This window comes from Paenibacillus filicis, from assembly GCF_038070315.1.
Lineage (GTDB): Bacteria > Bacillota > Bacilli > Paenibacillales > NBRC-103111 > Paenibacillus_G > Paenibacillus_G filicis.
In genome coordinates this window covers 230,686-280,518 of record NZ_JBBPCC010000008.1, presented here as the reverse complement: position 1 = coordinate 280,518, position 49,833 = coordinate 230,686, and the positions used below count along the sequence as shown (strand labels likewise).

The window sequence follows — 49,833 nt, the reverse complement described above, 5'->3', positions numbered from 1 at the left end:
GGCCTTCACCGATTCTGGATAATGCTTAAACGTTTGTCCCTTGATCGCCATAAAAAATGCACCCCCTAGAATTTCATCGGCTAAACCCAGGGGTTTTTCCAATGTCTATTCTAAGGGGTGCACATCACAATAAGCGGAACAGGGTGTTTCGATTTTTTAAACTTACGATACGCCGTTCAGTTCCAGCGAGTCTTCTTCGTCACGATTGAACGCCTCACGGTCGAACTCACCTTCGGAATTCGCAACGAGCAAGGAAGCAACCGTTGTACCTGTTGCGTTCACAGCCGTACGACCCATATCGACGACGGCATCGATCGCCAGCGTCAAGCCAATCCCTTCGAGTGGCAAGCCCAGCGCTGTCAGGACGACTGTAGTCGAGATTGCGGCCGGTCCAGGTACGCCAGCCACACCGATGGACGAAATCATGCTGACTAGAATAATCAGCACATAATCCGACAAGCCCAGCGGAACGTTATACACGCGAGCGACGAATATCGCGACCACAGCTGGCCATACGCCGCCGCAGCCGTTCATGTTGATCGTGGCGCCGAGCGGGGCAACGAAGCTTGCGATACGATCGGAAACCCGAATCCGCTTCGTAATGACTTCCATATTAACCGGCAGCGTAACATAGCTGCTTCGTGTCGTAAAGGCAACGGCGATCGTCGGATACGCCTTCTTGAAGAACTTGATCGGATTGACCTTGGCTACGAACGCCACAAGACCACCGAAGGTAAAGATGAAGTGAATCAGCAAGGCCGCATAAGTGGCCAGGATCAGCTTGATCAGCGGAGCCAGCGTCTCAACGCCATAGCGGGCGGCCATAGCTGCGATCAGCGCATATACACCGTAAGGAGTCAGCTTGATCACGTACTTGATGACCTGATGGAGAATTTGCGACAGCGATGCGATCAGCTGCTTCACAGGCTCCACCACTTCCGGCTTCTTGGAGCCGACATGCACGATAGCAACCGCAACGAAAATCGCGAAGATCAGGACAGGAACGACTTTGCCGTTGGCTGCTTCATTGAACGGATTGGACGGTACCAGATCCAGAATAACCTGCGAGAACGTAGGAATCTCACGCGGCTTGAAGTTTTTAACCGCTTCTTGGGTAATGCCTGCACCCGGATCAACCAAAATGGCTACGATCACGCCGATCAAAGCGGCGATCCCTGTCGTAATCAAGAAGATCGAGATGGTTTTGACCCCGATTTTGCGCAGATGCCCCAGATTGGTCAAGGTCGTAATACTGTTGATGACGAGCACCACAACCAGCGGAATGACAAGCATCCGGACCAAGTTGACATAAATGGTTCCTATCGTGCTGACGTTCTTGTAATCGAGCTTGTAGGAGTTAAAAATAATCCCTGCCACCAAGCCGAGCCCAAGTGCGATTAACACACGATAGCCGAAGCCCAGGCGCTTACGTCCCAGGAAGTACAAAAAGCCAATGATAACCAATGAAATCACCAATGTGATCCAGTTGGATTGAATAGCGGCTATGAGGTTGTTATTCATCTTCCAGTCATCTCCTTCGCATCCTGAAAACCAAGCCGAAAACTAGGTTTTATCGACTAAAAAGATATTACTCCCGTCTCACTTGGAATGTCAATCTTTTTTTACAAGGGTTGATTAGCAAGCATTCTTCATGCCAGGAGTCTTCTTCCTCATTCGCTCTCGGTCTACGGATTTCTCCGTTTCTCTGGAACGAGTTTTCTCCTCCCGCCTGGGTTTCCCGTCGAATGGAAAGCAAAAAGGCCAAGCCGGCATCCCTCTGCTCGTGCTTGACCTCCGCTCCCTGCGTGTTTCAGGAAAGGTATGTTCGATAAATTATAGAAAAATATGGATGTCACTCGTTCCGGATGATTGATAGGACAAGCCTTCCTGGCTTCACCCCATGCCGCCTTCCTCTCCGGCTTTCGGCAGACTCAGCATCACGACTGTTCCCTGCCCCGGCTCTGACGATACCGTGAGCATGCCGCCGGCTCCCCGGGCCCGCTCCTCCATACTGAACAGGCCGACACCCTTGGCGGCCGTGCTGCGTCTGGCGAAGCCCTGGCCGCGATCCTCTACCCTGGTCTCCACCTGGGACTCCGTCTCGCGCACCGTTACCCATACCTCCGACACATCGGCATATTTCGCCACGTTCGTAAGCGCCTCCTGGATTACGCGATACACCGTTGTCTCCTTCTGCAGGCCCAGCCGGGTCCGCAGGCTGCACTCCAGATGCACCTCGATGCCGTAATGACCCTGGTAATTCTCGACGAAGGTACGGATCGCCGGGACGACACCCAGATCGTCCAACACCGAGGGACGGATCTCCCAGGCAAGCCCCCGGACCTCCTCCATAATGCCGGACACCGAACGGCGCAGCTTCTCCAGCTCGGATGCCGTCTCACCGCCGTCCTCACTCTTCCCGATCAGCCGGTCCATCTGAATGATCAGGGAGAACAGGCTTTGCCCGATGCCGTCATGCAGCTCCCGGGAGAACCTGCGCCGCTCCTCCTCCTGAATCTGCATGACCCGGGTCATCATCACCTGCAGCTCCTCCTGGACCCGCTTCAGCTCCGTCACCTCGCTGCGGATAGCGAGATACTGATAGGGATGGCCCTCTTCATCGAGGAAAGGAACGATTGTCGTATGTACCCAGTAGAAGCTGCCGTCCTTGGCCCGGTTGCGGATTTCACCCCGCCACACCCGGCCGGAGGAGATCGTCTGCCACAGCCCCCGCATGAAGGCCGGATCATGATATCCGGAATTGATGATCCGATGATCCTGACCGATCAGCTCGTCACGAGAATATTGCGAGATTTCGCAGAACTTGTCGTTGATGTATTGAATGGTACCGCGGCGGTCCGTCAGCGCGACGATCGAGGATTCATCCAGAGCAAACTTCAGGTCAGAAAGCTGCTTCAGCGAATCCTTCAACCGTGCGCGCACCTGCTCGTCGCCGATATGCTCATCGAGCTGGGCAAGCAGCAGTGACACGTTCTGCCCGATCAATTGGGGCTGGTCCCCGCCCTGCGAAGCGTGACTCGCGCTATTCAAAATTCAACAGCCCCTTTTTCATCGCAAATTTGACGAGCTCCGGACGGGATTTCAGTCCCAGCTTCTCCATCACATTGCTTTTATGCGTCTCCACAGTCTTCACGCTGATGACCAGCAGCTCGGCGATTTCCTTATTGGCATAGCCCTTGGCTACCAGTGCCAGAACTTCCTTCTCGCGCTCGGACAGCGAATCGTAGGTCCCCTTATTCTCGGGATTTTTCAGCTTATCCAGATATTCGCTCATCAGCCGCTTGGTAGCGGTCGGGTATAGGTAGGCATCACCTGCGGCCACTGAACGGATCGCCGCCAGCAGCTCCTCATGAGGGGCGCTCTTCAGAATATAACCGGAAGCCCCGGCCTGGATGGCCCGGAACAAATACTCGTCGTCGTCATGCATCGTCAAGATCAGCACGGACGTATCCGGCAGCAGCTTCTTCAGCTCCACCGTCGCCGTCAGTCCATCCTTGCCATGCGGCATGCTGAAATCCATCAGCACCACATCCGGCTTCAGCGCTAGTGCGGCCTGGATGCCCTCATCGCCCTCCGAGGCTTCGCCGATAACCTGGAGATCGGGCTTGTCGCTCAGCAGCATCGTGAGTCCCGATCGGACAACCGCATGGTCATCGACCACGATGATCGTAATCACCTGCGGATTCAACCTCCTTCTCGGCCGGTAAGGCCTGATGTTCAGATTTATTTCTTCCATCATATAGCAAAAAATGAATCCCCTCAATCGCTTGACACGATTTTGAAGATTCATTCTAGAATATTCGCTGCGCTCCGGACTGCGCATGCCGGATTTCCTCGGGCCCGTACAGTCGTCCAGAACGGCTCCCCAGCAGCAGCACGCCTGCAGCCGTCTCCTTGCCGTTCACCGGCAGCGCCAGCGCCGTCTGCAGCTTCTCGGCCAGCATCACCGGGCATTCGCGGGCGAAGTCCCGTATCCCCTGCGGCTCTGCCGTCACATAACGGCCCAGCCGCAGCGCCGTACCGGCCAAGCCGGGGCTCCCCCGGCGGAAGCTCATGCGCTGGACGCGCTCACTCCGGCTGCCGAGCAGGCTGGCCCACACATAAGGCCCTGTGCCCTGCTCCCCGGACCCGTCCGATATCCAGGCCAGTGCCGCCATATCGCTGAAGGTCAGCTCCTGCAGCCGCTGCAGCTCCTCCTGTACGCCGGGCGGCAGCGCAATTCCCGCAGGCGGCGTCAAGAGCATCTCCTGCGGAGCGGCTATCCCGGCCTCGAGACGATACCGCTCTGCTTCTTCCGGCTCCTGTCCCGTTCTGTCCTCCCCCTTCATGACTGATCCCCCTCTTCCGTTCCCGGCTCACCCTGTTCGTTGTCTTTCTATTGTAACGCCTGCGCCTCCGATTGTAAGTCAGGGAAAACCCTGAAATCGACCTGCTAAAAACACCGACCGCCAACCCGCGTATTCCGCGGCTCACCGCCTCCTACCCTGATCGCAGGTGTGAGAATTGTCACACGAGCTTCAGGGGATTTCCCGGAAAAGATCAGGTCTTCCCCCGATAACCGGACAGCGTAGAAAAGGGTATGATGAAGACAACAAGAAAAACATGGGAGATGATCGGGATGACGACAGGAACCGGCATGGCGAACGGGACGAAATGGAAAAAGGAAGGCATTCAGGGCAGCCTGGGTCAGCAAGCCGTTCATGGACCGGACAAAAGCGGCATTCTCGGCGTCTACTCGGTATTCTCGCCGGAGAATTTTGAACGGCTGACCGGCATTATGTATAAGAAGCCTGTCGAGGCGGGCAGCATGCTGTACTGGGAAGGCGACACAGCCGACCGGCTTTACTTTCTGGCGAAAGGCCGCGTGAAGGTGACCAAGAGCTCGGATGACGGCCGGACCTTCACCCTGTCCCTGCATCAGGCCGGGGATCTGTTCGGACAGCTCGATCCCTTCCAGAACTCGGTGCATGCCTGCAGCGCAGAGATGACGGAGGATGGCGAGATCGGGATCATTCAGCGCAAGGACCTGGAGGTGCTGCTGTGGCAGCATGGCGATCTGGCGATTGAATTCATGCGCTGGATGGGCCTCGTCCACCGCATCACCCAGACCAAGATGCGGGATCTGATGATGTTCGGCAAGCCCGGAGCGCTATGCTCCCTGCTCATCCGGCTCAGCAATTCCTGCGGAGTCGACCAGAACGGGGCCATCCGGCTGGATATTCGCATGAACAACTCAGAGATGGCGGATATGATCGGGGCTACCCGGGAAAGCGTCAACCGCATGCTGAACGACATGAAGAAAGACGGCGTCATCTCCATGGACGGAGGCACCATCACGATATTGAACTTGCCTTATCTGCGGGGCGTATGCCGGTGCGAGAGCTGCCCCAAGGAAATTTGCCGAATGTAGCTGAACCCCGGCCATCGACAATTTGTTCATTCATCCGCTATAATGACCCTTTAGTCCTCCGGATTAAAGGGTCTCTTGCGTTGAAGAATGCTTCAGACCCGAACGGAATGTTTAAGCACAATTGTCGAATACTATGATGAAAAACAAGGGGATTACCAATGAAGCGTTTGCTTGCCATTTATCTGAATGACATGAGCCGGATCGGGCGCAACTGGGCGGCCACCATCATCATCCTAGGTCTCGCGTTCCTGCCCTCGTTATACGCCTGGTTCAATATTCTGGCCTCCTGGGACCCGTATTCCAATACCGGATCGCTGGCGATTGCCGTCGTCAACGAAGACAGCGGAGCTACGGCGCGGGGACGTGAGCTCAAGCTGGGCGATGAGATTGTCGCCTCGCTCAAGGATGACAAGCGGATCGGATGGACGTTCGTGGATGCCGCTGAGGCCGACAGGGGCGTGCTGCACGGGACGTACTTCGCCAGCCTGACGATTCCGCCGGAGTTCTCCGAGCATATCGCCTCCGTGCTGACGGCTACGCCGCAGAAGGCTGAGATCCTGTATAACGTTAACGAGAAATCGAATGCCATCTCGCCGAAGATCACGTCCAAAGGCGCCACCGGCATCCAGGAAGAGGTGACCAAGCAGTTTATCAAAACCGCCAACGGAGCCATTTTCCAAGTCATGAATGAGGTCGGCACCGAGCTCGAGCAGGAGCTGCCGGCCATAGCCGCCGCCAAGACCGTACTGTTCCGCCTGGAAGACATGTTCCCTGAGCTGAACAAGCTCGTCGACACCGGCATGAGCGATCTGGACAAAGCGTCAGCCATCGCGGCCAAGGCCGAATCTTATGTACCGGAGGTCGCCAAGCTCGCCGAGACAGGACAAGCCGTAACCGAGCAGGTCGGGTCGTGGATCGACCGCAGCGGCGAAGCGCTGGATACACTGGCTCCCGGCATCAAGCAGGACCTCTTCCTGCTGCAGCAGGCAGCCACAAGCGCCAAACAGCTGACCGGCGTGCTGCAGGATGCCAAGATCGACCCGGCCCTGCTGCAGGCGGAGCTGGATCGCGTCAGCCGCCGGCTCGCGGTTGCCAGCGAGGTGAACTCGCGGCTGATCACGCTGTTCGAGCGGCTGAACAGCCTTACCGGAGGCAAGGGCTCCGCACTCGCCGCAGGCAAGCTGCAGCAATTGCAGCGCAGCCTGCAGCTCCAGACGACGATCGTAGAGCGCATATCCACGGCCATCGCCAAGGGAGAGAAGCCCGCGGATATGCTGGTCGCCGATCTGGGCAAGGTGTCTCAGGACGTGGCTGACGGACTCGAAGACATCCTGGGCCGCTTCGATACGGAGATCGTGCCAGGCATCGCAGAAGGCGCAAAGGTGGCCAAGGAAAAGCTAGGCAAGGCCCATGCTGCACTAGTAGACGCCAGCGGCAGTATTCCCGATATCAGCAAAATCGTCAGTGACGCAAGCAAAGGCCTGGCTGCCGGGCAGAAGGAGCTAGCAGCGGTGAAGGAAGCTCTGCCTGGCGTCGAAGCCAAGGTGAAGGAGCTGGCCGAGCGGGTAAGGTCCTTCGAGAACCAGGGCAGTATCACGGACATTTTGCGTCTGCTCAAGCTTGACGCCCAGAAGGAGAGCGAGTTTTTCGCGGAGCCTGTCGTTCTAAAGGAGAACCGCCTCTTCCCGATTCCGAATTACGGATCGGCGATGTCGCCGTTCTTTACGACGCTGTCGCTCTGGGTCGGTGCCCTGCTGCTCGTCTCCCTGCTGACGGTAGAGGTTCACGAGGCAGGTATTGCTTATAAGAGCTATCAGGTGTATATCGGCCGGTACTTGACCTTCCTCACCATCGCACTCGTTCAGTCCTTGTTCGTGACTTTGGGCGACCTGTATGTGCTCGGGACCTATGCGGCGTCTCCAGGCTGGTTTGTCGCCTTCGGTATGCTGCTGAGCGCGGTGTTCATGCTGATCGTGTACACGCTGGTATCAGTCTTCGGCAATGTGGGCAAAGCGATGGCGATCGTGCTGCTCGTGCTGCAGCTTGCGGGCTCGGGCGGTACATTCCCCGTTCAGCTGACGCCGCCGTTCTTCCAGGCGATCCACCCTTATCTGCCGTTCACGTATGCCATCGGCCTGATGCGCGAAGCTGTCGGGGGTATTCTCTGGGATGCCGTAGGCTACGATATCCTCATGCTGCTCATCTACGCCGGTATCGCGCTTGTCATCGGACTCGCGCTGAAAACATGGATCAATGCCTCCTCGGCCAAGCTCGTCAACAAAGCCAAGGAAAGCAAGATCATTCACTAGCAAGCCACATAAGGGCGCACCCCGCTGAGCATGAATCAGCAGAGTGCGCCCTGTTTCACATATTCAGGCCGTCTGTCCGGAACGCGCCGGACTCTGTGCTAGCCGCCCGGCCTCCCATGAGGTAAGGATAGAGTAGAATCAAGCCGGCGATATACAGAGCTAGCGCGAACAGGGCCGGGAGCAAGTGCCAGAAGTCCATATAGCCGATCCCCATGTGAATGCCCAATCCAGCCGCAAAGCCCGGGGCTCCGCCGAATAGCAGCGTTTTCCACTGCCAGCGCTCTCCCCGCTGCAGCCCCCATAGAGAAATGACCACGAGAGCTAGCGCATTGGAGAGCAGCGCTCCGCCGAAGCCGGCACGGTCATGGGCTATTAGGGGGATAAGCCGCGGATTCACCGCATCCAGCTCCGCAAAGGTCGTCTGCATGAACACGAGATCCTGCGGAACGAATACGCCGGTGACCCCAACGCCGGCTATCGTCAACCCGCCGATGGCCAGAGCGAAGCCCAGTACCACGAAGCAGAGCTGCCCCCACATCGCCAGCCGCCAGATCCGGTCATTGTACAGATGCACCGGCCTGCGGTAAGGCCTATCCTGTATCCCGCGCATCGAGAGCAGGAACATCGGGAATAGCGCCGCAGCCGCCAGGGCGTGAAGCGGGTCGAAATAGCCGGTGCCGAGATACAGGAAGAAGCTTGAAAATCCGACACCTGCCGACAGTCCGAGCGCAGTCCGGCTCCAATGCTGGCCTTCCTGCAAGCCATACCGGGCCAGCTGCGTATACAAAATGCCGATAGACACCATCGTCCCTGCCAGCGTGACCCGGTCATGCGACATAAAATGCAGCAAGTTCCCGTTCACCCGGTGCAGCGCGTCGCGGTCCAGCCCCAGAAAGGCCTCGTCATACGGCAGCAGAACGGTCGTGATCGCCACGAACCAAGCCAGTACGCCCCCGATGATCATGCCTAGGCCGAGCAGCCACATCCAGCCCCAGTTGCGCCAGAACGGCATCGGCGCAGGCTCGGGCTGCAGCCGCAGCCGTTCATAGGCGATGGCCTCATTCACACGCTTGGGCAGACCCGGCCCGGCGTAGACCATGCCGCTATGCAGCAGCACCTGATCTGCACCCGCCGCGATCAGATCGAGCGCATCCTGCGGCTCATGCACGCCGCAGGCCGCCTGCAGCGTCAGCTCCGCTGGAGCTTCCGCGCGGAGACGGCGGAGCAGGGCCAGTCCGGGGATCTTGGCTTCACAGCCGATCCGGACCCCCTCCCCCTCGGGCAGCCCTTCACCTACGGTCAGGCCGGTCCATCCTCCGGCCTGCACCTGGGCCAGCAGCTCCGAGACCAACGGGTCGGGTGCATCCGGCGGGACGTACAGGAACAGCGGCGGCAGCCCGGCCGCCAAGACCTCCCGACAGGAGCCCGAAGCCGTCTCCCCTTCCCTGAGTTCTCCGCCGCGAGTCAGGGATACAGCGCTGAACTCCTTAGCCCCTGCGCTCCCCTCGGGCGGCTGAACTTGTCCCCCGAGCCGCCCCTGGGCCTGCAACCGCCGAACCAGATCCGGGAAGCGCCGGATGAGGTCCAGCTGTTCCTCCATATTCCCGTCGCTGCGCAGCACATCCAAGCAAAAGCCAGCCGCTCCGGCTTGCCCAAGCCTCTCCAGCATATGCGCCAGCTGCTGCAGCGCTTCGTCACCCGTTACGCCCGGCATCGGCATCAGACGGGCCAGCTGAGGCAGCCGGTGACGCGGATGCTCGAACAGCCGCTCGGCCTCCTTCAACCCGATGTTCTCCGTATACGACGGGTAGATAAGGCTCTCACGATCCGTCTCCCTCAGAATCGGCGCGCTGCTGGACAGCGGCTCCGGCGTAATCGGGCCCGTCATGATAAATCCGAAGCCGAACTGCGCCATCGCCGCATGAGCCTTCCCTTCGGGATCGAGCGAGCCCGATAGCCCAACCGGTGTGTACAGCTCCAGTGAGCCCGCGCGGCTTGCCAGAATCGGCGAGGGCTCCATGTGACCGAGTGTGCGAATCACCAGCCGGCCGCCCGGCAGGCGGCTGAGCCCGCCTATCGCCTGGAAGGTTAGCTCGCGCGCGAGTCTGGAGGACAACCGGAACAAAAGCGGGCGAAACAAAGTCTGGTACGACCAGTCGGGCATGCAGACCACCCTCCCCTTACTTTTCCTCATGTTTACAGTATACCATAGGCCCGAGCCCTTCCTGCGAGCGCTTGAGTTGAGCTTGAAACAGCAAAAAAAGCACGGACCGTCATCCCGATCCATGCTTCTTTTGCTCGCTTTTACGGTAAGCCGTCCTCCAAGCATGATAGCTCGGGCTGCAGCCTCTCCGCCTACTCGGTGGCGGGCTCCACGACGATCTTCCAGGCTGTGCCGATCGGAGGCATACTCTTAGTTAGCAGCGGCGGGTAAAAGGCAATGATCCGAGCTCCCTTGACCAGCGTATCGGCCTTCACAGGCTCCGCTTCTTTATTCAGGAGCAAGGTCGCATCCGTCACCCGCAGGATGACCTCCGCCGGCGACTTGGCGTTTAGTCCCTCGCCTTTGACCCTCAGGCTCACTCCATGGTTCGCCGTCTTCACTTCCGTGATCCCTCCAGCGGTGCCCAGCAGCTCCTGCGGCCCGTCCTTGTCCAGCACCGTAATCTTGTAAGCTGCTGTTTGCGGCGGCAGACTGAGCGTCGATACCTGCGAATGCTCGGCTTCTACCGTTAGCCCGATGTGGAGATCCCGAAAGCTCAGCCTGGTGCCATCCTTTAACTGAATGATCGTATCTTTGCCGATGTTCAGCACGATCCCCTCCGTATTGACACCCTGGATTTGGATGGCCTGATAGCCCTCGGACTCGCGAATGGCGGTGATGACACCTGTAGCGAGCACATGCTCTTGAGGTTGTACCGGCGCCGCGAAGACGCGGCTCTTACCGGTACCCGCCAGATTTGGCGAGTCCCCATCGCCTACGGGCAGAGGGGCAGGCAGCCGATATCTCTGCTCCGGGGCAGTCATGGTCCCGCTATTCCCCTGCTCAGCGGCATAGGCAGCATGGCTGGTCAGAACTGCTGCCGCCAAGCTTAACGTCAGCAGATGTGCGATGAATGTAGATTTCAATGCGATACATCCTTTCTATGGGCAAATGAGTTCCAGCCCAGCGCATGGCTTGCAGGCTATCTGTCTAACTTAGAATCTCTCTCCCGGACTACTTTATACCTCACCCCGATCAGCCAATCGCCGCAGCTCAAAAAAATATTTTCGCCTCCGTCGAACCGCTTGTCCTTCCCCGGCGTTACCTTCTAGTGACAGCACATTTTCGTAGGAGGTTGTTCAGGATGAAAAGGTTTGGAAAGTTACTGCTCACGCTCTCGCTGGGCGCGACGCTGCTCGTACCGGGATTCGCTGCGGCTGCCGATCAGGCAGGAGCCGACTCATCCGGTGCAGCCGGCGTCAAGACCGATGCCCAGACGGCGGCCGAGCTCGGCCTGCTTCAAGGCGACGGCAATGGCGTCAACGCCGATTATTTGGCCAAAGGCACGCTGCGCATTCAAGCCGCTATTATTTCGCTTCGCCTGCAGGGCAAGCTCGACGAAGCCCTCGCTTATACCGGCAAGGATAATTTCACCGATGCCTCTCAGGTAGGGGAGAGCAACCAGGCGATTCTCGCGTTCCTGCGGAGCCACCCGCAATACGGCTGGAACGGCGAAGACGGCAACCGCTTCAATCCGCTGGCGCCCGTAAGCTCTCAGCAGCTGTACAAAGTGCTGCTCGAGGTGCTGGGCTACAAATCCGACAAGGACTTCACTTACAAAGATACGGAAGCATTCGCATCCGGCAAAGGACTGAGCCAGATCGCCGGCGTATCCGCGCTGACCAATGCTCATGTGTCTACGGCGCTGATCGAGTCGCTGTCCGCATCCATGCCGGAAGGCCACATACTGTTCGATATGCTGCAGAAGAGCGGCGTGATCCCCGCAGCCGCCAAGCTGCCGGCAGGCGAACGGATCGCTCTGCGGACCGACGCCAAGCTGGGCAAGCTGCTGGTGGACGGCAAAGGCCGCACGCTGTATTTCTTCTCCAATGACGCGCAGAATCTCGACGCCTGCCAAGGACCATGCCGCACCAACTGGCCGCTGCTGAACGCGGATCAACTGCAGATTCCGGCGGGGCTGAACGCATCGGACTTTGCACTCGTCACGCATGCGGACGGCTCGAAGCAGTGGTCGTATAAAGGCTGGCCGCTCTATACGTTCGTCAAGGACGCCAAAGCCGGCGATACGCTCGGCGAGGGAGTCAACAGCGTCTGGTTCGTTGCCAAACCGGATTACCGTGTCATGCTCGGCTCGAGCAAGGAGCTGGGGCCTTATCTGACCGATGATCATGGCCGCACGCTGTACTACTTCGCGAAGGATAAGCCGCAGACGAGCGTCTGCGAAGGCATGTGCCTCGCCAACTGGCCGGCTTTTGGAGCAGCTGCCGACAGCGTGCCTTCGACGTTGAACACCGGGGACTTCGGTACGGTAACCCGTTCAGACGGCAGCCAGCAGGCAGCCTTCAAGGGCTATCCGCTTTATTATTTCGTCAAGGATGCCAAACATGGCGACACGACGGGGCAAAATGTGCAAAACGTCTGGTTTGTCGTTGACCCTGCCAAATTTACCGGCGCACCTGCCGGAGGAGCTGCACAGCAGCCCGCCCAGCAACCGGCGGAGCAGCCTGCGGCAGCCAAGACCTACAACATCGACATCAAGGACTTCTCCTTCGGCTCCGGTCCACTGACGGTCGAAGCCGGCTCCAAGATCGTCTTCACCAATTATGACGACATGAAGCATAATGCGGTGGCCGTCAACGGCAGCTTCTCAATTCCGCTGCTCGCCAAGGGCGAGTCGTACACCATTACGCTCGACAAGCCAGGCACCTACGATTATTTCTGCGAGCCGCATAAAAGCTTCATGACCGGCCAACTTATAGTCAAATGAAGGTGAAGCCATCATGAAGCATCTTCCTTACATCAGCGTGGTGCTCGGCATGCTGCTCCTCTCCGCCTGCGGGTCTGCGGCAAGCGGCGGGCAGACCGCGGCGGAGCATGGCGGAACGCAGGCTCCGGCCAGCGCCTCGGAGCACGGAGCGACCGCGTCAGCGGGCAGCTCCCATGGCGCCGAGCAAGCTCCACCGGGGGCACAAGCCGCGCAGACAAGCGGCGGGCAGGCAGGTGCTCCCGCAGCCGGAGGCTCCGGCTCCGCTCCGGCCGGAACCCCGCAAACACCGGCCTCCGCGACGGAGGCTCCGGCGGGCCAGAAGGACAGCGCCGGGCAGCCGCCGGCAAGCTCACCGAGCAGTCCGGTGGCGCCCGCACCGTCAGCGAAGCCCAGCCCACCGGCCCCGGACTCCGGCAGCTCGGCCTCAGCCACCGCCGGCCCAAGCCAAGCCGCAAGCCCGTCGGCAGAGCCTGACGCCGATCACTCCAAGCCGCCTAAGCCGACTCCGACTCCTGCTTCTGCCGCTCCGGCTGAGGCTGGAGGTATCAATCCAGCAGGACAGGCCAGTCCGCCTGCAGCCGAGAAGCCCGCGAGCCAGGAGCATGTGGTCGAGATCAAGGATTTCAGCTTCTCTCCAAGCAAGCTGGAGATTCGGGCCGGAGATACGGTTAAGTTCGTCAACAAGGATGCCGTCAAGCATTCGGCTACTGCGGATGACAAGTCCTTCGACACCGAGCTGCTCGCCCAGGACGAGGCCAAGACGATTACCTTTGACAAGCCGGGGGAATTCGGCTATTACTGCAAGCCGCATCCGGGCATGAAGGCCACCATCGTGGTCCGAGCCCGTAGATAGCATGACCGCATGGCCCGCATCAGCAGGGGAACCGTACGCCGGTTTCCCTGCTTTTGCCTTTGTTTTTGCTTTTCGTCAGACCACGATTGGAGTAAGATCAGGTTGGAGTATTGGTCCGAGCCGACCCGGGAGGCCTCATCCGTATGCACCATCTTTCCGACTACGAATTAATGCTGCTCGTGAAGCAGAAGGAACAGGAAGCGTTGTCTATCCTGTATGATCGTTACGCGGCACTCGTGTACTCCTTCGCCTGCAAGGCGCTGCGGGACGAGCAGGCCGCGAGGGAGATCGTCCAGTCCGTCTACGTGCGTCTATGGACGACGGACTCCGGGTACGACCCGGCCAAAGGGCGGTTCACCAGCTGGCTGATTACGATCACCCGCAACCTGACCACCGACTGGCTGCGCCAGCAGCGCAGACGTACCGGCGGGCTCATCGATGTGCTGCCTGAGGAGCTGGAGAGCATCCCCGATCAGGCCGTTTCCCCCGAGGCTCACGCCGAGCGGGAGTCCCTTCAGACGCAGATCCGCAGCGCCTACCGCTTCCTGTCCAAGCAGCAGATTGAGCTGCTGGAGCATTTTTATTGGCAGGGCTACAGTCTAAGAGAGCTGTCCGAGCATTACCGGGAGCCGCTAGGCACCGTGAAGAACAGGCTGCATCAAGCCTTGAAAATATTGCGCAGACATCTGCTTGCGGAAGGAGAGGGATGACCTTGAATGAGAAACCGGCATCGATATGCGATCTGGCCTTGGATGTGCTATCCGGCGCATGCACGGAGGAAGAACGTCTGGCCTTCGAGCGTCATCTGCCGGGCTGCGAAGCCTGCCAAGCCGAGATGGATGATCTGCAGCTTGTATGGGAGGGGCTGTACGCTGATATGGAATCCATTGGGCCTCCTGCGGATTTAAAGCAGCAGGTCATAAAGGCGGCCTTGGACGCCGAACCCGCCGCGAGAGCAGCCCAGCCAGCGACTCGCGCCAGCCGCCGTGAAGCAGCGAAGCCGCGCTGGCGGCGCATCATCCCAGCCGCCGCTCTGCTGGCCGTGTTCCTGGGCGGATCAGCCTGGAACTTCTGGCTGTACCGTGAGCGCACGAGCGCCCCTCCGCAGGTCGCCGCACTGCCTGTATCCGCTGCGCAGGTCAAGCTGGCGGTCCCGCTCCAGGCTGAGTCGCGCGCCCCTGCGAAGGCCTACGGCATCGCCTGCATCGTCGACAACGGGCGGAGCAAGCAGTTTGTCGTGTATGTGTACGGGGCGGCCGCCACGAAGGGCGATCAGGCCTATCAGGTATGGCTGGTCAAGGACGGCGTGCGGTCGAGCGCAGGGACCTTCCGCGTAGCAGCAGAAGGCATAGGCGTCGGCGTGCTGACGATGCCGCTGGAGTCGGATGCGCTGCCGTTCGACCGGATCGGAATCACGCTGGAGCCTGATGACCAAGGGGATCAACCGCGCGGAGAGAAGATGTTCGGTTCGGCTTGACGCCCGGAGCGGCACCCTGCAGCACAGGGAATGTGACTGCCTCACTACCGCTTCTTTTTAAGCCGGCGGAATCTGCAATACACCTAAAAAACCCGCCAAAACCTTGGTCAGCCAAGACTTTCGCGGGTTTGTGGGTTGTATTCCTACGCTTTTATTGAAAGGGGAACGCCTACAGGCTAACCGGCTTTGAACTTCCAATCTCCAGAAAACAGCTGGCTTGACTTTCGATTTTAAATTGTATACAATTTAATTTATAGAAACCAATTAGATCAAAGCAATTTTGAGAGGAGACATTCCGATGTCCAACAATAACCTATACAACCATGAGGTTCGCACCATCCGCGGAGAAACTCAAACCCTGGACGCTTATAAAGGCGACGTGCTGCTAATCGTCAATACAGCCAGCAAGTGCGGCTACGCGCCTCAATTCACCGGCCTGCAGAAGCTTTACGATACTTATCGCGATCAGGGCTTCAACGTGCTCGGCTTCCCGAGCGCTCAGTTCATGAATCAGGAGCTGGAAGAAGAGACGGCGATCGCCGAATTCTGCTCGATCAATCACGGAGTCACCTTCCCGATGTTCGCCAAGGTTGATGTGAACGGACCGACTGCCCATCCGCTGTTTCAGCAGCTCAGCAAGGAAGCACCCGGTCTGCTTGGTTCGAAGTCGATCAAGTGGAACTTCACCAAGTTCCTGGTCGACCGTGATGGGAATGTCGTCAAGCGCTTCGCCCCGGCCGATAAACCCGAGGAGCTGGAGGCTCCGCTTCGCGAGCTGTTGAAGAATTCCGCTCCGGTAGAGTAACAAACCCACGCTCTCTTCTTGTTTGAACCGGACGAGAGCGGATTGCCAATAAACCGCTGCATCGTTGAAGCACACTGGCTGTCTTCCCGTTCACATACAAAATCCGCGTCTGGATCTGCTCCGGACGCGGATTTGGCTTGCATATATTCCTCTGTCGCTCACCTGCTTACGTGCTGACTTGCGAGTGTATCTTTCAACCAGCAACCAGCGGCGCCCGCCTCCCGCTTCTAACCTGCTTCGCCGGTACGGATGCCTTCATGCAGCGACGACGCTTCCTTCCGCAAATGCACGATAAACTGATCCAGCACGGCCGAATGCTTTCTGTCTGCATTGAAAGCACAGCAGATATCGCGCCGGAACGTATTGGCCGGGATCGGCCGGTACTGCAGTTCTCCACGCTCGGCTTCCTTGCGCACTGCCTGACGAGAGACGAAGGACACGCAGTCTCCCAGCATCACGACTTGCTTGATCGCCTCGAGCGAGTCCAACTCCATCTGCGCATACAGATGGACGCCATGGCTCTGCGCCCAGCGGTCCGTCATCTGCCGTGTACTGGAGGCTAGCCCGTGTAACAAGAACGGCGTCTCTGCCAGATGCGACGGCTCCAGCTCCGGAAGGCTGGCGAACCGGTGTTGAGGCGAGAAGATGACGACCAGTTCGTCCTCGCACAGCGCTTCGCTGACCAGCGACGCTAGCTGGAACGGCTCCGTGGACAGCACCCCGATGTCGATCTCATGATCAAGCAGCAGCTGCTTGATCACCGGTGCAGTCTTGACCTCCAGCTGGAGCGAAATTCGCGGATACACCCGCGAGAACTCCGTCATCACCCTGGGCAGCATGTAGGTGCCCGGCACATAGCTAGCGCCGACCCGGAGCACCCCTCTACCCAATTCGTCGAATTCCCGGACTACCCGCTCGGCTTCCAGGGCCAGCGCATTAATCTTCACCGCATAATGATGCAGCGAGCGTCCGGCATCAGTCAGCAGCGTCTTCCCCGAACGCGATTCAAACAGCTGCACCCCCAGCTCCTGCTCCAGATTCTTCATATGAAAGGTAATCGTCGGCTGCTTCAAGCCCAGCTCATCGGCGACAGCCGTGATCTTCTGGTGCTTCTCCAACAGTTCAATCATCTGCAGCTTCAGCAAATTCAAGTTCACCGGGCAGCATCCTCCTCGTCAGGTCACCTTGCCTCCCTACGAGTATAGATAAAATCTATGAATATGAATAGTATCCATTGATAACTTTAACACAACCTTTACGTGACGATAACATTCTTCTGCATGTTGCCCGTTACACTAAAGTTAGTTACAACGAATAGGAAGGGTTCAAGCATGAATGTAGAAATTCGCGGGTTGGCCAAATCGTTCGGGCAGGTACAGGCGCTGCACCCCACCGATTTGATGATCAGGCAAGGACGATTCACGACGCTGCTCGGTCCGTCCGGCTGTGGCAAGACGACCCTGCTGCGGATGATTGCCGGGCTGGAGCAGCCCGATCAGGGCGACCTTATCCTGGGAGAAGACGTACTCTTCTCCGCCTCCAGACGGATCGACCGTCCGCCGCATAAGCGTCAGTTCGGTATGGTATTCCAGGACTTCGCGCTGTGGCCTCATATGACCGTGTACGAGAATATCGCCTTCGGGCTGCGCGCGACCGGACAGACGAAGGAGCTCAAGCAGCGGGTCGGAGAAGCCATCGAGCGGGTCCGCCTCCAGGGCATGGACAAGCGTTACCCCCATCAGTTGTCCGGCGGGCAGCAGCAGCGGGTCGCCTTTGCCCGGGCCGTCGCCATGAAGCCAGCGCTTGTGCTGTTCGACGAGCCGCTCAGCGCACTGGACGCGGTGCTCCGTGACGAGATGCGGCTGGAGCTGATGAGTCTGGTACAGGACGCCGGGCTGACGGCTCTCTATGTGACGCATGACCAGACTGAAGCCATGTCGATGTCCGATGACATCGTCGTCATGCAGGCGGGACGCATCCTGCAGCAAGGCTCACCGGAGGACATCTACAAACGTCCGTCAGACCCGTTCGTCGCCCGCTTCATCGGCAGATCGAACTGGATTGCAGCGGACCAGACGCTTGTCCGCCCGGAGCATGTCGGGTGGACGGAACCAGCGGCAGGAGAATCCGCAGAAAGCTTCCAAGGCATCATCCGCAGCGTCAGCTATCTAGGGGACCGGTACGAGATCGGCCTGGATATGGGCGAGCTGGGCACCTGGACCGCCTATCATGAGTCCCGGCTGCACACGGGCGTGAATGTTCCGGTATACGTACTTACTTCGCACATCCATCATATCCGCAAGTAAATCCAAGGAGGATCACAACCATGATCATGAAGAAAAGTTGGAAGAACGGAGCCGCGCTGCTGCTGACGGCCATGCTGGGAGTCAGTGCGGCGGGCTGTGGAACGGCGCCGAAGCCGGCGAACAACACACCGGCAGCAGCCCCTCAAGCTGAGCAGCCTGCCAAGACGGAGACCAAGAAGGAAGAGAAGAAGCTGAGCGGCAAGCTGGTTGTCTACAGCGCAGGACCGAAGGAGCTCGCCGAGGGCATTCAGAAAGGCTACGAAGCCAAAACCGGCGTCAAGGTCGAAATGTTCCAGGGAACAACCGGCAAAATCCTTGCACGTATGGAAGCGGAAAAAGCCAACCCGGTCGTCGACGTTGTGGTGCTCGCCTCCCTGCCTTCTGCCCAAGGCCTTAAGAAAAGCGGCTTAACGCAGGAGTATAAAGCCGCAGCAGGCGCGGACAAGCTCATCCCGGAATGGTCCGATCCGGAGGGCCACTTCTTCGGCTACAGCGCATCGGCGCTGGGTATCGTCTACAATACCAAGCTCGTAACGTCACCGCCGAAGGAATGGACGGACCTCACGAAGCCGGAATGGAAAGGCAAAGTGAACATCCCGGATCCCGCTCTGTCCGGCTCTGCCCTGGACTTCATTACGGGATACTTGAGCGGCAAGGGCGACAGCGGCTGGGATCTGCTCAAGCAATACAAGCAGAACGACATGGCGCTCGCCGGAGCGAATCAGGAAGCGCTGGACCCGGTTATCACCGGAGCGAAAAGCATCGTCGCCGCAGGCGTCGATTACATGACGTACCAAGCCAAGGCCAAGGGTGAGCCTGTCGACATGGTCTATCCGGCCAGCGGTACGGTCATCAGCCCGCGTCCAGCAGCTATTCTCAAGTCCAGCGCCAATGTAGACAATGCCAAAGCCTTCATCGATTACCTGCTGTCCGATGAAGCACAGAAGCTCGTTGCCGATACGTACCTGCTGCCCGGCCGCAAGGATATCAAGGCCAAGGATCGCGCTGGCGTGGATCAAATCCCTCAGATGAAGATTGACTGGGCCTGGATGGACACGAACGGCAACGACGTGACGAAGAAATTCACCCAGCTGTTCAAATAAATACGTCTAAGACGGTGATTGAATGCCTTATAGAAGCTTGATGTCGTTCAAAACGTTAGGGATGACCCTCGCCTTGCTGCTTCTGGCGATGCTCGTGGTCGTCCCGCTTTTTTTCATCTTTATGACCAGCGTCTATCCGGACGGCGCCTTGGACTTATCTGCCCCGCTGCGGGCGATCCTCGAGAATAAGCTGGGCGAAGTATTCCTGAATTCGATCTGGCTCGGACTGCTCGTTGTGGCCGGGGCCACCTTGCTTGCTCTACCGCTAGCCTGGATGGTCGCCAAGACAAGTCTGGGCCGCCATGGCTGGCTGGATATCGTCCTGCTGGTTCCATTCATGACGCCGCCTTATATCGGCTCGATGGGATGGATGCTGTTCATGCAAAAGAACGGCTACCTGGAGCAGCTGCTGCCCGCAGCCGCCAGCTGGACGCCCAAGTTCTTCAGCCTGTTCGGCATGGTCGCGATCATGAGCCTGCATCTGTTTCCGTTCCTGTACCTGATTCTCCGCAACGCGCTGCTGCAGATCGGCGGCAGCCGTGAGGAGGCAGCGGCCGTGCATGGAGGCCGGTTCTTGTACCGGTTCCGTCGGATCATCCTGCCCCTGCTCGTATCGAGCTATGCGATGGGTGCGCTGCTCGTCTTCGTCAAGACAATTGCGGAGTTCGGCACGCCAGCTACCTTTGGCCGCAGGATCGGGTTCTATGTGCTAACTTCCGAGATTCATAAGTACATTTCGAGCTGGCCGATCGATTTCGGCAAGGCTACGGCACTCGCCTCCGTGCTGCTAGGCACCTGCCTGCTGCTCTGGTACGGACAATCCGTCATCAGTCAGCGATATACCTACCGTCTGGTCGGAGGCAAGGGAACCCGTTCCAAGCAGTACCAGCTGAACGCCTGGACCGGGCTGATCGTCTGGGGCTATGTAGCGGCTCTGCTGCTGCTGTCCATCGGGGTGCCCTACTTCTCCATCATCTCAGCTTCCCTGATGAAGCTGCGCGGGGTCGGCCTCGCCTGGAACAATCTCACGCTTCAGCACTACGCCGAGCTTCTGACCTGGGGCTCCAAGAGCATGCAGGCGCTGCTGAACAGTCTTAGTCTGTCCCTCGTGGCGGCTACCATTTCCGTCATCCTGGGCACCTGGTTTGCTTTGACGATCAAGCAATCCCGCACGTGGCCGCAGCGGATCACGGATTTGTTCAGTCTGCTGCCCAACACCGTCCCGGGCATTGTAATCGTGGTCGGCTTGATTCTGCTGTGGAATGCGCCCTGGATGCCAATTCCGCTGTACAACACCTATGGGATGGTCGTCCTGACGTATGTGGTTTTTTTCCTGCCCTATACCGTGCAGTATGTCAAAGCCAACTTCTCGCAGCTCGATGACTCACTCTTCCAGGCAGGGCGGGTATTCGGGGGCAAGCCGGCCTATATCTTCCTCCGGATCGTACTGCCGCTGATCGTCCCGGGCATGCTCGCCGGCTGGATGATGACCTTCACGATCTCCATCCGCGAGCTGGTCGCTTCGCTGATGATCCTGCCGCCCTCCATGGAGACGTCAGCTACTTATATTTTCGCCCAGTTCGAGCAAGGCAAGGTGTCGCTCGGGATGGCCATGGCCGTCGTCTCCGTCGGGCTAACTACCCTGATGCTGCTGGGCATCAACCGATTAAGCAAACAGAAAGTGGAATGATGCATAATGCAACTCGACATCTGGGGAGGGGCCGGGGAACATGGCCGCTCCAGCTATTACTTGCTTCATAACGATTGCCGGGTGCTGCTGGATTGCGGCGTCAAGAAGACGGGCTCCGGGGAATATCCGCTGATCGACCCCGCGCAGGCTGCGAGGCTTGACGCCGTCTTTCTGTCCCATGCCCATGAGGATCACTCGGTCGCGCTGCCGCTGCTGATCAAGCACGGCTACCGGGGTCCGGTATGGACGACCCGCGCCACGGCACAGCAGATCGGCGCTTATTTCTCCTCCTGGTCTGGCTATGTCAAAGGCCAAGGCGCTGAGCTGCCTTACGAAGAGGAGCATATCGCTGCGCTCCAGTTCGCCTATCTGGAGGATGCGGGACCGCCGGGAACCTGGATCGACGCCGCTCCCTCCGTCCGCGTATGCTGGGGACGCAGCGGTCACCTGCTGGGGTCTGTCTGGCTGCTGCTGGAGCTGGACGGAGAGCGGGTTTTCTTCTCCGGCGATTATACCTCCGAGTCCTTGCTGCTCGCAGCTGACGGGCCGGAGCGGCTGCCAGAGGAGCATGGGGTTCAGCCGCCGATCCAGCTATCCCTGATCGATGCCGCATATGGGCTCGACGAGGAAGCGCAGGCCGTCAAGCTGGACAGGCTGGCTGAACGTATCTCGCTTACGCTGACCGGGGGCGGCTCCGTACTGCTTCCGGTGCCAACATTCGGACGAGGGCAGGATTTGCTCGTATGGGCGAGCGAACAGTTCCCGGACACCGCCCTGAATGCCGAACGCGAGGTCGTGGACGCGCTCGCTCAGATGCTGGATGCCCCGGAGTGGCTATGGGACGGGGCCAGGGAGCGGATTCTCCGCTGCCTGGTGCATCCCCATCTCACGGTCATCGATAACGAGGACCAGCGCAGCCAGGCGTTCGCACCGGACCGGGCGGGGCTTTATCTGACGAGCGACGGCATGCTGCAATCCCCACGCGCACAGGCTTACTACCGCAGGTTAACCGCCTCCGGCCACGGCTGCGTCATTCTGACCGGCCATCTCGCGGAAGGGAGCTTCGGCCAGCGCCTGCTGATGCAGCCGCCCGGCGATGCCGATGCTCCAACGGGAAGCATCGAGGCCGTCAAGCTCCGCTACAAGGTGCATCAGGGAGCCGGTGACGTACGGCGGATGCTCCGGGCCTTCGGCGGGGGCGTGACCGTGCCCGTCCATACCGGCACAAAGGCGATAGACGCCTTGTGCGCGATGCTCGAGACAGAGGGCTTTACCGGATTGCGCTCGCTGCAGCCCGGGGATCAGTTGTGCCTTTAACTTGGAAAAAGAGGATCTTCTGCAGGTAGAAGATCCTCCTTTTTGCATGCATATCCAGGATGGAGACAAGCTCGACATACAGCATATGCACATCCTATGCCCTTGTTTCACCGGAGCCGCTTCCCACACAGCTTCCGCCAGCCGTGAAGAAGAAACCTGCTTGCCTCTATAAGCGCCGCCAGTCCTCGGCCTCTGACTTAGTCCGCCTTGTCCCTATCAGCTTCCGCTTCAGCTTAACGCAGCTTCTGACGCAAATCTTCTACCCGGGCATCACCCGGACGCTTCCCTCCATATCGGCTGTCCTCATACAGCTCAAGCAGCGTCTCATTCAGGTCCGGCTGCCCGGATGCCGCTTCCCCTGCCCCCTTCTTACCCTTGCGCTCCTTGCTCCAGCGCTCGATATCTGCAGCCGTTTCCCGGGGAGTCAGCTCCGGCCGGGGCATATAGCCCAGCTCCGTCTTCTTGCGGAGCCAGCGTCTGTACAAGTAACGGATGCGCTCGGCACTATCCTGCAGCTCCTCCCACCGGACTTCCTTCCGTCCCGGCCGCTGCCTCCCGCCCCATAACCGCCCCAGCGGACCGCTAAATGAACCCCATGACCAGACGCCCTGCTCCTCATCCACATATCCGGTTGTTCCCTGACGATCCGGGGAGCGCCGGAGCAGAGCCAGCAGACGGCCGATCGAGGCCTTCCACAGATCAGGTGCCTTGCGATACAGCCAGATAAGCCCAACTACGAGAAGAACCAGTACCACACCGGTCCCAATTACGTAGAACAAGACGTTAAACAGCTTGGCTAGCCAGCCAGGCTCCTGATGCACCAGCGGTGGCAGCTGTGGAGGAGGCGTCTCCAATGGCGGCAGCGGTGCGGCTTCACGGCGAGTTCGTGCGCTGCCGCTCAGCAGCCAGACTAGCAGCGTCTTTACCGCTTGCCATACGGCTCCGCCCAAGCTTCCTACGGCGATGACCGCTAGAAGCAGCACAGTGACATACAGCCGGTTATGACGGCGTAAGGAGGCCGTTATCGTCACTGGACGGTTCCCGGACAGCGTGACCGCTCGCATATAGACGGCGTTGGCAGAAAATAAGACCACGATCAAGCTGATCAAGCCAGCCGCCGTCAGAACAGGCAGCAAGGGCGACAATTCCGGCACGAACGAGAAGGCTATGGCGGCTATGACATATGCCCCCATCCCCGAGGCGTAGAGTGCAAAGGCTCCCGCTCTGCCTTCAGCCGTCATCCCCAGATACAGCGCAACTGCTGTGATGAGCACAGGAATCAGCGGGCTATAGGCGGTGCCGCCGAGCAGAAAGCCCGCTGGCACAGCAATCAGCAGCGCTATCCATAGATGCTGCCATAGCCTCGTACACCGGGCAGCGATCCAGGCGGCAACCAGCAGCAGCAACGGCAGCACGCTCAGCCATAGCCAGGAATCGGGCCACATACGGTCAGCAGGAGGCCATCCATAGGTCGCCGCCAGCAGGCCGACGGGCAGGAACAGCAGCATTTCAATGAGCCCGTAGCTCCATAATCGAAGAACGTTGCCACCAGAAATGCGACTTTGTTGCTTGCTGCTCATGCCGACTCCTCCTCTCGGACTTCCGGGATCGTCAGCTGCTCGATCCGGGCACCTTGCCAGGTCAGACGCTCCAGCCTGTCCAGCAGTTGGTCAGAGGTGTAGCAGGTCAGGAGCACATAATCCGCGACTCCCTCCACCGCAGCGGACTCCAGGCGCCCCGCTTCTTGCTCCAGCAGTCCGTTGATCGTATCGGCTGTCTCGAGCTCCAGCTTCGCCAGCAGCTCCAGCAGCTCGGTCAGCTGCGCCTCGCCTCCGCGCGGCGCCAGGTGGACCGGCGCGACAGGGCCTCCTTGCAGCCTACCGTTGCACATAAGCCCAACCTCCATGCCATGACGTACGGCATGGGCAGCTATGGAGGCAGCGTAGCGGATCCCCAGCTCCATCCGCTCAGGGTCGGTGACCGACTTCCACATGCCCTCCGACACATCCAGATTCAGCACGATCATCAACCGATGATCGGCGGTATAGTCCTTGCGGTGCACCTGCAGCTCACCGGTCCGGGCTGTGGCCTTCCAATTGACGGCCGACAACGGATCGCCCGGCCGGTAGCCGCGCACCCCGGAGGTAAGAAACGGATCCTCTGCAACCCATCTGCGGACGGGAAGCTCCCCGAGCCAGCTTCGCACCGGAAGCGGCAGCTCTTCCAGCTCGGCCGGACACGGGTAAACGAGCAATTCCGCTTTCAGTGCAAAACGGATGGAGCCGACGTTCAGACCCAGCGGATCGCCAGTCGTCATCGTGGCCGAATCGAGCCGGTATAGCCCGCGCTTGGCACATAGCACCTGATGGCGCCGGGTGATCTGACGGTAAGGACGCAGGCTGAACAGGCTGATATGGTTCTGAAAGAGCTCCCCACTGCGGATATCCAGATTGGTCTGCGAATCGAAGACCAGTCCCTGTGCAATCAGGGATTCCAGCCGAAGCCAGGGCAGCGGCAGCAGCTTGCGGTTGACGATACGCTCCACCATCTCGATCCGGTCCCCCGCATAGACAATGGACCTCGAGAAATGCCGCGTATACTCCAGATGCTTCAGCGCCCGCACCCGGTATAGCAGAGCCAGTAGGGTCAGCACCACCACCGTGCCGAAGAGCAGCGAAGGGATCCCCATGGCCTAGCGGCCCCCTGCTGTTCTTCCCGCCGATGCGGTCCAGCCGGATTCGGCACGTCCGCTAGCTTCCCCCTGGCCATGCTGCTCCGCCGGTACCTCCACCGCAGCCAGCAGCCGGCGAACCGTCTCGGCGCTCTGGCCGCTGCCGCCGCGCGCCCGGAGACCTCCTTGCAGCTGCAGCCGATGGGCCAGCACAGGAACGGCCATCGCCTTGATATCGTCCGGCGTCACGTAATCCCGCCCGCGTACGAGCGCATAGGCCTGGGAGGCCTTCAGCAGAGCTTGCGAGCCTCGCGGGCTGACGCCCAGCGCCACATCGGGAAGCTGACGGGATGCTTCGGCCAGTCGGACGATATAGCCGACAAGCTCCTCGTCGATCCTGACCGCCGCGGCGAGCTGCTGGGCCTGTACGACTTCAGCCGATGCGACCACGGCATGCAGGCGCTCAAGCGGCTGTTCCTGCCGGAAACGCAGCAGGATGCCCACACCTTCTTCGAAGGTCGGATACCCCATCTCGATCCTCAGCAGAAAACGGTCCAGTTGAGCCTCAGGCAGCGGGAATGTCCCCTGATTATCTACCGGATTCTGCGTGGCGATGACGAGAAACGGCCGCTCCAGAAGATGAGTCACCCCATCGATCGTAATCTGGCGCTCCTCCATGCACTCCAGCAGACTGGATTGCGTACGCGGCGTGGCTCGGTTAATCTCATCGGCTAACAGGACGCCGGTAAACACCGGGCCGGGCCGGAATTCGAACTGGCCCGTACGTTGATTGTAGAAATTAATACCGCTCAGATCGGAAGGCAGCAGATCTGGCGTGAACTGAATGCGCTTAAACGTACAGTCGAGCGAACGAGCCAGCGACTTGGCCAGCAGCGTCTTGCCCGTGCCCGGCACATCCTCAAGCAGGGCATGCCCGTTGGCCAGCAGCGCCGTCAGCAGCAAATCGACGACAGCCTCCTTGCCAACGATGACTTCCCCTATATTGGAACGGATTCGTTCAATCCAAGGTCCTATTTGATCCATACGCATGCGGGATTCCCCCTTCTTCTCGCTCAAATTCGTTTCCCTAATTTTCCTTTTTTATCATACCAGAAAAGAGAGCCCCAGGACGAGCAGGAATCCGGGCGGGCCAGGGGGAAGGTTCGTTTCCATCTGCAAGAGGATGCAGCAAGACATATATTGGTATACTAGAAAACAAGAATAAGGAACGGAAAGGCTGGTGTCAGTATGCAGCAGATAACGGGGGAAAACGGGAAGTACCGGCCATGGAGGAGCGATATGAGGCCAGAATACGGGCGTGGCGATAGAGTTGTGCCAGCCTATCCGGCGCTTCCCTGCCCGGAGGCGGGAGCCGGAGCGGATATACACGGGGGAAAGAAAGAGCGCGGGAACGAAGGCGCCCGAGCGCGGAGTTCACGGCCAGACGCTGGCAGACAGGCGTTGGCCAAGCAAGCAAAGCGGCCAGAGCTTCCGCAGCGCTACCCAGGAATGTCCCGACGGTTATTGGCGCTGGTGCTGGTCGGCCTGATCGCGGTGACAGCCGGCTGCTCAGGCTCTACGGGAACTGCCTCTCCGCCCAAATCCGACGCATTGGGAGGCGGGATCGGCGACTTAAACCCGCCTGCTTCCCCTCCTGCGGCTCCCCAGCCGCCTGCCGACCCGGTACAGTCCATCGTGGAGAAGATGACCGTGGACGAAAAGATCGGCCAGCTTGTCCTGATCGGCCTGGATGGCCAGAAGCTGGACAAGCAGGGCGCCTCCTTCATCAAGGACCGTCATATCGGCGGAGTCATCTTATATAAGCGCAATATCGCCAGTCTGAGTCAGACCTTCGAACTGGTGCGGGAGCTGAAGACCGCCAACAGTGGGCAGCCGCTGCCGCTATGGATAAGTGTCGATCAGGAGGGCGGAGCCGTGAGCCGATTGCCTGCGGAGTTCGCAGCGCTTCCGGACAATGCCCGTATCGGGGCGCTCAAAAATCCTCAGCTGGCCCGGACCATCGGCGAGCTGCTGGGCGAAGAGCTGCATGTGCTTGGGATGAATATGGATTTCGCCCCGGTGCTGGATGTGAACAACAATCCATCCAATCCGGTCATCGGACCCCGCTCTTACGGCCCAGACGCCAAGGTCGTCGCCGATCTGGGTGTCCAGGCGATGGAAGGGATCGCTTCCCGGCACACCGTGCCGGTGGTCAAGCATTTCCCCGGTCACGGGGATACCGCAACGGACTCTCATGTGGAGCTGCCGATCGTACGCAAGTCGCTTGACGAGCTGCGACAGCTCGAGCTGATCCCGTTCCGGCAAGCGATAAGCGGAGGTGCGGACGCCGTCATGGTCGCCCATCTGCTGCTGCCTGGGCTCGATGAGCATAATCCGTCCTCCATGTCTCCGCGAATCGTGACCGGCTTGCTGCGCGAGGAGCTGGGCTTCCAGGGCGTCGTCATCACCGATGACCTGACGATGGGTGCTATAGCCAATCAGCGGGGCATTGGGGAAGCCGCCGTGAATGCGGTTCAGGCCGGTGCGGATATCGTGATGATCGCGCACGGATACGACCTGGCCCTCCAAGCCGTGGAAGCTCTGAAGCGCGAGGTGGCGGCAGGACGTCTGACTGAAGAAAGGCTGAACGCCAGCGTTCGCCGCATCGCCGCCCTCAAGCGCAAGTACGAGCTGACCGATCAGGCTCCGGCCGAGCCGGTGATCGAGCCGATCAATAAGCGTATCCGCCAGTTGAAGGAAGAGAACCCTTCCCTCAAGACCCCTTAACGCGGGCCAAATCCGGCGCCGCCCGAGCAGCCCGTCCGATTGGCCGATAATTCCGGGGACCGGATTGTCGGCCTGCTGCCGCCGCAGAGCCCATCCAGCGGTCTCCGGATCTGCTAGACGCCTCGTTATACGGAGGCCGAAGATGGCCTTTCATTCAGCTTCATCGCATAATCTGCGATGGAAGCGTCTCGGCTGCACAGCTGCTCCCAGGCGTCGACACAGACAGGATCGAAGTGAACTCCCCGCTGCGCGAGAAGGAAGGCCATCGCCTCCTGATGCGACATCGCCTGCCGGTAGGCCCGCCTGGAGGTCAACGCATCGTACACGTCCGCGACCGCAACAATCCGGGCCATCTGTGGAATTTGCTGCCCCTTCAGCCGGTCGGGGTATCCCGTTCCGTCCCATCTCTCATGATGCCAGCGGATAATTCCCAGCTCCTCCTTCATGAAGCCCAGCCCCCTGCACATGTCGTACCCGCTGACGGGATGACGCTCGATGACGAGACGCTCGTCCGGGTCGAGACGCCCCGGCTTATTGAGAATTTCATCCGGCACATGGATTTTGCCGACATCGTGAACGATGGTTCCCTGTGCCAGCGCACGAAGCTCTTCCGGAGGCAGACGAAGCTCCTCCGCAAGGCGCAGCGCATATACCGTCACCCGGAAGTTATGCCCGGCCGTGTATGTATCCTTTTGTTCTGTAGCGGCCATGAGTGATCTGACGCTGGGAGAGAGGCTACCTGTGATACGCTCCATCGGATCGGTCGTGAACAGCGCCCTGACCGTCCTGCCTAGCGAACGATTGGTACTATATTGAGACAACAGGCCGACCAGCATGACAAGCATAGAAGCGAGTAACAGGAAGTGATAGATCCACCAGCTCACGCGCCATTGCGCGCCCGTGATCATAATATATTGGGAGACGATGAGCCAGCCGCTGCTGTACACGATCGCAATCTGCAGAGGAAATCTTGAATATCTGTAAGCGTGGTAATAGCGGTAGATGACGTAGCTGTTGAGAGCGATAGTTAGGAGGCCCATTAGACCCTTCACCCCTTGATTCTCCATCGGAATCAAGTCGGCGAGGCGGGGAAGCATCAGGCCGGCAAGTCCCAAACCAGCCAAAGCCGTCGTCCATACGGGCACAAGCAGACGCTGGTAGCGGGATAGAAAGCCGATAAGCGGGTGGTCGGAGGAAAGCGTAGATAAGCAAAGCCATAGCGAAGTAAGCAGCACACTGACCTGGGCGGCTACGCCCGGCAAGTGCTCGGCATGCATGATAAAGCCGGGCGTAGCCAGACCGTGCACGATAAAGATCTCGGCCATCGAGATGAACGACAAGGCGAGAAAGCTAACCTTGATATTCCGCAGCCGGTTGCCGGCAATGCCGACCAGAATGGCGGCGATCAGCGCCAGGAAAGAAACGGCGCTCACGATATAGAAATGGCCCCGCGGCATCACGAAGCTGGCATCCAGCTCCGGCAGGCGGCGAAAGCACTCATATACACCATACGGCAACAAAATCCCTGCCAGAGGACCCGTAAGGCTGCGATGCTTCATCGGAAAGTCTCCTTTTCGTGCGCTTATAATCACAGCTTCATCGATATCTTCATTTTAGCACAGCGGCAAGGTTACGCCTATGTCCTGCCGAGAAAGATCAGCGCGGAGCCTGAAGGTCTTGAGGGTGAAGCCCTGGCCCGCCACTATACGCAACGCCCGAAAAAGCTCCCCTCGCCTGCCGAGCAAGTGTGCAGCATCGAAGGGAGCTTTCTATGAACCTGGAAGCCTCGGTCGTTGGCCTATTCCAGTATGTCCTGCCGATAGACATTCCGTATGGACAAATACGCGATCAGGACGCCGATGGCGGCCAGCGACAAGGGGATGGCGATGATGGAGCTTAGCGAGAAGCCGCCCGAATTGGAGCACACGACCAGCACGATGAGCACGGACGATACGATCGTCGCGCCTGCCGATTTGCGCTTCATCCCGAAGTATAGCGGAATTAGCGACATACCGGCCGCACCAGCCGCCTGTAAAAGAAATTGAATCATTTGCCCGGTCAGCAGTTCTTGAGTCAGCGAGTCCGCCAGCATATCCAGCTGCGTATTCATCACCAGGAAGATGCAGGTCACCCACAAATCTGTAAACAGGATCGAGAAGAACGTCCATAGTCCGACCAGCAGCAGCTTGGCGGTCAATAGCTTACGGCGGCCGACCGGGTACGTAAACAGCAGGCTGATCGTTTTGTTCCTGTATTCGTCAATCACGAGCCGGGAGAGCAGCACACCTCCGAAGACGATGAAGGTGGATTTGGAGAAGGCATCGATCGCCGAGAACGCATCCTCCCAGCCCCGGTAAGCATGTTCCCCCTCGACCGCACCGATCAGGACGACCAGCAGCGCAATCACCAGATTGGCGATCACCGCGCCGATGACATAGCTGCCCATTCTGTGCTTGCTCATCTCCAGCCTCATCAGATTAAGCATGCTCCCTACCCCCTCGGATCTGTTGGAAGAAATAGCTCTCCAGGGTGTTGGCCTTCTTATGAATTTCTTCGATCGCAACACCCTCCAGAATCAGCGCCTTGGATAATTCGCTCGGGGACAGCTCAGAGTCATACACACGGAGCGTGCGGTCTCCCATTGTTTTGAAGCTGGTGACGTTCAAGCTGTGTTCCAGCACAAAGGCCGCCCTCTGCAAGTGCGGGGTTACGATCTCGATGTAGTCTGACAGGCTCCGGCGAATCGTCTCCATGGAGACCTCATCCACCAGCCTGCCTTCGCTGATGACGCCGACCGTATCGGCGATTTGCTCGATTTCCCCGAGAATGTGGGAGCTGACCAGCAGCGTCATGCCGTATTCCCGGCTCAGCGTCTTGAACAACATACGCATCTCGCGAATCCCTGCAGGATCCAGTCCGTTGATTGGCTCATCGAGAATCAGCAGCTCAGGCTTCGTTGCCAGTGCCCTCGCCAGTCCGAGGCGCTGCTTCATCCCCAGTGAGAAATCCTTCACCCGCTTGCGCTCCGAGCCCGTAAGCTGCACCAGATCCAGTGCATCGCGAATCATCTTGGGATCATAGAAGCCCATATACCGGCCGTGCAGCTCCAAGTTCTCGTAAGCCGTCAGCTTCTCGTAAAAAACCGGGTATTCGATCATGCTGCCGATCCGCTTCAGCACCTCCACCGATTCCTCCTGCAAGGGCTCGCCGAACAGCTCGATGCGGCCGTCTGTCGGCTTGACCAGATTCAACAGCATGCGCATGACTGTCGTTTTCCCTGCTCCATTGGGACCCAGGAAGCCATAGATCTCCCCCTGCCGGACATTCATATGTACGCCCGATACGACTTCACGGCCGTTCAGCACCTTGGTTAAACGCTTCGTCTGCACAACAGCAGTCATCGTTTTCCATCCCCTTCCTTCCCTCTCTATCCTCTATAGTAAGGAGGAAATAGGTCATTTCTCTTACTCAACTCTTACAAATTTCTTACATCGCCCCCTCCTCCATGAGATCAAGGCAAGAGATGTCACTTCATTCTCGGCAGCTTGACCGTGAATACCGTCCGCTCATAGGGCTTGCTCGTCAAGCCGATCTGTCCGCCCAGCCGTTCCACAAGCCGCTTCGTGATGGTCAAGCCCAGTCCGCTGCCCTGCATAAGCTTGTTGCGGGAGTCCTCCAGCGTATACATCCGGTCGAAGACGCGCTCCTGCTCCGATTCCGGGATGCCCTGCCCTTGGTCCCGTACCTCCACATAAACATCATGCTCATCCGCATACAGGGAAAGCCCAACCATACGGCCATCGGCGCCGTAGCGGATCGCATTGGAGATCAGGTTATTCAGGATGCGGGTCATCGCTTCTTCGTGGGCCTGCGCATAGAGGGGCCGCTCGGGGATGTCGATCTCTACCCGGAAGCCCTGAGCGGTCAAGATATCATAGAAGCCCAACATGGTAGAGCTGCACACGTCATTCATCCGCACGCGGTCAAGCGGAAGCTCCAGGTCCCCCGATTCCAGCCTCGCCAAGTCGAAGAAGGCATTCATCAGCTCCAGCACGTCCCATGCCTTGCGATGGACCTTGCCCAGCAGCAGCTCCCGCTCCTCAGCAGGCATCGCCGGGTCGTGCCGGATTGTTTCAATATAACCCAGAACTACAGTGAGCGGAGTCTTCAGATCATGCGAGATATTGGAAAGCATACGGCGTATCGCCATCTCGGTGCGCACGTGCCCGGCTGCAGCCTGCCTATTGAACTCCAGCAGCCCGTTCAAGGACGTCAGCAGCTCCTGCAGCCCGCGGTGGCCGGTCATATACAGCAGCTTTTGCTTGCCTCCCGTACGGGCAATCGCATCCAGCTCCCGGATGATCGAGGCGAGCTCCCGCTGCTGAGAGCGGCTCTTCCAGCTCTGCCAGCCGAGAGCGGCTGCCAGCAAGCCGATGATAGCAAGCAGCACGGGCGTCCATAAGCCGGCCCCGGCCATCAGCGTTCCCCGCCCAGCTTGTAGCCGATGCCCCAGACTGTCTGGATGATGCATGGCGAGGAGGGGTCCTCCTCGATCTTCTCGCGGAGCCTGCGCATCTGCACGTTGATGACATTCTCATCGCCCATATACGGTTCGTTCCAGATAGATTCGTACAGATTCGCCTTCGTAAATACCTTCTTCGGATGGGTCAGAAACAGCTTGAGAATCTGGAATTCCTTGGCCGTCAGCTTCAGATCCCGTCCGTCCTTGAACACGGAGAATGTATCCGGCTCGAGCCGCAGTTCCCCGAATTCCAGCGTCTTCGCCACAGCTTCCGGCTGGCTGCTCTGGTGAGACGCGGCTTGCGCGTACCGCGTAGCACGGCGGATGCCCGCCTGAATGCGGGCAGTCAGCTCGATCATCGAAAATGGCTTCGCCATATAGTCATCCGCTCCGAGGCCGAGACCCAGCGCCTTATCGACCTCGCTATCCTTGGCCGACAGGATCAGTACAGGCGCCAGGCTGCAGTCGCGGATGATGCGCAGCAGCTCCAGCCCGCCTAGCCGGGGCAGCATCAGATCGAGCACGATCAGATCGTAGGCAGATGCCCGCACCATCCTGACTCCCTGCTCTCCGTCATAGGCGCATTCAACCGTATAGCCTTCCTTCGCCAGAAATCCGACGATCATCTCGCTAATTTCCTGATCGTCCTCCACAAGTAAAATTCGATTAGACATGAGATGGTGCACCCTCCATTACTCCGAGCTTCCTCCAGTTCCCTGTTCAAGCTATTCGCTGTTCTGCGGCCGTTTTCCTCTTCGCAGAAGCCTACTCAGCAGACAGGCTGACGGGCGGGCCGCAATATCCGACTCGGGTCGACAGTATGTTCCACATGGAACAATGGACAAGCCAGACACGGCTAGAAGCTGCCCGTGTCAGGGGTTAACAGCCTGTTCTGCCATTGATCTCCTATCGCTGAACGTCTACAGTCTACAGTCTACAGCCCGCCGACTCCGATCCCTCTGCAGACAGACATGAACCGCCCCACGCAAAAAAAGCGGAGCCACGGCACCTCAGTGCCTGACTCCGCCTTAACCCAACCCGCTCAGGGGCGCTCTGCTCCCCTCAGGACAATACCGATTCGTCCGTCCCGGACCTCAACCTCATAAGACTTCACCCGGGTACGATCGCTGAACAGCGACTTTCCCGTCTTGATGTCAAACTCCCAGCCGTGCCAGGGACAGCGGATAATCTCGCCTTCCCTGCTGTACTCGTACCTGTACACGTCAGCGGGGAGATTCGTACCGGATACCAGGCCTGCACATATTGGCGCGCCTTGATGCGGACAGTAATTATTCAGCGCATAATAGCTGCCATCGATTCGGTACACGCAGATTTCCCGCCCTTCCACCTGAACAACCGCACACCCGCCGTCCGGCACATCCTCCTCAGCCAGCACATCGTGCACTGCCATACGAGCCCCTCCTTCCGTTATAATCGATACAGCTTCTTGGCATTCTCATAGAAGATTTTGCGCCTCGCCTCCGGCTTCAGCTTGCGCAGAATCATATCCGGCGCATCGAAATCCCAATGCGGATAGTCGCTCGAATACAGGATCATATCCTCCGCATCGAACATGTTGAATAGATCGATCAAGTGCTGAGGATTCGCCGGTTCCTCGATCGGCTGGGTCGTCAGGAAGCAATGGTCGCGCACGTATTCGCTAGGCAGACGCTTCAGCCACGGCACTGTCGAGCGCAGCGCCTTGTAGTTCTTATCCAGTCTCCACAGCAGCGGAGGCAGCCAGGCGATGCCGCCCTCGACGAGCACCACCTTCAGCTGTGGAAACTTCACGAATACGCCCTCGCAGACCAGGCTCACCAGATGGGACATGAACATCTGGGACAGGCACGTATGCCACTCGATGTAGCGGGCCGGATAGCCTGCCGCTGTCGGCGCCGTCGAGCTGCCCCCGCCCTCCGCCCCAGGGTGGATCGAGAGCGGAAGCCCGTTGCGCTCGGCCGCCTCGTAGATCGGATGGTAGTATCGGTGACCAAGCGGAGAACGAGCCGCACTGGAGATGATCACTCCGACGATATCGGGATGACCGCCGACCCGGTCGATCTCACGTGCTGCAAGCACGGGGTCGAGCGTCGACACTGCCAGCAGCCCCTTGAACGCCGGGTGCTTGCCGAGCCATTCCGCGATCAGGTAGTCATTGTAGGCCGAGCATATGGCTGCGGCGTAGTCCGGGTCATGCGTCGAGGAGATATTGTAGACGACTCCGGTCAGCAGAGCTGCTTCTACCTGGTAAGGCTCGATCAGCTGCCGGATCATCAGCTCCGGGTCGGAGCCGGCTTTGCCTCCGCCCGGAGGGATCGAGTCCTTCTTCATCACACCGACCGGCGACCAGTAGTTCGAGCCTGCGTAGCCGATCCCGGTCGCAGCAACTCGTGAGCGCCATGGCTCAGGGAGGTAAGGCACCAGCGCCGCATCCGCCTGTTCATTGTGGACATCGGTATCGATAATCTTGAAATCATCCGTGACACTCACGGAAATCCGCTCCTTTCGAAGAGAAGGCTTAGCGTTATTTTTTGCCGTAGGTGCGTGTGTAGGAGGTGTCGTACATCTTCAGCAGCTCATCCGACCCCAGCTTCTTGGCCTGATCGATAAATTGCTGGTAAGTCGTATCGTTGATCGGCGTCTTGCCGGTCACGAACTCCGTCTGCTTCTGCTCCAGGAACTTGTTCAGGTTGTTCAGCTTGGACTTCTCCAGCTCCAGCTCCTCTTGCGTCTTCACGAGCTGCTTGGGAGCCGGAATGATGAACTTCTCATACCGTTTGTTGATGTCCTTGCTCTTGTCGCTCAGACCGCGCTCCCACGCCGCACGCGACTTCGCGTTATCCAGTGTGATCAGGTCGTACCAGACGCCCCAGTCCTTACGCAGCGTATTGAACGGAGAAGCGCCGAATTCCTTCATATAGACGGGCTGCCCGTTCTCCTTCGTATACGTCTTGCCCTCTATGCCGAGGGACAAGTAGTTAGACCCTTCCTCGCCGACGAGATAGTCGAGGAACTGCACCGCTCTGTCCTTATCCTTGACCTTAGCCGAAATCGCACGGCCGACAGCACCGACGACCGGTCGGGAGTACTGATAGTTCTTAATCCCGTCGGCAGCGATGGAGGGGATCGCATCCAGCTCATAGCCAGGCGTGCCCGCTTTCCGCGCCTTGTCGGTTATCGACTCGAGGTCCGCTTTCCAGAAGTACGTCACCAGCGACTTGCCCTTCAGGATGCGCTCTTCCCACTGTGCCTGAGTCAGCAGCGAATATTCGGGATCGAGCAGCTTCTCGGTGTAAAGCTTATTGAGGAATATCAGCGCGTCCTTGTAGCCCTTGTGATACGGAGCGAATGCATATTTGTCGGTCGTCGGGTCAATGTTGTAATAGCCCTGAATGCCGGTGAACATACGGCCGAATACAGTGTACAGCCCCGTATCCCCGGAGATCGTGTTGGAGATCAGCGGATATGAATTCGGGTCCTTCTCCTTGAACGCCTTGAGGAACTGGTAGAACTCATCGAGCGTATTCGGCGCCTTGAGCCCGTATTGGTCAATCAGGTCCTTGCGGCTGTACCAGATGAAGTTGAACCCCTTGCCCTCAGCATCTCCCTCAATGACAGGTACCGTATAGATACCCCCGTCCGCTCCCGTCGCGACAGCTTTTGCCTCGGGGTATTTCTCGTAGAAGGCCTTCAGATTGGGCGCTTTGTCGAGATAGTCCTTCAGGTTGAGGAACACCTTATCCGGACCGTGTTCCCGGCCCTCCTGCGTGGTCACCTGAATAAAGTCCGTGACCGAGTTCGTCGCGATCATAATCTGCCGCTTCTCCGTCAGACCCTCCTGACTGACGACCTGGAAGTCCGCCTTGACCCCTGTCTTGGCCTCCAGCTCCTTGAAGATCTCCCAGTCGGTCCGCACCTTGCCCTCGACACGGTCATAGACCAGCCAGGAGAAGGTAATCGGCTTCTTGGCATCGCCGCTCCCCTCTCCCTGTGCAGGGGCTGCCCCCTTGTCACTACATCCCGCTGCCACCGCTCCTGCCGCAAGCACTACACTCATCATCGCCGCACATGCCCGTTTCTTCATCTCTGTCGCCTCCCCATTAAATTCTGACTCGCGCCCTCGTCCATCCCCAACCTTCTGCCGGTTCTTGATGCAGTCCGCCCGCACCCGCGACGAACCCCCTTGCACGTATACTGCAGACAGACGGCCGGGAGCGGTACAGCTAGCCCTTGATGCCGCCGATCATGGTGCCTTGGACAAAATATTTCTGGATAAACGGATACACGCACAGAATGGGCAGCGTCGCTATGATGATCATCGCGTATTTCAGCGTCTCCAGATGCGTCAGATCGCCCTCGCCCTGGACATTCGTACCGGCGATCAGAATGTTGCGGAGCATAATCTGCAGAGGGTATAAACTCCGGTCATTCAGGTAAATGAGGGCGTCGAAGAAGGCGTTCCATTGGTTGACCGCCGAGAACAGTCCGATGGTCGCCATAACCGGCATGGATAGCGGCAGCACGATCCGCAGCAGCACCTGGAAGGAGCCGCAGCCGTCGATGGTGGCCGCATCCTCCAGTTCCTCAGGCAGCGCCTCGAAGAACGTCCGCATGATGAACAGGTACCAGGTGCTGATCAGCGTGGGCAGCACAATCGCCCAGATCGTATTGAGCATGCCGAGCTTCTGAACGATCAGGAAGGTCGGGATCATCCCTCCGCTGAACAGCAGCGTGAAGGCAGCCAGCAGCAGAATCGGCCGACGGCCCGGCAGCCACTTCTTGGAGAGCGGATAAGCCATGGCTGAGGTTACCAGCAAGGTCAGGACGACATGGACGACCGTATATCGGATCGTATTCCAGTAGCTGATCCACAGATCCGGGTTATAGATCAGCTGCTCATAAGCGACTGGCGTGATGTCCTTGGGCCACAGCAGCACGTCTCCGCTCGCCACCAGGGCATTATTGGAGATCGAGGCCGAGAACACATAGACCATCGGGTACACCATCACGATCATCAGGACGATCATGAGCAGCATGTTACAGATATCGAACAGCCGGGAAGCGAAGCTTTCCCTGATTTTCATGGACGGGCCCCTTTCTACCATAGACTGGTCTGCGAGTATTTGCGGACGATCCGGTTGGCGGCTACGACGAGCACAAGGCCGATGACCGACTGAAATAAGCCGACCGCCGTGGCAAAGCTGAAGTCCGCATCCAGAATGCCTCTCCGGTACACGAAGGTATTGATGACATCCGAGGTTTCATAGTTCATGGAGTTGTAGAGGAGCAAAATTTTCTGAAAGCCGGTCTCCATGAAGTGCCCCAGCGTCAGCACGAACAGGACGATCATGACGGGCAGCATGCCGACCAGCGTAACATGCCTCACCTGCTGGAAGCGGCTCGCGCCATCCATCTTGGCTGCCTCGTACAGGGTTGGATCGATGCCGGAAATCGCAGCCAGGTATAGAATAGTGCCCCAGCCGACCTTCTGCCAAATTTCGGAGCCGACATAAATCGTTCTGAACCACTCCGGATGTCCGAGGAACAGGATCGGCTCAATGCCGAAGGCACGGGACAGCGCATGATTGACTACCCCGCTCGAGGGAGACAGGAACGTCACGATAATGCCCGCGATGACGACCGTAGATAGAAAATGCGGCATGTAGCTAACGCTCTGCACCAGCCGCTTGAACCAGGAAATGCGGATTTCGTGAAATAAAATAGCCAGCACGATCGGTGCGGGGAAATGAAACAGCAGATCGTACACATTCAGCATGACCGTATTGCGGATCAGCTTCCAGGCATCGGGGGTTACATAGAAGAATTCGATAAAATGCTTCATGCCGACAAACTTGCTCCCCAGGATCCCCCTTCCGACCGAGTAATCCTGGAAGGCGATGATGATGCCGTACATGGGCGCATACTTGAAGATCAGGTAATACAGGATACCGGGAAGCATCAGCAGATAGAGCGCCTTATGCTTCTTCATCATAAACCACAGCCGCGAACCGTTCGTCAAACCCTCCACCTCCCTGCAGCGCTTGTTGCTTTCGATGGCTTAACTATACGAAGGGTGGAGAGGCCCCGTAAAGCGTGCAAATTTGCACCCTGGTACGGATTTGCCGGTCAGCGCGGGGACTGAGCCGGAAGCATCTGTGGAGGAAAAAAAAGAAACTTCGGAAAAAAACGAAGCTTCTCTCTCGGTTCAGGGTTATGGATGGGAGGTGCGGTATTTGGCCGGCGTGACGCCCTCGTACTTACGAAACATACGGATAAAGGAATGGCGTCCCCAGTAGCCGACCAGCCCGGCAATGTCATCGATGCGCAGATCGGTGCCAAGCAGCAGCTCCTTGGCTTTCTGCAGACGGTACCTGGCTATATATTCCACATACTTCTCGCCGACCTCTTCCTTGAACGTCCGGCTGAAGTGGCCGACCGACATATTCAATTGACTGGCGAACTGCTCAATGGATAATTCCTCATGGTAATGCTCATGGATATAGGCCAGAATGTCTGTCAGCTTCTTGATCCGGCTGTTCTCCTCCGGCTCAGGGAATAATTGCCCGTGTATGGCGATGAAGCATCTGCGAAGCTCATCGCCGGTCATACAGCGGTTCAACTGCTCGAACAGCCCGGCGTAGAACAGCACGTCAAAGTCCTTGCTCTCGCTCTGCAAGGCGCGAATCCACGTATTCAGCAGATCGGCGCATAAGTATTTCATTTGAGCGGCTGGCACCCTGCGCTTTAACCCCTCCTCCAGCATAAGCAGCGCACCCTGCAGCAGCTGGTCATACTCCCGAGACTTGTAGCGGTTCAGCACGCGGTTAATCTCTTGCACGGACAGGAACGTTTCACAGGAAGGCGGCTCCCACGAGCAGGAATCGCCGCAAATCTCCACCTCGGCATGCAGTCCTCTGCGCTGCAGCGCAGACAGGGCCTGATCGTAGGACAGATGAAGGTGCTCGATCGCATGAACCTTGCGGCCGATGCCGATCGTCGCCCTGTAATATTTGCTGTGCAGCTTGAGTGCAAGCTTGATCATCTCCGCATGCTCTACCGGGGTCACATGCAGCAGCGGATCATCCTCGACGACGCATACGAGCAGCTCCGGCTTCGTCTGGCAGAGCCAGACCGGAGAAGGAATCAGACCCTGGATGCGCTCCTTCAGCTCGGCGACCAGGAAGGTCTTGGACGTCTCCGACAGCGGCTCATCTGTGAAAGCATCGTAGTGCAGCGCGATGCAATAGGCGGTGCGGGAGGCTTTACGGGCATAGTCAAAGTCGATTTCCTCCGCGTAGAATTTGATGGCCAGTGCGTCTTTGTATTCGCCCAGCAGGATTTTGGCAATGAAATACTCCTGCAGGATCGGCAGCATCCCGTCCACCCGCTGGGACAGCTTCCGGTTCTCTGTCACAATAAGCTGGGAAAAACGCTTGATCGCATCAAAATCATTCCCCCCGGTACGCATCGTCTGTCCGTCCGCCGAACGGTGCAGCTTGAGATTCTCCCTGATTTCCATAATCGGCTTGTAGATGCGCCGGCTCAAGTGGTAAGAGACAAAGCTGCCCACGATGACGAAGAACAGCAGGAAGCTCCAGCTGATCACCTGGGTCACATGAGCCGGCTTCATCAAGACCGGCAGATCGACGATGCTCAGATAGGCATAGCTGTCATCGAATTGGGACGGGACGATCGAGACGGCCTGATCTCCCACGGTGCGGAAGCCCGCAGCCTGTGCGTGGGACTCGGTCTGCTGTCTAGCCAAGCGCGCCATCTGGCGGGCTTCCTCGCCGCTCAGCCTGCTCTGGCCGAGAACCTCTCCGCCCGCAAGCAGAGCGGTGCCGGCCGCCCAGTTCTCCGGGATGTCGAGCAGCGCCGCGAGTCTTGCCTTGTTGACCTTGACGATCAGATAAACCTCTGGCGTGTCGGTGTTGTACGGGTAGCTCATGACGGTGGACATATGATCGGTACCCGTCATGACGAAGTCGCGCATTTTCCGCCCGTTCAGCCCGGACAGCAGCTCATGCTTGGCCATCGCGTCCAACGGGTACCGGAGCTGGAAGAAGTAAGACTTGTCGGTGTAGCTGTCCGCGTCGATCACCAGATCGTAGCCGGTGAAATACAGGAAGGCCCGCTCCGCGAGCTGGTCAGACTCCAGCTTGCTGAGCTGCTCGCGCAAGGAACGGATCAGCTCTGAGCGCTGCTGGTTCTCCGGGGACGGGTTCCCCTCCTCCTTCAGCAGGCTGCGGATATTGGAGGTGGCGAGCATGTTGATCATATTCGTTTGCAGAGAGTTGAAAGCGTTATCCGTTTGTTCAGAGAGACGAGCCATCATCACGTCATTCAGCTTCTGGGCATCGTTCTCGATCAGCCGGACGACCAGCACATGAGCCAGCGTACAGGCCACGATGACGGGGATAAGGATCAGCACGAAATAACTGGCGAAATGCCTGCGGAAGAGGGCCACACGAAACGCATGCTTGCCGAGGAAAGAAGTCATATCCGCTTACCACCTTTGGTTGAGGGTAGGTACCGAGGAACGAAAACGGAACAAGGATCTGAACAATTGTGGAGAGTTGTAAGCTAGCACTGAACGAATACGAGAGGAATGTTTTCACGCCAAGCTGTGGAGACTGACAGGGGTTGTTTAGTAGTATTATAGGAAAAACGGAATTTTAATTCAATAACAATATATTATATGAAATTAAATTTCATGAATAATGAATGCTCGTAGAAGACCGGCAGCAAGTTGAAGGAAATCTATGGATTGACCGTCCTGAGTCTGGTAAAATGTTAACGTTAACATTTTAGATGCCAACGGTTCCATTTATTCTCGTAACGGAAAATAATCCAAGGAGGATGTTGATCATGGAATATACGTTTCTCGGAAAGACAGGCATGCGCGTCAGCCGCTTGTGCCTGGGTACGATGAATTTCGGCGTGGACACGGACGAGCAGACCGCGTTTCGCATTATGGACGAAGCTCTGGATGCGGGCATCACCTTCTTCGATACCGCCAACATCTACGGCTGGGGCAAGAACGCCGGACTGACGGAATCGATCATCGGCCGCTGGTTCGCCCAGGGCGGGAATCGCCGTGAGCGTGTCGTGCTCGCGACCAAGGTACATGAGCCGATCTCGAATCCCGATGACGGCCCCAACGATGTCCGCGGCCTGTCCCTGTATAAAATCAGACGCCATCTCGAAGGCTCGCTGAAGCGGCTCCAGACCGATCATGTAGAGCTGTATAAAATGCATCACATCGACCGGCGCACACCTTGGGAGGAGCTCTGGGAAGCGTTCGAATCCCAGGTCCGCTCGGGCAAGGTCGACTATATCGGGTCCAGCAACTTTGCCGGCTGGCATCTGGTGAAGGCACAGGCGGCAGCCAAGGAGCGCCACTTCATGGGCCTCGTCTGCGAGCAGCACAAGTACAACCTGCTGGAGCGTCTGCCCGAGCTGGAGGTGCTTCCTGCGGCGCAGGACCTGAACTTGGGCGTCGTCGCCTGGAGCCCGCTGGCCGGAGGCCTGCTTGGCGGCAACGCGCTGAAATCCGCCGGTACCCGGACGGCTCAGCAGGCCGGTAAAATCGAGAAGCACCGCCATCAGCTCGAGCGATTCTCCGCGCTATGCGCTGAGCTGGGCGAGAGCGAAGCCAACGTCGCCCTCGCCTGGACGCTCGCGAATCCCGTGATGACCGCGCCGATCATCGGGCCGCGGACCGTGGAGCAGCTGCAGGGCAGCCTGCGCGCCGTCGAGATTCGTCTCGACGAGCAGGTGCTCCGCGAGCTGGACGATATCTTCCCGGGACCGGGTGGCGCAGCGCCGGAAGCGTATGCGTGGTAAGAGAGCCGAGGGTCGTACAGACACCGGTAAGATGCACGCATAGGAATGCCATGAAGGCATAAGCACGACCACATCCGGCACCATCCTGCCGAAAAAGCCGACCCGCAGCGGGTCGGCTTCTTTCTGTACTATCGGCATAAGTTTATGGGTAGCGCAGATTTCCTGGATGCCTCCGAAAACTGCCGTGTAGCTCGTAAAACCGGCAGCTTTTTTATGGTTGGGGGCATTCGTCTACGTGTGTGGCGCTTCTTTTACCGGCTCGTCAACATCTCGCCCTGCTGAATTCGGTACATCTGTGCATACCGTCCATCCAGACGGAGCAGTTCATCGTGGCTGCCACGCTCGACGATCTCGCCGCGATCCAGCACGAGAATCTGATCGGCGTTCTTCACGGTAGACAGCCTATGGGCGATGACGAATGTCGTCCGGCCCTGCTTCACCACATCCAGCGCCTGCTGGATGATGGCTTCCGTCTCCGTATCGATATTCGACGTCGCTTCGTCGAGGATCAGAATCGCCGGGTCGAAGGCCAGCGCACGGGCAAACGAGATGAGCTGACGCTGGCCGGCGGACAGCGTACTGCCCTTCTCGATCACCGGCTCATCAAGCCCCTTCGGCAGATGCTTGAGCAGCAAGTCCGCGCCGACATCGGCCAGTGCCCGCTGGACCCGCTCCCGCGTGATGGACGGATCGCCTAGCGAAACGTTGGAGCCGATCGTCCCCGCGAACAGGAACGGGTCCTGCAGCACGATGCCCATATGCTGGCGCATCGTCTGGCGCGGCAGCTCCCGGATGTCTAGTCCATCGATCGTGATACGGCCCTGTTCCGGATCATAGAACCGGAACAGCAGGTTCAGGATCGAGCTTTTCCCCGATCCGGTATGACCGACCAGCGCCACCGTTTGTCCCGGCTTCGCTTCAAAGTTCACGTTCTTCAGCACCGGTTCGCCTTCCTTGTACGAGAAGCGGACGTTCTCAAACGACACATGTCCCCGATAGCGCTCGATCCGTCGCTCGGACACATCCTCGCCCGGCTCGTCGATGAGCACGAAGACCCGCTCGCCGGATACAAGCGCCCTCTCCAGATTCGGGAGCTGGTTGACGATGTTGACCATCGGCTGGAACAGCCGATTGAGGTAATCGACGAAGGCGTACAGCACGCCCAACGAGACCGCTCCTGTGGCACCGGTGAGCGAGGCGCCGCCGAAATGCCAGATCAGCGCCACGAGCGCGATATTCCGGATCACCCCGACGAGGTTGTATCCCGTCCAGGAATTCAGACTAAGCAGCTTGTTCTGATAGTCGAAGAGCCGGGTATTATGCCCCTCGAACTCCTCCTCTGTCCGTTTCTCCTTGCGGAACGCCTTGACGATGTTCATGCCCTGGATCGATTCGTTGATCATACCGTTGATTTCACTGACCACGCTGCGGATCACGCGGTTATACCGCTTGGCGATCCGTCCGTAGATCCAGATCCAAGCCGCCAGCGCCGGCAGGACAAAGAGACAGATCGCCGCCAGGCGCGCATCCAGAATGAATAATGCCACATAAATGCCGGCCATATGAATGGCCCCCGTGCAGAAGTTAGCCAGCACGTTGACGTACAAGTCCCGGATCGCTTCCGTATCGTTCGTGATCCGCGATACGACCTTGCCTGCCGCCAGATTATCGAAATACCGGACTGGCAGCCGGTTCAGCTGGGCGAATACATCCGTCCGCATCCGCCGGATGATCCGGTTCGCCGACGCCTGAAGGAAGTACCGCTGTCCGTAGGTGAAGGCCGCCGACGCGACCAGCAGCCCGAGGAACAGCCAGCTGAGCTGGAGGATGCCGGACAGCTCCGGCATGTAGAAGGCCAGCGTCTGGTCGCCGCTAAGCGCCTGGGCCGGATAAGTCTGACGTTCGCCGCCCCGCTCGATGACGATCGAGCCATCCGCTGTCAGACTGCGACGTCCGTCGAAGGTGATCGGGCCTCCGATAAAGTAATAGCTGCGCTCCAGCTGCAGCACACGGGCCTCCGGGCCGCGCGGCTCGCCGTCCGCGAACCGGTCGGCGCGCTTGTAATGCTTGCCTCCGTAAGGGACCGCATAAGCATCCCCGGAGTCTGAGGTCTCGTACCATGACCGCTCGATTCCGGATATATGCACATCAATGATCCGTTTGGCAATCAGCGGACCCGCCAGATCCGTTACCACGGCCAGGGTCAGCATGACCAAGGCGATGACCAGCTGCCGCTTGAACTGCATCGCATAGGCGATCAGCCGCCGAATCGTCACCGAGGTGCTGCCAGGCTTCAGCTCCGTGTTGTCGAGATCTTCGTCCAGCGCCTCATAGGGCTCGCTCATGCTTCCTCCGCTCCTTCCTCCGTTTGCTTCGCTTCGATCTGCTGCCGCTCATATTGCTCCAGGTACCAGCCGCCATGCGTCAGCAGCTCCTGATGGGTTCCGCGCTCTACGATGCGGCCTTCCTCCAGCACGAGGATCAGATCGGCATGCTGCACCGCCGACAGCCGGTGCGTAGCGATGATCGTTGTCTTGCCGGCACGGGCTCTCCGGATATTGCCGATAATCTGCGCCTCGGTGCGTGCATCGACCGCGGACATGGCATCATCCAGCATCAGAATCCGCGGATTGGCGATCAGCGCACGGGCCATGGAGACCCGCTGCTTCTGTCCGCCGGAGAGTGCCACGCCCTTCTCACCGACCATCGTATCCATGCCATTCGGCAGGAACTGCAGATCCTTGGCGAAGGCAGAGACAGCCACAGCCTCCTGCAGCGCCTCTTCGCCTGCATGCTCGCCGCCGAACTGGATATTGCGGCGGATCGTCCGCGAGAACAGGAACGGCTCCTGCGGCACGTAGCCAAGCCAAGACTTCAGCCGGCCCATATCCAGCCCCTCGATCGGCAGACCTGCCAGCAGGACCCGGCCCTCTCCGGCCGGATACTCCCGCAGCAGCTGCTTGATCAGCGTCGACTTCCCGCTGCCGGTCCGGCCGACAATGCCGAGCGTCTGTCCGGGCTCCAGCGTGAAGGTTACGTCCTTCAGATTATCCACCTCGGAGGACGGATAACGGAAGGTCACACCCTGGAACTCCAGCCGGCCCGGCAGCTCCGGCTGCGCTCCGTTCTCAGGCTCAGGCACATCCGGCTTGTGGCCCAGCGTCTCATTGACCCGGTCGAGCGAGGCGTTGCCCCGCTGCATCACATTGATCAGCTCGCCAATCGCGAACATCGGCCAGATCATCATCCCGAGGTAGACGTTGAAGGCAACCAGCGCCCCGATCGTCAGCTCGTTGTGGAATACGAGATACGCGCCGTAGCCGAGGCCGATCATGTAGCTGACGCCCACCAGAATTTTAATGGTCGGCTCGAACAAGGCTTCGATCCGCACGACCGCCAGATTTTTCTCCAGTACATCCTCCGTCACGGTGGCGAACCGCCGCTCAGCCTCCCGCTCCTGCGTATAGGCCCGGATGACCCGGATGCCGGATACCGTCTCCAGCACGCCCTCATTCATGTCTCCGAAAGCATCCTGCGCTTTCATAAACCGCGTATGAATCCAGCCGCCGTACAGGCTAACGAGCAGCGCCATGATTGGCAAAGGAAGCACGGCTGCGAGCGTCAGCTTCCAGGAGACGAAGACGGTCATCGTGACCAGCAGCGTCGCCATCCACATCGTGGAATCCAGCAGCGTCAGAATGCCGAAGCCCGCCGTCTGGGCCACGGCCTGCAGGTCGTTCGTCGCGCGGGCCATCAGGTCGCCCGTGCGGTTGCGTTCGTAGAAGGTAGGCGTCATTTTCAGAAAATGGCTCATCAACCGGCCACGCATCAGCTTCTCGACGACGAAAGCGCCGCCGAACAGCTTGTAGCCCCAAATATAGGAGATGATATAGACCACCACCGTAATGCCGGCCAGTACGAGCCCGGTACGGACGATGTAATCCCAGCTCATATGTCCGAGCGAGATCGTGTCAATCGCCTGGCCGACCAGCATTGGCGGAAAAATTTCCAGAATACCGGCGATCAGCATCAGCACGATGGCGATGGAATAGCGTTTGCGCTCCTGCCGGAAAAACCAGCCGAGCTTGTTGAAAATCGAGAACATTGGGCGATCTCCCCCTTTTTCCAAGCCTATGTTGGATGTCTTCAACTCGGAGCAGGACTGCGATGAGCAAGCCTTCTCCACACAAAAAAGCACAGCGCCCGCAAGCGATGTGCTTATCCTGATTGATATTCAGCGCATGGCCACACGAGTCCGCGACCTGCATCTTGCTACCGTACCCTAGGAAGCGGTTTGAACCGCACTCTTCCTAACTACTGGATGCCGCAAAGGCTGCGAAGCGAGCTATGAAGTTAGGACGTACGCGCAGACGCGCTTGGTGATCAAAAGTAAATGTACGCATGGACTCATGTCGCCCCTTTCCATTAATTAGAATTTATAGGTACTTTAGAAGGTTAGCATGCCTCCCGGCTTGTTGTCAACGAAGGACAGGCCGATTAAATCACTATAACAAATCTTTATTGCGGCCGCCGCAGATGGGACGGGGTACGGACAGCGCAAAATACCGGAGCTCCTGACGTTCAGGAATTCCGGTATCCGACAAGACCTTATGCATCGCGTCCACCACATGCCTCCTCCGGCAGGTCACACTTCCGCGTGACCGCATCCTTGATTGCCCCGGTTCAGTCCCCCTTCCCCCTCTTGTGCCATTAGGCATCCAGACGGCGGACATCCACGGTCACCTCCAGGTGCTGCTCGCCGGAGCCCCGGTAGACCCCCTTGACCGGCACGATGTCCTTGTAGTCCCGCCCGTGCCCGAGCTTCACGTACCGCCACCCGACCTCCGCCTGATTGGTCGGGTCAAAGCCGAGCCAGCCGGTGCCGGGAATCTGCACCTCGACCCAAGCATGGGACGCCTGCTCGAAGTCGGCACTCCCGCCCTGCAGATCGCCTACGAAGTGATACCCGCTGACGTAACGCGCCGGGACGCCCCGGCTGCGGCAGACGGCGATCATCAGATGAGCGTAATCCTGACATACCCCCCGCAGAAGCTGTAGCGTCTCACTAACGGTCGTATGCACGTGACTGGCCCCAGGATCATAGGTCAGATCGCGGTGTATGCCCTCCATCAGGCCTCTCGACCAGGCAAACAACCCTTCGCCGCCGAACGGATACCGCTCCGCATAGGCCAGCAGCTCCTCCGTCTCCAGCGTATAAGCAGTTGGCAGCAAATACTCGATGTACCGGTCCTGGAACTCCTCGCTCTGCAGCTTGAGAAGCTGCTCCTCCAGCGCGGCTGCAGGCCGGATCGCCGTATCCTGATCGCGAGTGACAACGGTCGCCCGCGTGCGGACAACCAGCTCGCGATGCGGCGAGTTCACGCTAAATGCGTGTACCCGGTTGCCAAAGTAATCCTCATAGGTGAACAGCGATGCGGTCGGCTCGATCATCACCTCATGATGATAGCAGGATTGACGGCCGTCGGTCCGCGGCGTGAGCCTGAGCTCATTGACACTCTCCGTAGCCGGTTCCCCATACTTGTAGCGGGTCACGTGCTGGATCTCGATCTTCATGCACTCGCCTCCCCGATGCGAAAAAAAGCGCTCGCCATCACTTGCCCTAGGCTCTGGCACGAGCGGGTTACTTGATCCAAGAGCGGCTGCACCTTGGGCAGCGCCATGTCCTCCCGCTCCAGACACGCCAGCTCGGCGGTCACCTTGCTCACCTGCCGGATCGCACGCTCCCGCGGGGTCCGCAGCTCGCGGAGCGCCTCGATCCCGGCGAGATGCTTCTCGAGCTGGGAGAACGTAAAGTGAATCGAGCGCGGGAAGAAATCGTTGACGATCAGGAATTCCATAATATGCTCCACGGATACCCCGTCGGCATAGAATTTACGGAACGCCTGGTACCCGCTGACGGATTTCAGCACAGCCAGCAAATACGGATAAGCGGGAGCCTGATCCTCACGGATCGCGGATAGAACGGACTGGAGGATACGGGCTGTATTCTCCGCGCGTTCCAGACAGCGCCCCATCTCGATGAAGTTCCACTCGTTCTCCCGCAGCATCACGGACTGCTGGATGCCGTAGAAGGTTGCCGTCTTCTCTTTGACCTGCTTGAAAAACAGATGCGGGGACTCCGCAATAATATCGTCCACCTTCTTGTCGCCGAGCCACAGGTAGAAGCCGTTCAGCACATCCCATAGCTCACTCGGCAGCTTCTCCCGCAGCGTGCGCAGGTTGCTGCGCCCCTGACTGATGCAGCAGAATAGCGAGTTTCCGTAGCCCCGGTCGAGCGTAATGAACGACAGCACATCCTTCTGCGTGAAAGCCTCGAATTGCTGCGTATAATCGCCGCGCGCGCCGAAGGCGTCGACCAGCCTCGCCCATTTGTGCTCCTCATGGTCAAAATCGCCCTCATGCTGGATGTGATAATGCACATCGATCAATCTCGCATGGTTCTCCGCGCGCTCCATATATCGTCCGACCCAAAATAAAGCCTCCGCATTCCGATTAAGCATCATCGTCAAAGTCCCCTTCCGTCCCCTCGAATAGTCTGCGGCTTATACCGGTTATCTTGGACCGCCGCAGCAGGTCCGGCTCCGTCAGACTGGCCTTAGACCCCGGGAAACTGCCCTCAGGTCCGTGAACCGCCACCCTTGGTTAGGCCCCAAAGTCTCGTCGCCTAGAACAGGTACGACATCGACTTCTTCATGCCCCCGGCCGCTAAGCCAGCACCCAGGTATCCTTGCAGCCTCCACCCTGCGAGGAATTGACCACAAGCGAGCCTTCCTTCATCGCGACCCGGGTCAGGCCGCCGGGGATGACATGCATCTGCTCGCCTGCTCCCTGCAGGACGAAGGCTCTCAGGTCGATATGACGCGGCTTCATCAGTCCGTCCTGGAAGACGGGGGCACGCGACAGCTGCACGGTCGGCTGGGCGATATAGCGGCCCGGATCTCGCCGGATCAGCTCGGCGAAGGCGTCGATCTCCGCCCGGGTCGCTGCCGGTCCGATCAGCATCCCGTAGCCGCCGGATAGGGAAGTCTCCTTCACGACCATCTCCGGCAGATGCTGCAGCACATAGTCCCGCTCCTCAGGCCGGGACAGCAGGTAGGTCGGCACATTGCGGAGAATCGGCTCCTCCTTGAGGTAATACCGGATCATATCCGGCACGTACACATAGATCGCCTTGTCATCCGCCACACCGGTTCCCGGAGCATTGGCGATAGCCAGGTTGCCAGCGCGGTAAGCATTCATGATCCCTGCTACGCCGAGCATCGAATCCGGCTGGAAGACGAGCGGGTCCAGAAAATCATCGTCCAGCCGCCGATACAGCACATCGACCTGCGCCATACCCTTCATGCCGCGGATATACAGCTTGTGATCGCGGGCGATGAGGTCGCGGCCTTCGACCAGATGGATGCCCATCTGCTGGGCGAGGAAGGCATGCTCGTAGTAGGCGGAGTTGTATTCCCCGGGCGTCAGCAGGGCGATGACCGGATCGGACTTGCCTCCGGGCGCCAGACTTCGCAGCATCGTGAGGAACCGGTTGAGACTGTGATCGACATCGCGAAGCGAGCAGGACAGCGTCAGCTCGGGGAACAGCTCCTTCATAATCGAGCGGCCCTTGAAGAGGTACGAGAAGCCGGAGGGCGAGCGAAGATTATCCTCCAGGACAAAGTATTCGCCGGACGCATCGCGGATCAGATCGATGCCCGAGGT

42 protein-coding genes (1 of these 42 only partly in view) are annotated in these 49,833 nt (G+C 58.8%); 16 read left to right on the top strand and 26 right to left on the bottom strand.

Annotated elements, in window-relative coordinates:
* Positions 1-162: 162 nt before the first annotated feature.
* The 4 genes from WMW72_RS14865 to WMW72_RS14850 form a co-directional block, all read right to left on the bottom strand.
* Positions 163-1,521 (bottom strand): dicarboxylate/amino acid:cation symporter, encoded by a 1,359-nt coding sequence (locus WMW72_RS14865; protein WP_341416275.1) that lies wholly within the window; start codon positions 1,519-1,521, stop codon positions 163-165.
* A gap of 372 nt (positions 1,522-1,893) precedes the next feature.
* On the bottom strand, positions 1,894-3,051 hold the full coding sequence (locus WMW72_RS14860) for a PAS domain-containing sensor histidine kinase (protein ID WP_341416274.1): 1,158 nt from the start codon (positions 3,049-3,051) through the stop codon (positions 1,894-1,896).
* Positions 3,044-3,697 (bottom strand): response regulator transcription factor, encoded by a 654-nt coding sequence (locus WMW72_RS14855; RefSeq protein ID WP_341416273.1) that lies wholly within the window; start codon positions 3,695-3,697, stop codon positions 3,044-3,046. The genes WMW72_RS14860 and WMW72_RS14855 overlap by 8 nt, the downstream gene beginning before the upstream one ends.
* A gap of 115 nt (positions 3,698-3,812) precedes the next feature.
* Positions 3,813-4,349 carry a GAF domain-containing protein gene (locus tag WMW72_RS14850; protein ID WP_341416272.1) on the bottom strand — a complete coding sequence of 179 codons (537 nt, stop codon included), beginning with the start codon at positions 4,347-4,349 and terminating at the stop codon, positions 3,813-3,815.
* 290 nt (positions 4,350-4,639) lie between these two features.
* On the opposite strand from WMW72_RS14850, the gene WMW72_RS14845 reads away from it, so the two are divergent.
* Entirely contained in the window at positions 4,640-5,431 is a 792-nt protein-coding gene (locus WMW72_RS14845) for a Crp/Fnr family transcriptional regulator (protein WP_341416271.1), read from the top strand.
* Between the two features lie 158 nt (positions 5,432-5,589).
* On the top strand, positions 5,590-7,740 hold the full coding sequence (locus tag WMW72_RS14840) for a YhgE/Pip family protein (protein ID WP_341416270.1): 2,151 nt from the start codon (positions 5,590-5,592) through the stop codon (positions 7,738-7,740).
* A 55-nt stretch (positions 7,741-7,795) separates the two neighbouring features.
* Here WMW72_RS14840 and WMW72_RS14835 read toward each other — a convergent pair whose 3' ends face one another.
* Positions 7,796-9,904 (bottom strand): dihydroorotate dehydrogenase, encoded by a 2,109-nt coding sequence (locus WMW72_RS14835; protein WP_341416269.1) that lies wholly within the window; start codon positions 9,902-9,904, stop codon positions 7,796-7,798.
* A gap of 191 nt (positions 9,905-10,095) precedes the next feature.
* On the bottom strand, positions 10,096-10,869 hold the full coding sequence (locus WMW72_RS14830; RefSeq protein ID WP_341416268.1) for a hypothetical protein: 774 nt from the start codon (positions 10,867-10,869) through the stop codon (positions 10,096-10,098).
* A 218-nt stretch (positions 10,870-11,087) separates the two neighbouring features.
* On the opposite strand from WMW72_RS14830, the gene WMW72_RS14825 reads away from it, so the two are divergent.
* From WMW72_RS14825 to WMW72_RS14805, 5 genes are all read left to right on the top strand, one after another.
* Positions 11,088-12,731 carry a plastocyanin/azurin family copper-binding protein gene (locus tag WMW72_RS14825; protein WP_341416267.1) on the top strand — a complete coding sequence of 548 codons (1,644 nt, stop codon included), beginning with the start codon at positions 11,088-11,090 and terminating at the stop codon, positions 12,729-12,731.
* Between the two features lie 13 nt (positions 12,732-12,744).
* Positions 12,745-13,584 (top strand): cupredoxin domain-containing protein, encoded by an 840-nt coding sequence (locus WMW72_RS14820; RefSeq protein ID WP_341416266.1) that lies wholly within the window; start codon positions 12,745-12,747, stop codon positions 13,582-13,584.
* Between the two features lie 143 nt (positions 13,585-13,727).
* Positions 13,728-14,294: an RNA polymerase sigma factor gene (locus WMW72_RS14815; protein ID WP_341416265.1), complete on the top strand. Its 567-nt coding sequence runs from the start codon at positions 13,728-13,730 to the stop codon at positions 14,292-14,294.
* 2 nt (positions 14,295-14,296) lie between these two features.
* A complete protein-coding gene (locus tag WMW72_RS14810; RefSeq protein WP_341416264.1) occupies positions 14,297-15,061 on the top strand; it encodes an anti-sigma factor in 765 nt (254 codons plus the stop codon).
* Positions 15,062-15,359: 298 nt separating this feature from the next.
* Positions 15,360-15,866 (top strand): glutathione peroxidase, encoded by a 507-nt coding sequence (locus WMW72_RS14805; RefSeq protein WP_341416263.1) that lies wholly within the window; start codon positions 15,360-15,362, stop codon positions 15,864-15,866.
* A 227-nt stretch (positions 15,867-16,093) separates the two neighbouring features.
* On the opposite strand, the gene WMW72_RS14800 is transcribed toward WMW72_RS14805, so the two are convergent.
* The gene (locus WMW72_RS14800) at positions 16,094-17,023 is read right to left on the bottom strand and encodes a LysR substrate-binding domain-containing protein (RefSeq protein WP_341416262.1); all 930 of its coding nucleotides are present in this window, start codon (positions 17,021-17,023) and stop codon (positions 16,094-16,096) included.
* A 174-nt stretch (positions 17,024-17,197) separates the two neighbouring features.
* On the opposite strand from WMW72_RS14800, the gene WMW72_RS14795 reads away from it, so the two are divergent.
* The 4 genes from WMW72_RS14795 to WMW72_RS14780 are packed head-to-tail and all read left to right on the top strand — an operon-like array spanning position 17,198 to position 22,282.
* Positions 17,198-18,172: an ABC transporter ATP-binding protein gene (locus WMW72_RS14795; protein WP_341416261.1), complete on the top strand. Its 975-nt coding sequence runs from the start codon at positions 17,198-17,200 to the stop codon at positions 18,170-18,172.
* Between the two features lie 20 nt (positions 18,173-18,192).
* On the top strand, positions 18,193-19,275 hold the full coding sequence (locus WMW72_RS14790; RefSeq protein ID WP_341416260.1) for an ABC transporter substrate-binding protein: 1,083 nt from the start codon (positions 18,193-18,195) through the stop codon (positions 19,273-19,275).
* Positions 19,276-19,315: 40 nt separating this feature from the next.
* A complete protein-coding gene (locus tag WMW72_RS14785; RefSeq protein ID WP_341416259.1) occupies positions 19,316-20,965 on the top strand; it encodes an ABC transporter permease in 1,650 nt (549 codons plus the stop codon).
* 6 nt (positions 20,966-20,971) lie between these two features.
* Entirely contained in the window at positions 20,972-22,282 is a 1,311-nt protein-coding gene (locus tag WMW72_RS14780) for an MBL fold metallo-hydrolase (protein WP_341416258.1), read from the top strand.
* Between the two features lie 233 nt (positions 22,283-22,515).
* Here the strand turns inward: WMW72_RS14780 and WMW72_RS14775 are convergent, their stop codons facing one another.
* From WMW72_RS14775 to WMW72_RS14765, 3 genes are read right to left on the bottom strand one after another with little or no spacing between them, the layout of a single operon-like run.
* Positions 22,516-23,862, bottom strand: a complete 1,347-nt coding sequence (locus WMW72_RS14775) for a DUF4129 domain-containing protein (protein ID WP_341416257.1) — start codon at positions 23,860-23,862, stop codon at positions 22,516-22,518.
* Positions 23,859-24,971, bottom strand: coding sequence for a DUF58 domain-containing protein (locus WMW72_RS14770; protein ID WP_341416256.1), 1,113 nt, complete (start codon positions 24,969-24,971; stop codon positions 23,859-23,861). The genes WMW72_RS14775 and WMW72_RS14770 overlap by 4 nt, the downstream gene beginning before the upstream one ends.
* Positions 24,972-24,974: 3 nt before the next feature.
* A complete protein-coding gene (locus tag WMW72_RS14765) occupies positions 24,975-26,003 on the bottom strand; it encodes an AAA family ATPase (protein ID WP_341416255.1) in 1,029 nt (342 codons plus the stop codon).
* Positions 26,004-26,271: 268 nt separating this feature from the next.
* On the opposite strand from WMW72_RS14765, the gene WMW72_RS14760 reads away from it, so the two are divergent.
* On the top strand, positions 26,272-26,502 hold the full coding sequence (locus tag WMW72_RS14760; protein WP_341416254.1) for a hypothetical protein: 231 nt from the start codon (positions 26,272-26,274) through the stop codon (positions 26,500-26,502).
* Positions 26,463-27,740: a beta-N-acetylhexosaminidase gene (gene nagZ, locus WMW72_RS14755; protein WP_341416253.1), complete on the top strand. Its 1,278-nt coding sequence runs from the start codon at positions 26,463-26,465 to the stop codon at positions 27,738-27,740. Before WMW72_RS14760 ends, nagZ begins: the two co-directional genes overlap by 40 nt.
* Positions 27,741-27,865: 125 nt before the next feature.
* On the opposite strand, the gene WMW72_RS14750 is transcribed toward nagZ, so the two are convergent.
* Positions 27,866-29,299 (bottom strand): HD-GYP domain-containing protein, encoded by a 1,434-nt coding sequence (locus tag WMW72_RS14750; RefSeq protein ID WP_341416252.1) that lies wholly within the window; start codon positions 29,297-29,299, stop codon positions 27,866-27,868.
* Between WMW72_RS14750 and WMW72_RS14745 the strand changes: the two genes are divergently transcribed.
* Entirely contained in the window at positions 29,291-29,515 is a 225-nt protein-coding gene (locus WMW72_RS14745; RefSeq protein WP_341416251.1) for a hypothetical protein, read from the top strand. The genes WMW72_RS14750 and WMW72_RS14745 overlap by 9 nt on opposite strands.
* 23 nt (positions 29,516-29,538) lie before the next feature.
* Here WMW72_RS14745 and WMW72_RS14740 read toward each other — a convergent pair whose 3' ends face one another.
* The 10 genes from WMW72_RS14740 to WMW72_RS14695 all read right to left on the bottom strand — a co-directional run bounded on the left by WMW72_RS14740 (position 29,539) and on the right by WMW72_RS14695 (position 40,762).
* Positions 29,539-30,225, bottom strand: coding sequence for an ABC transporter permease (locus WMW72_RS14740; protein ID WP_341416250.1), 687 nt, complete (start codon positions 30,223-30,225; stop codon positions 29,539-29,541).
* Positions 30,218-31,141, bottom strand: coding sequence for an ABC transporter ATP-binding protein (locus WMW72_RS14735; RefSeq protein WP_341416249.1), 924 nt, complete (start codon positions 31,139-31,141; stop codon positions 30,218-30,220). The genes WMW72_RS14740 and WMW72_RS14735 overlap by 8 nt, the downstream gene beginning before the upstream one ends.
* A gap of 125 nt (positions 31,142-31,266) precedes the next feature.
* Positions 31,267-32,271 carry a sensor histidine kinase gene (locus WMW72_RS14730; protein ID WP_341416248.1) on the bottom strand — a complete coding sequence of 335 codons (1,005 nt, stop codon included), beginning with the start codon at positions 32,269-32,271 and terminating at the stop codon, positions 31,267-31,269.
* Entirely contained in the window at positions 32,217-32,936 is a 720-nt protein-coding gene (locus tag WMW72_RS14725) for a response regulator transcription factor (RefSeq protein ID WP_341416247.1), read from the bottom strand. Before WMW72_RS14725 ends, WMW72_RS14730 begins: the two co-directional genes overlap by 55 nt.
* A gap of 368 nt (positions 32,937-33,304) precedes the next feature.
* Positions 33,305-33,673, bottom strand: a complete 369-nt coding sequence (locus WMW72_RS14720) for a Rieske (2Fe-2S) protein (RefSeq protein ID WP_341416246.1) — start codon at positions 33,671-33,673, stop codon at positions 33,305-33,307.
* A 17-nt stretch (positions 33,674-33,690) separates the two neighbouring features.
* Entirely contained in the window at positions 33,691-34,752 is a 1,062-nt protein-coding gene (locus WMW72_RS14715) for an amidohydrolase family protein (protein WP_341416245.1), read from the bottom strand.
* A 34-nt stretch (positions 34,753-34,786) separates the two neighbouring features.
* A complete protein-coding gene (locus WMW72_RS14710) occupies positions 34,787-36,346 on the bottom strand; it encodes an extracellular solute-binding protein (protein WP_341416244.1) in 1,560 nt (519 codons plus the stop codon).
* Positions 36,347-36,485: 139 nt separating this feature from the next.
* A complete protein-coding gene (locus WMW72_RS14705) occupies positions 36,486-37,346 on the bottom strand; it encodes a carbohydrate ABC transporter permease (RefSeq protein ID WP_341416243.1) in 861 nt (286 codons plus the stop codon).
* Between the two features lie 14 nt (positions 37,347-37,360).
* Positions 37,361-38,254, bottom strand: a complete 894-nt coding sequence (locus WMW72_RS14700; protein ID WP_423227550.1) for an ABC transporter permease — start codon at positions 38,252-38,254, stop codon at positions 37,361-37,363.
* A 219-nt stretch (positions 38,255-38,473) separates the two neighbouring features.
* Positions 38,474-40,762 carry a helix-turn-helix domain-containing protein gene (locus tag WMW72_RS14695; protein WP_341416241.1) on the bottom strand — a complete coding sequence of 763 codons (2,289 nt, stop codon included), beginning with the start codon at positions 40,760-40,762 and terminating at the stop codon, positions 38,474-38,476.
* Positions 40,763-41,130: 368 nt separating this feature from the next.
* Between WMW72_RS14695 and WMW72_RS14690 the strand changes: the two genes are divergently transcribed.
* Positions 41,131-42,108, top strand: coding sequence for an aldo/keto reductase (locus tag WMW72_RS14690; protein ID WP_341416240.1), 978 nt, complete (start codon positions 41,131-41,133; stop codon positions 42,106-42,108).
* A gap of 251 nt (positions 42,109-42,359) precedes the next feature.
* On the opposite strand, the gene WMW72_RS14685 is transcribed toward WMW72_RS14690, so the two are convergent.
* Both WMW72_RS14685 and WMW72_RS14680 read right to left on the bottom strand, forming a co-directional pair.
* Entirely contained in the window at positions 42,360-44,354 is a 1,995-nt protein-coding gene (locus WMW72_RS14685; RefSeq protein WP_341416289.1) for an ABC transporter ATP-binding protein, read from the bottom strand.
* Between the two features lie 95 nt (positions 44,355-44,449).
* A complete protein-coding gene (locus WMW72_RS14680; protein WP_341416239.1) occupies positions 44,450-46,213 on the bottom strand; it encodes an ABC transporter ATP-binding protein in 1,764 nt (587 codons plus the stop codon).
* Between the two features lie 28 nt (positions 46,214-46,241).
* Between WMW72_RS14680 and WMW72_RS14675 the strand changes: the two genes are divergently transcribed.
* Positions 46,242-46,394 carry a hypothetical protein gene (locus WMW72_RS14675; RefSeq protein WP_341416238.1) on the top strand — a complete coding sequence of 51 codons (153 nt, stop codon included), beginning with the start codon at positions 46,242-46,244 and terminating at the stop codon, positions 46,392-46,394.
* A gap of 424 nt (positions 46,395-46,818) precedes the next feature.
* On the opposite strand, the gene WMW72_RS14670 is transcribed toward WMW72_RS14675, so the two are convergent.
* The 3 genes from WMW72_RS14670 to WMW72_RS14660 form a co-directional block, all read right to left on the bottom strand.
* Entirely contained in the window at positions 46,819-47,682 is an 864-nt protein-coding gene (locus tag WMW72_RS14670; RefSeq protein WP_341416237.1) for a transglutaminase family protein, read from the bottom strand.
* Entirely contained in the window at positions 47,679-48,632 is a 954-nt protein-coding gene (locus WMW72_RS14665) for an alpha-E domain-containing protein (RefSeq protein WP_341416236.1), read from the bottom strand. The genes WMW72_RS14670 and WMW72_RS14665 overlap by 4 nt, the downstream gene beginning before the upstream one ends.
* A 202-nt stretch (positions 48,633-48,834) precedes the next feature.
* Positions 48,835-49,833 carry the 3' portion of a circularly permuted type 2 ATP-grasp protein gene (locus WMW72_RS14660; protein WP_341416235.1) on the bottom strand. 462 nt of this gene lie beyond the right edge of the window, so 999 of the gene's 1,461 nt are visible here — the last part of the coding sequence; its start codon lies off the right edge, out of view; it ends in the stop codon at positions 48,835-48,837.

Bases quoted from the DNA above. Each gene is read 5' to 3' on its own strand.
- WMW72_RS14865 (WP_341416275.1), bottom strand. From the start codon at position 1,521: ATGAATAACAACCTCATAGCCGCTATTCAATCCAACTGGATCACATTG.
- WMW72_RS14850 (WP_341416272.1), bottom strand. From the start codon at position 4,349: ATGAAGGGGGAGGACAGAACGGGACAGGAGCCGGAAGAAGCAGAGCGG.
- WMW72_RS14845 (WP_341416271.1), top strand. From the start codon at position 4,640: ATGACGACAGGAACCGGCATGGCGAACGGGACGAAATGGAAAAAGGAA.
- WMW72_RS14840 (WP_341416270.1), top strand. From the start codon at position 5,590: ATGAAGCGTTTGCTTGCCATTTATCTGAATGACATGAGCCGGATCGGG.
- WMW72_RS14835 (WP_341416269.1), bottom strand. From the start codon at position 9,904: ATGCCCGACTGGTCGTACCAGACTTTGTTTCGCCCGCTTTTGTTCCGG.
- WMW72_RS14825 (WP_341416267.1), top strand. From the start codon at position 11,088: ATGAAAAGGTTTGGAAAGTTACTGCTCACGCTCTCGCTGGGCGCGACG.
- WMW72_RS14820 (WP_341416266.1), top strand. From the start codon at position 12,745: ATGAAGCATCTTCCTTACATCAGCGTGGTGCTCGGCATGCTGCTCCTC.
- WMW72_RS14815 (WP_341416265.1), top strand. From the start codon at position 13,728: ATGCACCATCTTTCCGACTACGAATTAATGCTGCTCGTGAAGCAGAAG.
- WMW72_RS14805 (WP_341416263.1), top strand. From the start codon at position 15,360: ATGTCCAACAATAACCTATACAACCATGAGGTTCGCACCATCCGCGGA.
- WMW72_RS14795 (WP_341416261.1), top strand. From the start codon at position 17,198: ATGAATGTAGAAATTCGCGGGTTGGCCAAATCGTTCGGGCAGGTACAG.
- WMW72_RS14790 (WP_341416260.1), top strand. From the start codon at position 18,193: ATGATCATGAAGAAAAGTTGGAAGAACGGAGCCGCGCTGCTGCTGACG.
- WMW72_RS14785 (WP_341416259.1), top strand. From the start codon at position 19,316: ATGTCGTTCAAAACGTTAGGGATGACCCTCGCCTTGCTGCTTCTGGCG.
- WMW72_RS14780 (WP_341416258.1), top strand. From the start codon at position 20,972: ATGCAACTCGACATCTGGGGAGGGGCCGGGGAACATGGCCGCTCCAGC.
- WMW72_RS14775 (WP_341416257.1), bottom strand. From the start codon at position 23,862: ATGAGCAGCAAGCAACAAAGTCGCATTTCTGGTGGCAACGTTCTTCGA.
- WMW72_RS14770 (WP_341416256.1), bottom strand. From the start codon at position 24,971: ATGGGGATCCCTTCGCTGCTCTTCGGCACGGTGGTGGTGCTGACCCTA.
- WMW72_RS14765 (WP_341416255.1), bottom strand. From the start codon at position 26,003: ATGCGTATGGATCAAATAGGACCTTGGATTGAACGAATCCGTTCCAAT.
- nagZ (WP_341416253.1), top strand. From the start codon at position 26,463: ATGTCCCGACGGTTATTGGCGCTGGTGCTGGTCGGCCTGATCGCGGTG.
- WMW72_RS14745 (WP_341416251.1), top strand. From the start codon at position 29,291: ATGCTTCATCGGAAAGTCTCCTTTTCGTGCGCTTATAATCACAGCTTC.
- WMW72_RS14750 (WP_341416252.1), bottom strand. From the start codon at position 29,299: ATGAAGCATCGCAGCCTTACGGGTCCTCTGGCAGGGATTTTGTTGCCG.
- WMW72_RS14740 (WP_341416250.1), bottom strand. From the start codon at position 30,225: ATGCTTAATCTGATGAGGCTGGAGATGAGCAAGCACAGAATGGGCAGC.
- WMW72_RS14735 (WP_341416249.1), bottom strand. From the start codon at position 31,141: ATGACTGCTGTTGTGCAGACGAAGCGTTTAACCAAGGTGCTGAACGGC.
- WMW72_RS14730 (WP_341416248.1), bottom strand. From the start codon at position 32,271: ATGCATCATCCAGACAGTCTGGGGCATCGGCTACAAGCTGGGCGGGGA.
- WMW72_RS14725 (WP_341416247.1), bottom strand. From the start codon at position 32,936: ATGTCTAATCGAATTTTACTTGTGGAGGACGATCAGGAAATTAGCGAG.
- WMW72_RS14720 (WP_341416246.1), bottom strand. From the start codon at position 33,673: ATGGCAGTGCACGATGTGCTGGCTGAGGAGGATGTGCCGGACGGCGGG.
- WMW72_RS14710 (WP_341416244.1), bottom strand. From the start codon at position 36,346: ATGAAGAAACGGGCATGTGCGGCGATGATGAGTGTAGTGCTTGCGGCA.
- WMW72_RS14705 (WP_341416243.1), bottom strand. From the start codon at position 37,346: ATGAAAATCAGGGAAAGCTTCGCTTCCCGGCTGTTCGATATCTGTAAC.
- WMW72_RS14700 (WP_423227550.1), bottom strand. From the start codon at position 38,254: ATGATGAAGAAGCATAAGGCGCTCTATCTGCTGATGCTTCCCGGTATC.
- WMW72_RS14695 (WP_341416241.1), bottom strand. From the start codon at position 40,762: ATGACTTCTTTCCTCGGCAAGCATGCGTTTCGTGTGGCCCTCTTCCGC.
- WMW72_RS14690 (WP_341416240.1), top strand. From the start codon at position 41,131: ATGGAATATACGTTTCTCGGAAAGACAGGCATGCGCGTCAGCCGCTTG.
- WMW72_RS14685 (WP_341416289.1), bottom strand. From the start codon at position 44,354: ATGCAGTTCAAGCGGCAGCTGGTCATCGCCTTGGTCATGCTGACCCTG.
- WMW72_RS14680 (WP_341416239.1), bottom strand. From the start codon at position 46,213: ATGTTCTCGATTTTCAACAAGCTCGGCTGGTTTTTCCGGCAGGAGCGC.
- WMW72_RS14675 (WP_341416238.1), top strand. From the start codon at position 46,242: ATGTTGGATGTCTTCAACTCGGAGCAGGACTGCGATGAGCAAGCCTTC.
- WMW72_RS14670 (WP_341416237.1), bottom strand. From the start codon at position 47,682: ATGAAGATCGAGATCCAGCACGTGACCCGCTACAAGTATGGGGAACCG.
- WMW72_RS14665 (WP_341416236.1), bottom strand. From the start codon at position 48,632: ATGATGCTTAATCGGAATGCGGAGGCTTTATTTTGGGTCGGACGATAT.